Here is a 57,671-nt window from a genome sequence, read left to right as displayed (position 1 = left end):
CGAGGCCGAGCGGTCCGAACGCGCCGATGAGCATCGGCATCGCGGTCTCGGCCGCACCGACCGCGCTCACCGCGAGGTCGGCCGCCGCCGCCCGGGTCGTGGCGGTCGCGGCGTCGACCGCGTCGCGGGAACCGAGCGGGGCGATCGCCCCCTCCAGCAACGCCTCGGCCCGGTCCACCCGCCGCACCGCGCCGGAGACCGCCGCCCGCACGTCGGGTCGCTCCCACCGGGGTGCCGGACCCGCCGCGGCCGCGGCGACCGTGCGGGAGGCGGCCCGCGCCGTGCCGACCACCGCCGCGGCGAAGAACAGCGTCGCGAAGAACGGCAACGGTGCGGCCGAGCCCGCCGGTGGCAGCCGCCGCCAGCGCGTCGCGGGGACCCGCACCGACTGCAGGTGGGCGGTGTCGCCGCGGGCGCCGTTCAGTCCGAGCGCCTCCCAGGTGCGCTCGATGCGCACCTCGGCGACAGGGACGAGCACCCGGACCGGGGACGGGGCACCGGCCTCGTGCACGATGGCCGTGACCCAGTCCGCCTGGTCCAACCCGCTCGAGGGCGCCGCGACGGCGTCGACGACGAGGTCGGATCCCGACCGACGGCCGTGACCCGCGGGCGCGAGGGTGCCGGCCACCAGGACGTCGGGGCCGCGCCGCCAGATCTGCTCGCCGGCCGCCTCCGGGAACTCGACCACCGCGAGGTTGGTCACCGCCGCGACCGCGGCGAGCCAGCCCGCGTCGGCGTTCCACGCCGCGACGTCGGCGATGCGCCGGGCGGCGTCGGCGACGGTCCCGGGCGTCCCGCCGAACCGGGCGGGGACGAACACCCGCAGGGCGCCGGTCGAGCGCAGGGTGGCGACGTCGGCGGGCGTGAGCAGAGCGGCCTCGGTGGTGGCCGTCACCCGGTCACCGCGGCGAGCAGCACCGTGGGGTCGCCCTCGAACCAGAGGCAGTCCATCTCGAACCGGGCGACCCGCAAGCCGTCGGCCCCGTGCCGGACGCGGAAGGTCCAGCGGTTGCCCATGAGGGCGTGGCGGGTCCGCTCGGAGCGGGGGCCCTCGCCCGGGAGGAAGTGCTGCGCGAGCGCGTACGCGGTGACGACGAAGCCGTCGCCGTCGCGCTCGACGGCGACGTTCCCGACCAGGTGCATGGTGTCGAGGGGGCCGACCGCGCCGATCATCGACGGCACGACGGTGTCGCGTCCGGACAGCACCGGGAAGTCCAGCCCGATCCGGGTCGTGGCCGCGGTGAGGTCGACGACGACGTCGTCGGTGAGCAGGTCGGTCAGCAGGGCGGCGTCGCCGGTGTCGAGCGCGCGGGCCCAGGACAGCGGGATCTGCGGCAGGGCGGCGGAGTCGGCCGTCGAGTCGGTGGGTGCGACGGTGGTGGTGCTCATGGGGTGCTCCTGGTCCGTGGGGTGTTCGTCGGTGTTCGTGGGTGTTCGTGGGGTGTTCGCGGGAGTCCGGTGACCGGGTCGGTCGCGTGCCATCGACTGTGCTGCGCCCGCCGGGGGTCCGACCTCGGTGGAACCACGCACGTTTCCCGGACCGACTCCCGGGGCCCCCACGGGTGAACCTCCCCGCCGGCCGGGGTGGACGATGGTGGCGTGGACGGCGCGACCCAGGACCCCGCCGACGGCCGTCCCGTCGACCGGCTGGGGACGCTCGAGCCCGACACGCTCGGCGCGGTGCAGACGGTGGCCGCGCTCGGACACGTCGCCGTGCGCGACGTCCCCGCGGTGCCCGGCATCTCGACGGCCGCGGTGGACGCCGCGGTGCGGGCCGGAGTCCTCGTCCTCGTCGACGGGGAGCTACGCCCGGCCGACGACGACCTCGCCGCCGCCGCGCTGGACCGGCTCCCGACCGCGGAGCGCCGCGCCGTGCACCTGGCCCTCGCGGGGTCCGGTCTGCCGTTCCCCGATGCGGTGCGGCAACGCGATCTCGGTACCCCGGACGGTGTCGACGAGGCGCTCGCCGCCGACCTGGAGCGGGCCGCGGCGAGCGCGGAACAGGCGGGTCTGGTCGGCGCCGCGCTGGACCTCTGGGCGCGCGCGACGGCGCGGACGACCCCGGGCGCGGAAGCCCGTTCCGAGCGCGAACTGCGCCTCGCCGACCAGGCGTACGTGGGGGGCCGGTCCGAGCAGACGGTGTCGGTCCTGGAGGCGGTGGACTGGACGACGTTCTCCGCAGCGCAGGCCGAACGGGCGGCCCACCTGCTGACCGCGGCCGCCTACCGCACGGCCGGGATGCCGGCGGCCCGCCAGCGGGTGGAACGGGTCCGCGCCACCCTGCCCGCAGGACACCCGCACGGGGACGTCCTCGACACCTACCTGGTGATCGCCGGCGGGAACTTCGGTGAGATCCGCACCGGCCTGGAGCGGGCGATGACCCAGGTGCGGTCCGGCCGGTTCACGCCGTCGTTCCAGCACGTCGTCCTCGGCCGGTTGGTGTACGCGGAGGTCATGACCGGCGGCGGTCTCGACGAGGGGCTGCTCGCCGACATGGCGGCGCTCGAACCGCTCGCCGACGTCCGCCTCGACGACACCGCCGAAGCGCGCCGCGCCTTCTACGCCCACGTCGTCGACGAGCCGACGGTGAGCGCCCGCGCCCTGGAGGGCTTGCTGGTCCAGGCCGAACTGGCCGACGACGCCGCCCTCGAGGACCTGCTGGTCCACGCCGGCCAGGTGGACGTGCTGCTCGGCCGGTTCGCCTCGGCCCGCCGACGGCTGCAGCGGCGCGCCGCGTACTCCGGACGCCCCCCGGAGTCGCCGGCGGCGGTGCGGGCCACGGGCCACCTCGCCCTCGAGCTCGGCGACCACGACCAGGTGGTCCGGACCATCGGGCGGGTCTCGGCGTCCGGCGCCTCGCCGATGGGGCAGTTGTCACGCGCGGTGCTGCAGGGACTGCTCGTCGTGCAGGTCGGCGGACCGGCGTCGACCGTGGTCCGGACGTTGCAGGACGCCGTCCAGATCTCCGAGAGCCTCGGGATCCGCGAACCCGGCCGTCGCCTCTGGGTGGACGTCGACCTCGCCCGCGCCCACGTCGGCCGCGGGGACCACGACCGGGCCCGAGGGATCGCCGGGACGTTGCGGCGTCTCGCCGAGGGGACCGACCGTCAGCTGCCGGTGCTGCAGGCCGACCGGATCGAGGCGTGGCTCGCCGACGCCCAGGACCGACCGAACGACCGGACCGACCGCGCGCTGGGCGTGCTGCGCGCGGCCGAGCGCATGCAGTGGTTGCCGGAACGGGCGCGGGTGACCTCCGAGATGCTGCACCTGCTGCGCGAGGCCGAGGTCGACGACGCCCGGCGGGAGTGGGTGACACGCTCGGCGCGGACGGTGCTCGCCCTGCTGGAGGACGGCGTGGCCCGCAAGGCCCTCGCCCGGGACCTCGAGGTGTGGGAGCAGGCGGACCGGCAGGCGCTCACCCCCGCCGAGCGCCGCGTCACCGACGCGGTCGTCGCCGGGCTGAGCAACCGCGAGGTCGCGGAGAAGTTGTTCCTCAGCACCCGGACCGTCGAGTCCCACCTGCGCAACGTCTACCTCAAGCTCGGGGTGACCTCGCGCAGCCAGCTCGTGGCGCGCTTCGCGGGCACCCGCACCTGACCGCTTCCGGTCGTTTCCCGCGAGCGGCAGGGGAGGTCAGCCGCGCTCGGCGGCGACGGCCTCGAGGTTCTCCAACGTGCGGGGGAGTGACCGGGCGGCGGTGTCGGGGAACCCGCTGCGCCGGAGGAACCAGCGGGTGAGGGCGGGGCGGGCGTCCCACTGCTCGGTGACCCGGGTGCGAGCCTCGCCGAGCGGCTCGAAGGTGTAGCGCCAGCGGTGGCCGTTGAAGTGCCGCCAGGCGATGAGGCGTCCCTCCTCGAACTCCACCACGCGGTTCGTGATCCGGTACCTCGCCTTGATCTCCATGTCCATCGAGAACGTTGCACCCTGCGACAACCGCTCCGGGACGTCCCCGCGGGTCGACTTCACCGAGCGCTCGCCGTCCAGACGTGGGTGCATCGACGGGTCGGCCACGATGTCGAACAGCGCCTGCGCCGGCGCGGCGATCTCCCGGGTGGCGGTGACCAGGTACCGATCGGGCGAGATGGTCGCGGGCGTCATCGGCTGATGGTCGCAGAACCGGCCCCCGCTACCGTGAACGCATGGAGTCCTGGGCCGCCCCGGCCGTCCCCGAGCTGCCCGGTCACGCCCCCGCGCTGCGCCTGTTCGACAGTTCCCGCGGCACGGTCGTCGAGACCCACCCCGGCGCGCGGGCCGGTCTCTACGTCTGCGGCATCACGCCCTACGACGCCACCCACCTCGGCCACGCCGCGACCTACCTCGCGTTCGACCTCGTGGTGCGGGCGTGGCTCGACGCCGGGCACGAGGTGCTGTACGTCCAGAACGCGACCGACGTCGACGACCCGCTGCTGGAGCGGGCGAACGCCACCGGCGAGGACTGGGAAGCCCTCGCCCACCGCGAGATCGAGCTCTACCGCCGGGACATGACGGCCCTGCGCGTGGTCCCGCCGCAGCACTACGTCGGCGCCGTCGAGGCGATCCCGGAGATCGCTCCGGCCATCGTCGACCTGCTGGAGTCGGGCGCGGCCTACCGCCTGGACGACGGCACCGGCGACGTCTACTTCGCCGTCGCCTCGGATCCCACCTTCGGCGAGGAGTCGCGGCTGACCCGCGAGCAGATGCTGCCGCTGTTCGCCGAGCGCGGTGGCGACCCCGACCGCGCCGGCAAACGCGACCCGCTGGACTCGCTGCTGTGGCGCGGCGCCCGCGAGGGTGAGCCGTCCTGGGACGCCGACGGCCTGCCCGCCGGCCGGCCGGGCTGGCACATCGAGTGCACGGTCATCGCCATGAACCGGTTGGGGTTCGGTTTCGACGTGCAGGGCGGCGGCAGCGACCTGCTCTTCCCGCACCACGAGCACAGCGCCGCGCACGGGCAGGTCCTCTCCGGCAAGCACCCGTTCGCGCACGCCTACGTCCACACCGGGATGATCGGCCTGGACGGCGAGAAGATGAGCAAGTCACGGGGGAATCTCGTCTTCGTGTCCAAGCTGCTCCAGGGCGGCGTCGACCCGATGGCGATCCGGCTGGCCCTGCTCGACGGTCACTACCGCGCCGACCGCGAGTGGACGGGCGGTCGTCTTCCCGCCGCCGAACGCCGTCTCGAGCGCTGGCGTGCGGCGGTGTCCCTGCCCGCCGGACCCGAGGCCGACCCACTGCTGCGCGCCGTGCGCAATCGCCTCGCCGACGACCTCGACACCCCCGGCGCGATCGCCGACGTCGACGTCTGGGTCGACGCCGCCCTGGAGGGTCCCGGGGCGAGCCTCGGGGACGAGGCCGTCGCCGACGACCGTGCGCCCGCGCTCGTGCGCGCCCTCGTCGACGCCCGCCTGGGCATCGCGCTGTAGCGCTCGTCAGCTGGACTGGACCAGCTTGATCGTCCCGATCGAGGTGACCTTCCCGGGCGCGAGGTCCACGTCGACCTTCGAGCACTTCTCGGTGAAGCCCGGTGCGTCGACACACCAGGTCGCGGGACCGGCCGGGAGGCCGAACACCTTGAAGGTGCCGTCGCTCCGGACGCCGTGCCCGATCGGCGGGTTGATGACCGAGGTGTACTGCGTGTAGACCGAGACGCTGGCCCCGGGGACGGGGTCGGCGGTGTTCTTCGAGACCACCGTCCCCGCGAGCCCGGACCCCCGCGGGACCGTCGTGCCCGCCGAGCTGGTGCCACCCGGCTCGACGACCGTGCGGTCGAGGCAGATGCCGGCGTACCCGAACTTCGTGGCCGGCGTCCCGGTGTGGACCTCGCCGGGCCGGCCGAAGCAGACCCACCAGCCGTAGGCCGACACGGGGAGGCGGTAGTTGCCGTTGCTGTCGGTCGTCCGGTTCGCGGTGGGCAACGTGGACGAGTCGGGGAAGAAGTCCGGCCTGGTGCCCCAGACGGTCACCGGGAGACCACCCACGCCACGACCCGCGGAGTCGACGGCCCGACCCTTCAGCACGCCGGCCCGCGGCAAGGCGGCGTCGATGGTGCGACGGCCTCCGTCGGGGACGTCGACCACGGCGGCGCCGCTCGACAGCCAGCACAGGGGGGCCGAACCCTTGAAGCACACGTCGCCGTACCCGGTGGCCGAGGTGCCGCCGGTGGCCCCCGCTCCGGAGAACTGCAGGTTGTCGCCGGTGCCCGCGAGATCGCCGGTGAAGGCGTAGCGCCCGGCGGCGTTCGTCCGGGTGCTGCGGTCGATGCTCTGGCCCCCTCCACCGGGCCCGTTCCGGTGCACGAGCGCCACCTCGACGCCGGCGAGCGGTCGCCCGTCGGAGCCGGTGACCGTCCCGGTGAGGACGCCCGGAGCAGCCGCGGTCGCCGCGGGGGCGAACCCGACAGTCAGGGCGGTGAGCGCAACGGCCACACCGAGGACGGACACGCCCCGGACGGACGGGCGGAGGAGGGAGGCGTGAGGACGGGACATGCGGAGCCTCTCGGTCGGTGTCGGTGGGGCTGGAGCGGAGCGGTCAGCTGAGCGGGTCGAGCACGATCCGGCCGACGCCGACGGTGCGGAACTCCTCCACGTCGATCTGGCCGCTGTCGGGGTCGGTGTCACAGGAGTCGCGGAACCCGTCGGCGCTCACGCAGAGCTGGTCCGCGCCCGGGCGCAGCCGTCCGAACCGGAACGTGCCGTCCGCGGCGGTGGTCGTCTGCGGGAAGTCGATGAAGCTGTAGGGGCCGACCTTGACGCTGGCACCGGCAACCGGCCGGCCGGTGCGGTCGACGACCCGGCCCGTGACGGCCCCTCCGCCGGTCAGGGTGACCGACCGCGCGACGGTGCGCCCGGTGACGACCGTGACCCGGTCCGATCCCTGGCTCAGGCAGCCCCCGATGTAGCCGTCCCGGTTCGGGGTGGCCCGCACCGGGCGCGCCTGGCCGTAGCCGAAGCACACGGCGTAGCTGGTCCAGGGCGCGGCCCGCGCGAACACCACGTTCCCGTTGGTGTCGGTGGCACCGACCGCCGCCGCGAACGGGATCGGGAACGCGTCGGGACTCTGGTCGCTGCTGGTCGGGTAGAGGTAGACGTCCATCCCGCCGACGCCCCGGTGGAGGTCGTCCACCGCCCGCAGCTCCACCCTCCCCGCCCGGACGAGGGTGACGTCGACGCCGGTGACGGTCTGACCCGCCACGAGCGTGAACCCGCGGCCGGAGTCGATCTCGCACCACGGTGCACCGCGGTAGCACCGGTCGGCGTATCCGGTCGCCGACGTCCCACCCGTCGCCCCGGCTGCGTCGAACCGCACCGACACGCCACTGGTGGGGGAGATCCCTGTGATGCGGTACCGGCCGTCGGAGCCGGACCGGGTCTTCGCCACCGTCTCCACCCAATTGGGGCCGTTCTGGACCACGGCCGACACCGTGACGCCGCCGAGCGGGTTCCCCTCGGCACCGCGGACCGTCCCGCTGATGACGGCGGTCGTGGGCGCGGCGAGGGCGGCGGGGGCGGCCGTCAGGCCGAGGGCCGAGACCGCGGCAGCGACCGCGGCGACGCGGGCGGGCCGCAGACGGAGAAGTGGGGCGAGGCGCATGGGTGATCCCGTCCATCCGGAACATCGAGTGGCGTGACGTTAACGGCACGACCTCTCGTCTGGAAGAGATCAGGGCGAGGTCAGGGCGAATCCGTGTCCGCTACCGGCACAAGGGGGACGAACAGACCGGCGAGTGGGGTCTCAGCCCAGGAGACCGAGCGACGCCTTGAGCCGCAGCACCCGCAGGGCGGCGGCGCGGACCTTCGCCGCGAAGGCGGGCTCCGCCTGGGCCTTCGCCACGAGCGCGGCTGCGAGCGACGGCGCCTGACCCGGGGCGACGTCGAGCACCAGGTCACCGCCGGCGTCGACGAACCGGGTCGCGCGGTCACCGACCGGCACGTCCGCCACCGCCGTGGCGTTCCCGAGGTCGTCGGTGACCACGACCCCGCGGAAGCCCAACGTCGACCGCAGCAGACCACTGACGACGGTGGAGGAGAAGCAGGCCTGCTGGCGGCCGTCGATGCGGGTGTAGACGGCCGAGGACACCATGATCATCCCGATGCCGGCGCGGATCGCGGCGCGGAACGGCTGCAGGTACGGGTCGCTCGCGGTCGTCACGGTGTCGGTGACCCCGGCGTGCGTGTCGGTGTTCAGGTCGACCCGACCGAGCCCGGGGAAGTGCTTGCCGGTGGCCACCACCCCCGCGGCGGCGAGGCCGGTCGCCACCGCGACGCCGTGGGCCGAGACCGTCGCGGGGTCGTGGCCGAACTCCCGGTCGTAGCCGCCGATGGGCGGGTTGTCGGCGCCGACGGGGACGGTGTCGAGCACGGGGCCGAGGTCGACCCGCACCCCGGCCGCGGCCAGTTGCCGACCCCAGGTGGTGGCGTCGCCGTGCAGGGTCGCCGGGTCGATCCGACCCTGCTCGACGCCCGAGGGCAGGGTGTCGAACCCCGGCCCGGACAACACCTGCACCTGGCCGCCCTCCTGGTCGGTCGCGACCAGCAGTGGCACACCCGCGGGCGCAGCCGCCTGCAGCTGCGCGGTGAGGTCCGCGACGGCGTCGACGCCGTCGGTGCTGCGGCCGCCGAGGAACACGTTGCCGATCGCGGCCTCACGCAACGCGTCGAACGTCGCGCCGCTGTCGTTGCCGAACCGCAGCCCGGTCATGATCAACTGGCCCGCCTGCTCGCGTAGGTCGAGGCCCGCGAGGACCTGGGTGGCGCGGTCGGTCCCGCTCGGCGCCGCACTGCTCGGAGGTGCCGGTGCGGACGTCGGAGTCGTGGGCGCCGACGTGGTGGGTGTCGGCGACGGGGTGAGGCTCGTCGGGGGCGACGGCGTCGGGGTTGACGACGCGGCGCGACCACCGCCACCGCAGGCGGCCAGCACGGCCACGGTGGTCAGGACCACCAGCACGAACGGGACGGCCGCGCCACGGCCCGCCACCACCGAGCCGGGCCGGCGCGTCACGAGTTCGGGCCGGCGAACCCGCCCGGGCCGCGGTCGCCGCGGTCCCCCCGGTCACGGCGGCGCAGCCACCGCTCGAACTCGCGGGCGATGGTGTCGCCCGAGGTCTCGCGCATGCCGCCCTCGTCGTCGCGTTCCTCGAGGTTGCGGATGTACTCGGTGACCTCGTCGTCCTCGGCCGCCATCTCGTCGACGAGCTTCTGCCACTCCTCGGCCTGCTGCGGCAACGCCTCGAGCGGCACGGTGAGGTCGAGGACCTCCTCGACCGCGTGCAGCAACGCGATGGTGGCCTTCGGGTTCGGCGGCTGCGACACGTAGTGCGGCACCGACGCCCAGAACGAGACGGCGGGGACACCGGCAGTGACGAAGGCGTCCTGCAGGATCCCGAGGATCCCGGTGGCGCCCTCGTAGCGCGAGTGCTCCAGCCCGAACCGCGCGGCCGACTCGTTGTCGTAGCTGGAGCCGCTGACCTGCACCGGGCGGGTGTGCGGGGTGTCGGACAGCATCGCGCCGAGGTTGACGGCCATGTGGATCTGCAGGTCCGACACCACCTCGATGATCTCGTCGCAGAACCCGCGCCAGCGCATGTTCGGCTCGATGCCGCGCACCAGCACCAGGTCGTAGTCGGCGCCGGGCGGGCTGCAGTACGAGACCCGGGTGGTCGGCCAGGTGACCCGGCGGGTCACACCGTCGACCAGCGACACCGTCGGTCGGTTGACCTGGAAGTCGTAGTAGTCGTCGGGGTCGATCTCGAACAGCGGCGTCGCCTGCCAGACGAGCTCCAGGTGCTCGATCGCACCCGTCGCGGCGTCGCCGGCGTCGTTCCACCCCTCGAAGGCCGCGATCATCACCGGGTCCCGCAGGGCGGGGAACGCGATGTCACCCGACGCGTCGCCCACACCCGGGTCGTCGTCGCGGTCCGGACTCACCATGCCCCGAGCCTACGGACACCACCCACCGTGACCGGCTGCGAGGCCCCCGTGTCCGGTCTGGACAATGGACGACGTGCTGGCGGCCGTGCTGTTCGACATGGACGGCACCCTCGTCGACAGCGAGAAGGTCTGGGACGTCTCCCTGCTGCGGCTCGCGGACCACCTCGGCGGCGAGCTCACCCCGCAGTTGCGCGCCTCGTTGGTCGGCAGCAGCCTGCCCGCGACCATCGCGACCCTGCACGCGGCGTTCGGCGTGGCGGACTCGGTCGACCCGGCCACCAGCGCCGCGTACCTGCTCGACGAGACGGCCGTGCTGTTCCGCGAGGAGATCGAGTGGCGCCCGGGGGCCAAGGAGTTGCTCACGGAGCTCGACGCCGCCGGCGTGCCGATGGCCCTGGTGACCGCGACCGTCCGGCGGCTCACCGACCTGATCCTCGACGCCATCGGCCGTCACTGGTTCACCGCCACCGTCTGTGGTGACGAGGTCGAGCACCAGAAGCCCGCGCCCGACCCCTACCGGCGCGCCGCCGAACTGCTCGGCGCGAATCCGTTGCACTGTGCAGCGATCGAGGATTCCGAGAACGGCACACGGTCGGCGATGGCCGCGGGGTGCGCGACCCTCACGGTGCCCTGCGACGCTCCGGTCCCGGACGGCCCCGGCCGTCACTTCGCCACCTCGCTGACCGAGGTCGACCGGGCGTCGCTCGAGCGGCTGGTCGACGCCCACCTCGCCGCCCGCGGTTGACCCCGTGACGGTGGTGCGGTTGCGGCTGGTCTGCCTGCCCGACGCCACGGCGAGCGCCCTCGCGGTCCTGCAGGCGTCGCCGGGTCTCGCGTCGATGACCGTGCATCCCGGTGGTGCCGTGATCCCGCGCGGCGACGTCGTGACGGCCGACCTCGCCCGCGAGTCGCTCGATGCCGTCGTGGCCGGGCTGCACCGCCACGGGTGTGTCGACCGCGGCGAACTGTCCTGGGAACCGGTGGAGACCGCCGTGGGCGCGCTGGTCCGCGACGCCGAGATCCGGGCACCGGGCGAGGGTGTCGACGCGCTCGTGTGGGAGGAGCTCGCCGCCCGCACCGACGAGGACTCCCGTCTCTCACGGACGTATCTCGCGTTCATGGTCGCGGCGACGGTGCTCGCCGCCATCGGCGTGGTCACCGACTCGGTGGTCGCGGTGGTCGGGGCGATGGTCGTCGGTCCGGACTTCGGTCCGCTCGCCGGACTCGCGGTGGCGACGGTCCGACGAGACGCCCGGGCCGCACGTCGCTCGGGCGTCGCCGTGGTGGTCGGGTTCGTGGTGGCCATCGTCGTCACGGCCGCCTTCGTGCTGGCCCTGCGGGCGCTCGGGCTGGCTGATGTCGGTGACGTGCGCACCAGCGACCAGACCGAGTTCGTCTACCACCCCGGGTGGCTCTCCCTGGTCACCGCGCTCGTCGCCGGTGTGGTCGGCATGGTCGCGCTGACCTCGGGGAGGTCCGCGACGTTGCTCGGCGTGTTCATCTCGGTCACCACCATCCCGGCGGCGGGGTACATCGCCACGGCCCCGGTGTTCGGCTTCTGGTCGGCGGCCGCCGGGTCCCTCGGCCAGCTCGGCCTGAACCTGGTCGGCATCGAGGTCGCGGCCCTCGCGGTGCTGTGGGCCCGTAGCCGCTCCGCCCGCGCCCCCCGTGGCACCTGACGCGGCGCGAGGGGCGTGGGCCGGACCGTCCGGGGACGGGTTCTAGCGGGTGTCGGTCGCCCGCACCGTGATCTCGACGTCCGCGCCGAGGTAGAGCTGGGTGAGGACGTACACCGCGCCCGGCGGGATCGACGTCGACTCGTCGGTCGCGGCGGTCGCCGACGAGCCGACCAGCGCACACGACGAGTCCAGGAAGTACAGGTCGACGTCGTGCCCGAGCGTGGCCTCGGCGCCACCGGTACCGCTCACCGTCACCGTGTGCCGGCCGTCGCCGAAGCCCGCCGGCAACGTCGTGACCCAGCCGTCGAGCCCCTGCGAGGTCGGGGGAGCCGAGCACGACGACGTGAACTCGGTGCCGGTCACGCCGAACACGTTCGCGAGGCCGGTCGGGTCACCCGCCGCCGGGTTCGGTGCCGCGATCGTGCCGGTGTCCGTGAACGGCGGATCGGTGACCACGGTGCCGTTGCCGACGGGTCCGGACGCCCCGAACACCTCGACGTCCGCGACCTGGGCCTGGGTCGAGGTCTGCCCGAGCGTCGCGTCGACGACGAAGCGGACGTACGTCGCCTTGGTCGGCTTGGCCAGGCGGAACGTCGTGAAGTTCAGGTCCGGCGCGGTGGGGCGAGGCGCTCGGTAGCCGAACCGGCCCGCGAGCGCGTTCGACCACGACTTCCCGTCCCTGGAGGTCTGCACCCGGAAGGCCTTCACGGCGTCGAACCGCGAGGCGGTCGTGGCCTTGAACGCGCTGACCCGCACCGACGACACCGTGGCGGCCGTCGCGAGCTTCACCACGACCGTCCGCGGTCCCTGTTCGGCGATCGTCGTCTCGCTCGGCGCGGTCGACCAGGTCGAGGCCGCGGAGTCGTCGAAGGCGAACCGCGCGGGCGAACCCGGGTCCTCGCTGTTGGTGGAGACCACCGTCGCCCCGAGCGCGGTCGAGGCGAGGTTCGGTGCCAGTTCGATCCGCAGCGTCGGGTTCGCCCCCGCCACGACCGTGGCCCGGACGGTCTGCACCCCGAAGCCCGCGGCCTGGATCGTGACCGGGTAGGTCGCCGGGGTGGCGGTCACGGTGAGGCCGCCGGTGGTGCCGGTGCGTCCGAGTTGCGAGACCCGCGCCTCGAACTTGCCGAGGACGACCTTCGCGCCGACGACCGGCGCCGCGGTGGTCGCGTTGACCACGACGATCGGCAGCCGGCCGTTCGCGGACGCGGTCGGCACGTCGAACGCCGGGACGGGGTCGACGTCGTCACCGGTGCGGGAGATCGCGGAGAAGCCCGCGCCCCGCTTGGCGAAGACCCGCCAGATGAGCGCGGTGTCCTGCCCGGCGTAGCGGTCCAGATCGGCCGACAGGATGCCGTCACGTGCGTCGAGGAACGACGGGTCGGGTGCGGTGAGCGGCATGCCGTCGGTGACGATCCGCGCGGCGCGCTCGGCGCCGGCCGCCGCGCCGTACTTCGCCACCAGTGCCTTGCGCAGGTCCCAGAGCATCGCCGTCCAGATCTCGCCGTCGGCGTGCACCTCGGGGCCGGTGAGGTCGTAGCCGATGTCGCCGAACGTCAGGGGGTTCTGGTCGTAGTCCCAGTTGCGGATGCCGGTCACGGTGTTGCCCGTGACGTACTTGCCGACGACCGGCTTGGACTGCAGCCCGGCGTTGAACAGGTGGTTCAGCGCGTACCAGTCCGACCAGCCCTCACCCATCGAGCCGGCCTGCTGCGAGTTCAACGCCGAGCCGCCCGCGACGTACCGGGTCGAGAGCCCGTGGGTGTACTCGTGCTGGATGACCGAGGCGTCGAAGTCGCCGTCGGAGTACCCGCCCTCGAAGGAGTCGTCGATCGGCTCCCACAGGAACATGCCGCTCCACGGGGGGATGCCGTCGTCGAGCGTGAGCATGTAGGCGTTGTCACGGCCGGTGTACGTCGGTGCGCCGCCGGACGCCGCGCCCGCCTGCACGAGGCCGAGGACCGGGTCGCCGCCCATCCCGCCGGCCGTGCCGTTCGAGACCTGGAAGTTGCCGGCGGTCTCGGTGAAGCCGAGGCGGTAGTACTCGTCGTGGATGCGGTTGTGCTGGTAGAAGAGGTTGGTCGCCGCGGCGTCGACGTCGAGCGCGTACGACGGCGGGACGGTCTGCCCGCCGGTCGCCTTCCACTGGTTGGTGTAGGGCTGGTCGAAGTGACCCAGCGGGTCGACCGGACGCGGGCCCATGTCCGCGGGCACCAGGTAGTTCGACCAGTTGGCGTAGGTGTTCGCGTTGTTGCCGAGCGTGGTCACACCGGTGCCGAGCAGCCCGGTGGGATCGACCCAGCCGGCAGGTGACTCCGGGGTGGGACCGAACGAGCGGACCACCGGTGTGCCGCCCCGGGCCGCGCCCGGGTAGTTGTCGTAGACCGTGCCGTGGGGGTCGAACTCGTGCGCGACGGCCGAGGTCCGGAACAGTTCCGCTCCGGTCACGGCGTCGACGACGGTGTCCCAGGCCTGGTCGCCCGCCTTCACGAACAACACCCGGAACGCGGCCCGCGGGCCGGAAGCCGTTCCGAAGACGGCCTTCTTGACGTAGCTCCCGGCGAAGAACGGACCGGCGGCGAAGTGGGTGTAGCCGGCCACCCGGTCGACCACGGTGGGCACGAACGTGACCCCGGGCGCCAGCCGCTTCGACACGCCGAGCAGCACCGACGGCAGGGGCTTCGACCACGTGCCGCTCACTGTTGCACCAGGCAACGGATTGCCCGTGTACGACAGCACCCGGCCGTCGCGGGTGACCGCGACGTTGAGCCGACCGCCCTGGGCCGCGGTCACGCCCTGGTAGACCTGCGCGAACGTCACGACGTGGGTCCCGGTGACGGGCAGGGCGTGGTCGCGCACGACGGCGAGGGTGTCGACCTGCGCTCGGGTCAGACCGAGGGCGTCGGAGTGCGACCAGCTCCAGTCACGGGCCGTGTCGACCGCGGAACCCGACCTCGGTCCGGTGAGGTACCCGCTCGCGGCGCGGACGGATCGCAGCGTGCCGAGTTCCGGGTTCCAGGAGGCGCGCGTGCCCGTCGCGCCCGCGGCCGCCGCGGTGGCGAGCAGGCTCTGCAGCCCCGCGACGGCGGCCGCGGTCGGGGCCACGTGCGCGCCCCGCCGGACGTCGACGGTCGTGTCCGACGGCGGGGTCACGCCGTCGACCACGGCCGTCGCGGGCGGGGCGACGACGGTGACGGCGACCGCCACCCCGGCGGTGAGGACCGCACCGGTCACGGCGGCGAGCACCCGGCGGACGGTGCGACGGGGGGCGGGACGAGGGACGGACGAGGACACAGGCTGCTCCGGAGGGGACGGTCCAGTGGGGGAGGGCGTGACGACGCGGCGCTGCGTGGTGTGCCCGTGGCAACGAGCGATTCACGGGTGGGACACGCCCGGTTCTGATCTCCTCCTGATCTTGCGTTGACCTTGCGGATCGACTCACGCGCACCACACGACTCTCCCGGCACGGCGGACGAACCGGACTCCCCTTCGGTACCAAGACCCGTTTGCAAAGAGACCTGTGCAAAGAGTTCTTTGCACGCTACGGTGGCCACCATGGCCGACGCACCACGTTCCGAGGACCGCACCCCGCCGAGCGGCGAGGTCCGGGTCGACGTCACCAACCTGCGCGGCGTCGCGCACCCGGTGCGGCTGCGCGCGCTGGGGCTGCTGCGGCGCAACGGGCCGGCCACCGCGTCCCAGCTCGCGTCCCAGATGGGGGAGTCGAGCGGGTCGTTGAGCTACCACCTGCGCCAGCTGGCCGCGCACGGTTTCGTCGTCGACGACGAACGTGAGAGCACCGGCCGCGAGCGGTGGTGGCGGGCGGTGCACCGCAGCAGCCGGTACGACGACACCGAGTTCACCCCCGACGAGCGCATCGTCGGTACCGAGTACCTGCGGGTGGTCGGGCAGGTGTACGCCGACCGGATCCGGCGCTTCGCCGACCACTGGGACACCCTCGACGACGAGGTCGGGCCGGGATACGGCCAGGCCGCCACGATGTCGGACTGGATCCTGCAGCTCTCCCCGGAGCGGGCGCTCGAACTCCGGAAGGCCGTCGAGGACCTCATCGGCTCCTACCGCGACACCCCGGACACCGGCGAGGACGTCCTGCCCGTCTCGGCGCTGTTCGTGCTCACCCCCGGACGCAACGCGTGAGCGGGGGGCGGGGCGGCCTGGTCGGCCTCTTCACCGCGGACGGCATCTCGACGCTCGGTACCCGGATGTCGGCGCTGGCCGTGCCGTGGTTCGTGCTGGTCACGACCGGCAGCGGCACCGCGGCGGGGGTCGCGGCGTTCGCCGAACTGCTCCCGTACGTCACGGCCCAGGCGCTCGGCGGCCCCGCGATCGACCGGCTCGGCGCGTGGCGGACCCGGATCGTCGCCGACCTGGTCGCGGCGGTCGGCGTCGCGCTGGTCCCCCTGCTGTGGGCCGTCGGCTCGCTGCCGTTCGGTGGCCTGTGCGCGGTGCTCGCCGTGGTCGGGGTCGCCCGGGGCTTCGGCGACACGGCGGGCTACGTCCTGCTCCCCGGACTCGTCGACACCGCCGGCACCCCGATGGCCCGCGCGACGGGCCTGCACGACGGCGTGCGACGGATCGCGCAGCTGACCGGCGCCCCCGTGGCCGGCGCGCTCATCGCGGTGACCTCGGCGCCCGCGGTGCTCGTGATCGACGCCATCAGCTTCGCCGCCGCCGCGCTGGTCGTGCTGTCGACCGTGCCGCGGTCGGCCCAGCCGGAGCGCGCGCCGCGGCCCGCCGCACCCGTCGCCTCACCGGTACGGACCTACACCCGCGAGTTGACCGAGGGCTTCCGCTTCCTCGGCGGCGACCGGTTGCTCCTCGGCATCGCGGTGATGGTCACGGTGACGAACATGATCGACCAGGCGTGGGGCTCGGTGCTGTCGCCGGTGTGGGCGCGCGACGTCGCGGGCAGCCCCGTCGCGCTCGGACTGATCGCGTTCGTCTTCGGGCTGTCCGCCGTGCTGGGCAACGCCCTGGCCGCCTGGCTCGGACCGCGCCTTCCCGGGCGGCTCACCTTCGGCGTGGGGTTCCTGCTCTGCGGGGCGCCGCGACTGGTGGCGTTGGCCCTCGCCACCACGATCTCGCCCGTGCTCGTCGTCGTGGCGATCGGTGGGGCCGGCGCCGGGGTGCTGAACCCGATCCTCGGCGCGGCCGAGTTCGAGCGGGTGCCCCGGGAGCTGCAGGCACGCGTGCTGGGCGCGACGAACGCGGTCGCGTGGGTCGGGATGCCGTTCGGCGGGCTGCTCGCCGGGCTCGGGGTCGACCACGTCGGGCTGGTGCCGACGCTGTGGACCGCGGCCGCCCTCTACTTCGTGACGACGCTGGCGCCGTTCGTGTTCCCGGTCTGGAGGGAGCTGGACCGGCCGTCCACACCCGCGCCCGAACCCGCACCGGAGCCCGCGGTGGCGGTCGGCTCGGAGAACTCGCCCGGGGTGGGGTCGGTGTTCTCGGGGTAGGGCGGCGGCGTCCCACCCCACGCCGGGCACAGGTCCCGGAACGAGCACCACCCGCACTGGAACCCGCGGTGCGGCCGGAAGTCCCCGCTCGAGGCGGCCTGCTCGATGGCCGCACCGATCGCCGTGAGCGTGCGCCCGAACGCCTCGAGCTCGGGGGCGTCGGGGGAGTAGCGCAGCGTGTCGCCGTCGGCGAGGTAGACCAGCTGCAACACCGAGGGGACGACGCCGCGCAGCTTCCAGAGCACGAGCGCGTAGAACTTCATCTGGAACAGGGCTCGCGCCTCGAACGCGGCGCGGGGTGACGCCCCGGTCTTGTAGTCCACGATCCGGATCTCGCCGGCGGGGGAGACGTCGATGCGGTCGACGATGCCGCGCAGCAGCAGGCCGTCGTTCTCGACCTGGACCCGTTCCTCCCGCGCGGCGGGCTCGATCCGGGTCGGGTCCTCGAGCCGGAACCAGGTGGCGAGCAGGTCGGCCGCGGAGGCGAGCCAGGCGTGCAGCTGCGCCTCGCCCGAGCCCGGCACCTCGGGCAGGTCCAGTTCCGCGGCCAGCTGCACCGCGATCGGCGTCTCGGCCGCGGGCGGGGCGAACAACGCGGCCAGCCCGGGTTCGCGGGCCAACTGGTCGGCCCACGCGGGTTCCAGCAGCGCCTGGGCCGCGGCGAGCGTGCGGTCCGGAGCCGGGAGGTCGAACAGCCGCTCGAGGACGCTGTGCACCAGCGTCCCGCGCGCCGCCGCGGGCGACGGCGTCTCGGGGAGGTGGTCGACGGTGCGGAAGCGGAACAGCAACGGGCAGGACTTGAAGTCCGCGGCCCGCGACGGCGAGAGCGACAGCAGCCGCCTGCCCTCGCGCACCGCCCCGTCGTCCGTCGACACGAGGGTCACGGTAGGCGGGACCACCGACACGGCCGCCGCCCCGAACCGGTCACGGCCGTCCGGACGCCGTCCGTAGGCTCGCCGTGTGCCGAAGTCCCGCGAGCGTCAGCCGACCTCGCGCGGGCTGCTGCCGGTCGGGCGGTTCTTCGGCGTGCCGCTGTACTTCGCGCCGTCGTGGCTGCTCATCGCCGCGTTCATCACGCTCACCTACGCCCAGATCATCGACCAGAACGTCGACGACCTGGCTCCGGGGCTCGCGTACCTGCTGGCGTTCGGCTACGCCGTCCTGCTGGCGGTCAGCATCCTGTTGCACGAGCTCGGGCACGTCGCGGTGAGCCTCGCCCTGGGCAACCCGGTGCGCCGGGTGACGATCTTCCTGCTGGGCGGGATCTCGGAGATCGAGCGCGAACCCCAACGCCCCCGGGACGAGTTCCTGGTGTCGATCGCGGGTCCGCTGGTCTCGATCGTGCTGTCGGCGCTGTGCTGGGTGGGCTTCCACTTCTCGGCCGCCGGCACGATCGCCGCGGTGACCTTCGGGCTGCTCACGGTGAGCAACGCCGTCGTCGGCGTCTTCAACCTGCTGCCCGGGCTGCCGCTCGACGGCGGCCGGGTCGTGCGGGCCGGCGTCTGGGCGGCCACCGGGAAACGGCTCGGCGCCACGGTCGTCGCGGCGTGGGCCGGGCGCATCGTCGCGGTCGGCTTCGTCGTGCTCGTGGTCGTGCTGACCCGGGACGCCTTCAGCGTGCCGACCTTCGTGCTCTCGCTGCTGCTCGCGGGCTTCATCTGGGTCGGCGCCGGGCAGTCGCTGCGGGTGGCGCAGGTGCAGGCCCGGGTGCCGGGCGTGCGGGTCGTCGACCTCGTCCGGCCGGCCGTCGCGGTGGGCACCGCCACGCCCGTGTCGGAGGCGCTGCGCCAGGCGTGGGACACCGGCGCACGCGGCGTGGTCGTCCTCGGCCCGGACGGCCGTCCGGCCGCCCTCGTCTCGGAGGCGCGCACCGCTGCGGTGCCCGTCGACCGCCGGCCGTGGACCGCCGTCACCGACGTCGCCGTGGCCCTCCACCCCGGGCTGGTCCTGCCCGAGACCCTCGAAGGAGAGACGTTGTTGCACGCGGTCCAGGCCAGTCCCGCCGAGGAGTACCTCGTGGTGCGGGTCGACGGCTCCACGGTGGGGGTGCTCGCCGCGGCCGACGTCGCGGCGCGGCTGCAGGCAGGAGCGGGCCGGTGAGCGCGCGACCGGAGGGCATCTTCGCCGAGGGTGACCGGGTGCAGCTCTCGGACCCCAAGGGCCGGCTGCACACCGTCACCCTGCAGGCGGGGGCGATGTTCCACACCCACCGCGGGATGATCGCCCACGACGACCTGATCGGCGCGCCCGACGGCAGCGTCGTCACCTCGACCCGCGCCACGCAGTACCTCGCCCTGCGGCCGCTGCTCTCGGACTTCGTGCTGTCGATGCCGCGCGGTGCGGCCGTCATCTACCCCAAGGACGTCGCCCAGGTCCTGGTGTGGGGTGACATCTACCCCGGCGCGACCGTGCTCGAGGCGGGCGCGGGCTCGGGGTCGCTGACCTGCTCGCTGCTGCGGGCGGTCGGGCCGGAGGGGCGGGTGCTGTCGTACGAGCGCCGCGAGGACCACGCCGAGGTGGCGGTCGCGAACGTCACGACGTTCCACGGTGAGGTGCCGCCGAACTGGGAGCTGCGGATCGCGCCGGTCGAGGACCACCCCGAGGGCGAGACCGTCGACCGGGTCGTGCTCGACATGCTCACCCCGTGGGAGGCCCTGCCGACCGTGGCCGCCGCGCTGCGTCCGGGTGGGGTGTTCGTGGGCTACGTGACCACCACCACCCAGCTCTCGCGCCTGGTCGAGGCCATCCGGACGATCGGCGGGTTCACCGAGCCGCACGCCTGGGAGAACCTGCTGCGTGACTGGCAGGCCGAGGACCTCGCCGTGCGTCCGGCGCACCGCATGGTGGGTCACACCGCGTTCCTGGTCAGTGCCCGGCGGCTGGCCCCGGGCGTGCTCGCGCCGCCCCGCAAACGGCGTCCGAGCACGACGGTCAACAGCCCGGAGGAGTGACGCCGCGCGTCACGAGTGTGTTTCCCGCCGTGTTCGACACGAGCCCGGACGAGGTCCGTGTGTAGGGTGACATCTCGCGGAAGTGAACGTCCGGAGGTGCCCAGAATGGCAACCGAGCACGACGAATTCGCCCGTCGGGGCGGCAGTGGACACGATGCTGCCGACGCGCAGCACCGGCTCGCGTACCTCGAGCAGGAGATCGAACTGCTGCGCGCGCGTGCGGCCGAGTCGCCGCGCCACCTGCGGCTGCTCGAGGAGCGGCTCGCCGAGGCCCAGGCCAAGGTCGCGGGCCTGTCCGACCGCAACGAGCGCCTCACCGACACCCTCCGGGAAGCCCGCGACCAGATGGTCGCGCTCAAGGAGGAGATCGACCGGCTCGGGCAACCGCCGTCGGGCTACGGCGTCTTCCTCGAACGTTTCGAGGACGACACCGTCGACATCTTCACCGGCGGCCGCAAGCTGCGCGTGGCGGTCTCGCCCGAGGTCGATCTCGACGCCGTCGGCCGCGGCCAGGAGGTCATGCTCAACGAGGCGATGAACGTGGTCGCCGCGCGCGGCCACGAACGTGTGGGTGAGGTCGTCGTCCTCAAGGAGGTCATGGAGAGCGGCGACCGCGCGCTCGTCGTCGGCCACACCGACGAGGAACGCATCGTCTTCCTCTCCGACCAGCTCATGGGCGGGCGGCTGCGCGCCGGCGACTCGCTCATGATCGAGACGCGGAGCTCCTACGCCTACGAGCGGGTGCCCAAGAGCGAGGTCGAGGAACTCGTCCTCGAAGAGGTCCCCGACATCGACTACTCCGACATCGGCGGGCTCTCCAGCCAGATCGAGGCCATCCGCGACGCCGTCGAGCTGCCGTTCCTGCACGCCGACCTGTTCGTCGAGCACCAGCTGCGCCCGCCGAAGGGGATCCTGCTGTACGGCCCGCCCGGCTGCGGCAAGACGCTCATCGCCAAGGCCGTCGCGAACTCACTGGCCAAGCAGGTGGCGAAGGTGCGCGGCGAGGAGAGCGGGCGGTCGTTCTTCCTCAACATCAAGGGCCCGGAGCTGCTCAACAAGTACGTCGGTGAGACCGAGCGTCACATCCGCCTGGTGTTCCAACGGGCGCGGGAGAAGGCGTCCGAGGGCACGCCGGTCATCGTGTTCTTCGACGAGATGGACTCGATCTTCCGCACGCGCGGGTCGGGGGTGTCGTCCGACGTCGAGAACACGATCGTGCCGCAGTTGCTGAGCGAGATCGACGGTGTCGAGACCCTCGAGAACGTCATCGTCATCGGCGCCTCGAACCGCGAGGACATGATCGACCCGGCGATCCTGCGCCCGGGCCGACTCGACGTGAAGATCAAGATCGAGCGCCCCGACGCCGAGGCCGCCCGCGACATCTTCAGCAAGTACATCCTGCCGGGCCTGCCGATCCACGCCGAGGACCTCGCCGAGCACGGCGGCGACGCCGACGCCACGGTCGCCGGGATGATCCAGCACACCGTGGAGCGGATGTACACCGAGTCCGAGGAGAACCGCTTCCTCGAGGTCACCTACGCCAACGGTGACAAGGAGACCTTGTACTTCAAGGACTTCAACTCCGGCGCGATGATCCAGAACATCGTCGACCGGGCCAAGAAGATGGCCATCAAGGACCTGCTCGAGACCGGCCAGCGCGGCGTGCGCGTCCAGCACCTCATGGCCGCGTGCGTCGACGAGTTCCGCGAGAACGAGGACCTGCCGAACACCACCAACCCCGACGACTGGGCGCGGATCTCCGGCAAGAAGGGCGAGCGGATCGTCTACATCCGCACGCTCATCACCGGCGGCAAGACCGGCGACAGCGGCCGTTCGATCGACACCGTCAGCAACACCGGCCAGTACCTGTAGCCCCCGCACGCGACCCCGACGGGCGCGCGCCCCGGATCCGTACGGGGTGCGCGCCCGTCGTCGTGTCGGTGCCCGAACCCGGTGGAAACCGTGCGTCACGGCGGTCCGACGACCTTCCGGACCACCCGGACAGGGGCCTTGCTTTTCTGTCAAGTGCCGGTGAAGATTCGCCGCGCCGCCCTGTTCGGGGCCCGGAGGTCCGCTGCACTCGGAACCCGGTCGCCGTGGTCGGACTCTGCCGACCGCTGCCCCGGGGGACCTCTTGCCCGCTCTGCTCCGTCTGACCCGTGTGCTGCCCGCTGGACGCCGGCGCGTCACCGCGATCGGGGCCGTGGTCGCCGTCGTGGCGGGCGTGGTCACCGCCGTCGCCGCCACCGGGACGGCCGGGGCGGCCGTCACGCCGAGCGCGCTGGCGTTCACCACCCAGCCGGGCGACGGCGCCCCCGGCACGGCCCTCGCGGCCCAACCGGTCGTCACCACCACCGACGCGAACGGCGCGAAGGTCGCCTCGAACGCCACGGTCACCCTCACGCTCACCGGCCCCAACGGCGGCGCGCTGCCCCGGACCGCGTCGCTCGGCTGCACCGCGAAGAGCCTCGCCGCCTCCGACGGCGTCGCGACGTTCGCGGCCTGCAAGGTCGACCGCGGCGGGGTGTTCACCCTCACCGCCGTCGACACCGTCGACAACCTCAAGGTCGTCAGCGCGAGCTTCTTCGTCTCCGGCCCGGCCGCACTGACGTTCTCCACCGCCCCCGGCGGCGGCACCGCGGGCGCGGTCTGGGCGCGTCAGCCCGAGGTGACCGTGGTCGACGGCAAGGGCGCCACCGTGCCCGGCGCGACCGGCGCGATCGCGCTCGGCGTCACCGCCGGCACCGGCGCCGCCGGGGCCGCGCTCACCTGCACCAACCGCAGCGTGACGCCCACCAGCGGCGTCGCCACCTTCGCCGGCTGCAAGGTCGACCGGTCGGCCACCGGCTACACCCTCACCGCCGTCGACGCGACCAACCTGCTCTCGGCCACCAGCGCCGCGTTCACCGTGACCTCCGGCCCCGCCGCGGCCCTCGCCTTCACGACGCCGCCGACCGACACCGCGGGCGGTGCGGCGTTCCCGCGCTCCCCGGTGGTCACGGTCCGCGACGCCGCGGGCAACACCGCGGTCGGCAACACCGACCAGGTCACGCTGGCGCTCGCGGCCGGCACCGGCACGGCCGGCGCCACGCTCACCTGCGCCGCCGTCCGGGCGGTCGACGGTGTCGCGACGTTCCCCGCGTGCTCGGTCGACCGGGCGGGCCGCGACTACGTCCTGGTCGCCACCGACTCGGCGTCGGGCCTCACGGTCCGCAGCGCACCGTTCGCCGTCGGGTCCGGCGACGCCACCGGCCTCCGGTTCACGACCCAGCCCGGCGGTGGTTCCGGTGGCGCGGCCTTCGCGACCCAGCCCGCCGTCGCCCTCACCGACGCCGGTGGCAACGCCGTCCCGGGGGCCGTCTCGCTGTCGATCGTCGCCGGCACCGGGGCGGCGGGCGCCACGCTCACCTGCGCCGCCAACCCGACCGCTGCCGTGGCGGGTCCCGCCGCCTTCGCCGGCTGCGCGGTGTCCACCACCGGCACCGGCTACAAGCTGCGGGCGACCTCGGGGGCGTTGACCGCCGACAGCGCGGCCTTCGACGTCGCCGCGGGCGGCGTCGACCACCTCGCGTTCCAGACGTCGCCGGGCGACGGCACCGGCGGCACGGCGCTGTCCACCCAGCCGGTCGTCGCCGTCGGCGACGCCGGCGGCAACCCGGCCGCGGGCACCGTCACCCTCGCGATCGCCGAGGGCACCGGCACGCCCGGCGCCACGCTCACCTGCCCCGACGGCCCCACCGCGAGCAGTGGCGGCCTCGCCACCTTCGCGGGGTGCTCGGTCGACCGGACCGGTACGGGTTACCGCCTGGTCGCGACCTCGGGCACCGCGCGGGTGCAGAGCGCACCGTTCGACGTGAGCGTCGGGCCGGTCTCCCGTCTCGCCTTCACGACGTCGCCCGGCGGCGGCACCGGCGGCACCGCCTGGTCGACCCAGCCCACGGTGACGGTGCAGGACGCGGGCGGGAACACCGTCGCGACCGCGACCCCGACGATCGACCTGGCCGTCGTCGACGGCACCGGCAGCGGCGCACTGACCTGCACCGCGACCTCCCTGCCCGCGGTGCGCGGCGTCGCCCGCTTCGCCGGCTGCGCGATCGACCGCACCGCCTCGGCCTACCGGGTGCGGGCGAGCGCTGGCGGCCGCACGGTCACCAGCGAGCCGTTCGCGGTCGCCGCCGGACCGGTCGCCGCGCTGGTGTTCTCCGGCCAGCCCGGCGGATCGACCGCGGGCACCGCGGCCGCGGCCCAGCCCGCCGTCACGGCGGTCGACGCCGGCGGCAACCCGGTCGCCGCCCCGGGCCCGGTGACCCTCGCCCTCACGGCGGGAACCGGCGCGGGCGGCACGTTGGCGTGCGCGGCGAACCCACTGGGGGCCGCCCCCACCGCCGCGTTCTCGAACTGCCGGGTCTCCGGTGCGGGCGGCGGCTACACGCTCACGGCGACGTCCGGGACGCTGCGGGTCGAGAGCGCCCCGTTCGACGTCCTGCTCGCCAGCCAGGTGCCGCTCGGTGTCGCACCGACCGGCGTCGCCCCCGGTCAGACGTTCGGGGGCCGCGGGGTCGCGGTCAACCCGACCACCGTCGCCGACGGCGTCAACACGGGGACCGGCGCGCTCACCACGTCGGCCTCGGACCTCACGGTCGCGGGCATCGGGGTGCCGTTCCAGCTCGTGCGGACCTACACCTCGGCCGACACGACCGGAGGCGTGTTCGGCCCCGGCTGGACCTCGCTGTTCGACGCGAACGTCACCGTCGCCGCCGACCGCCGCACCGCCACCGTGCGCGACGTCGACGGTCAGCAGGTCGTCTTCACCGCGCGCCTGGGTCTCGGCGGGGTCGCCGGCTGGGTCGCACCGCCCTCGGCCCGCGCGTCGCTGACGTGTCTGCTGGTCAGCTGCACGGTCACCCGGTACGACGGCAGCTCGTTCACCACCACCAACGGCCGGGTCACCTCCCTCAGCGCGGTCAGCGGGCAGGGTCTGCGGCTCGCGTGGTTCCGCGACAAGGTCGTCGTCACGCTCACCACGACCGCCCGCACGCCGGTGGTCGTCACGGCCTCGCTCGACACCACCGGCCGGATCACGGCCGTGGCCTCGGCGACCCGGCGGGTGGCGTACGCGTACACCGGCGGTCTGCTCACCGGCGTCACCGACGTGCGCGGCAACCGCACCACCCTCGCCTACACCGGCGGCCGGCTGAGCCAGGTGACCGACCCGTTGGGGCACGCACGCCTGACCGCCTCGTACGACGCCGGCGGGCGGGTCGTCGCCACCACCCAGCCGGGCAGCACCCGGCACGTCGACACCACGTTCGACTGGTCGCCCGGCGTGAGCCGCCGGCACCCGCTGGTCGCGGTCCAGGGCACCGCGCAGCGCGTCACGGCGGTCGACGAGTACAGCGGGCTCGCGTTGGTGCGCCAGACCAACGAGGTCGGCGCGATCCGGCGGTACTCGTACGACGCCCGCGCCAACCTCGTCGCCGTGCAGGACCCGGCGGGGTGGGTGCAGCAGCTGAGCTACGACGCCGGCGACAACCTGGTCAAGACGGTCTCGCCGCTGTCGTCGACCACGGCCGTCGTGGAGACCAGCAGCTACGACGGCGCCCACCGGCCGTTGACGCGGACCGACGCCGGCGGCAACACCACGCGGTACCAGTACATCGGCAACACGTTGCTCGGTTTCGTGGCCCCGCCGGGCGTCCCGCTCGGCCAGGGCAGCAAGCTCCGGTACGACCTGCTCGGCCAGCTCGTCGAACTCACCGACCCGATCGGACGCGAGGTCTACCGGTACGACGCCGCGGGCAACCGCACCTCAGTGCAACGGTTCGACCAGCGCGGCACGCCGCAGAACGGCAACGGCACGCTCGCGACGTTCGACGAGGCGGGCAACCAGCTCACGTCCGTCGACCCCCGCGGCAACCTGGCCACGGTCGACCCCGCCTTCCGGACGACGTGGACCTACGACGCCGCCGGCAACCGCACCTCGCAGGCGCTGCCGGGCAAGGGCACGACGACCACGGCGTACGACGCCGCGGGCACCGTCACGAGCGTCACCGACCCGTCGGGCACGACGTCGTACGCGTGGGACGAGGCGTCGCTGACGCTGACCACGACCGCGCCGTCCGGCACGACCACGCAGACCTTCGACGCGTCCGGTCACCTGCTCGCGCAGACCGCGGCGGCGACCAAGCGCAGCACGGTGCACCAGTACGACGCGGCCGGCCGCGAGATCGCGACGACCGACCCGGCCGGGGTCACCTCGAGCTACACCTACGACGTCGACAGCCAGGTGACCCGGGCCGCCGACACGCAGGGCAACGAGGTGTTGACGCAGTTCGACGCGCTGGACCGGCCGGTCCGCACCGTCGAGAACGGCGTGACGACCAAGCGCAGCAGCTACGACGCGCTCGGGCACGAGACCGCCTCGTACGACGCGGCCGGTGCGCTGACCCGCACGACCTACGACGCGCACGGGATGATCACGTCGGTCGCCACGGCGGCGGGCACGATCACGCACCGCTACGACCCGACGTCGGACCTGCTGCTCCAGACGGTCGACGCCAAGGGCGGCAGCACCACGTTCACCTACGACGGCGCGGGCCGCCGCACCTCGCAGAGCCGGGCCGGGCAGACCACGACCTACGGCTACGACGCCGCCGGCAACGTCATCCGCACCACCGACCCGGACGCCCGCACCACCGTCACCACCTACGACGCCGCCGACCACGTCACCAGGAAGGTGTCGAGCCAGCCGGGCCAACCGAGTGTCACGGTGCAACAGTCCTTCGACGCCGCGGGTCGCCGCACGCAGCTCGTCGACGCCGAGGGCACGCACACGTACGGCTACGACGCGCGTGGCAACCTCGTGCGGGCGGACGTCGCGGGTGGCACGTTCGCCTACGACTACGGCACGCCCGGGCAGGTGCGCGAGACCTACCCCGACGGCACCGTCCTCACCTACGCCCTCGACGACTCCGGCAACCTCATGAGCGTCGAGACCGGCGCAGCGGGCACCGCGTCCCACGTCAAGGCGTCCTACGTCCGCGACGCCGACCGGCGCGCCACCGCGATCGCGTTCTCCAACGGCGTGCTCGAGAGCCGGACCTACGACGCCGCGGGCCGGGTCCTCGACCAGCAACGCCGCAACGGCACCGGCGCGCTCTCCGACGACACGTTCACCTACGACGGCCAGGGCAACCGGCTGAGCCAGCGCAGCACCGCGCTGGGCACCACGACGGCCAACCGCTACGGGTACGACGCCACCGGACGGCTCACGTCGTTCCAGACCGCGAGCGGCCCCGGCACCCTGACCGGCGGCATCGCCCCGACCCCGGCCGTCACCGCGCCCGCCTCCCCGGGCGACGACGAGACGACGGTGGCGGGCGACGCCGACGTCACCCCGGCGTTCGGGGTCTCGACCGCGGTGGACCCCGCGACCGGGCGGCTGACGACGTTGCGTTACGACGGCGCCGGCAACCGCCTGTCCAGCACGACGGGTGGGGCGACGACGGCCGCGAGCTACGACGCCGCCGACCGGCAGGCCACCGCGACCGGCCCGGGGGCGGTCGTGACCCGCTACGACCGCGCGGGCAACGTCACCCAGCTCGGCGCCACGACGTTCACCTACGACGCCGCCGCGCGGCTGGCCTCGGCGACGACCGCCGGCAAGACCGTCACGTACACCTACGACGGTGACGGCAACCGCACGTCGAAGACCGTCGGCGGTGCCACCACCCGGTTCGTCTGGGACGCGTTCGGCGACCTGCCGCAGCTCGCCCTCGAACGCACCGGCGGCGGCGACCTCGTGCGCCGTTACGTCAACGGCGACGGCCCGGTCGCGATGCAGACCCCGGGTGCGACCTTCTTCTTCCACCTCGACCCGGTGGGCAGTGTCGACGGCCTCACGGACGCGAGCGGCGCGCTCGTCGCGAGCTACTCCTACGACGGTTTCGGCAACGTCACCACCTCGGGCGCGAACCCGCCCGCGAACCCGCTGCTGTTCCAGGGGCAGTACCGCGACGCCGACACCGGCCTCTACTACATGCGGGCCCGCTGGTACGACCCGCGCTCGGGCCGGTTCACCCAGCGCGACCCGCTGGAGCGGCAGATCGGCCGGCCGGGGGAGTCGGCGTACGTGTTCGCCGCGAACAACCCGACCGTCAACACCGACCCGACGGGCCAGACCGAGGTGCCGGCCGCGGTGTACGGCGGCCACCGCGACGAAGCGACGAACGCCACGGCAACGGCCAAGCTCGGCACCACCGGCCTCACCCTCGGTGTCAAGGCCGTCGCCAAGTTCGGCGGCTACGCGGCCGCGGCACAGAAGGCCGCCGCGAGCGGTGCGGGAACGGCCGCCCAGGGCGCGTCGCGGGCCGCCCAGATCGGCAAGGGCCTCGCGGTCGCCGCCAAGGGTCTCGCCATCGCGGGCATCGCGCTGCAACTCGCCGTCGCGGTGTCGGACTGCCTGGAGCCCGACGTCTCCCGGTGCGTCGGCGCGGTCGTCGGTGTGGCGGTCAACATCGGTTTCACCATCCTGTGTTCGTTCGTCACCTCCGGCGTCGGATCGGCCGCGTGTGCCATCGCGGGCGCGGTCATCGGCATCGGCCTGCAGTACGTCATCACCGAGTTCGGGCCTGACATCGCCGCCGGCTTCGTCGTCGGCGCCACCTGGCTCGCCGACGGCGTGGTGTCCGTCGCGAGCGACGTCGCCGTGGCCCTGTCCGACGCCTACGACGCCGCCTCGACGTTCGTCACCGAGGTGGGCGGAGCGATCGTCGCCGGGTTGTCGGAGGCGACGACCGCGATCGCCAGCGGGTTCGACGACGCCCTGCGCACGCTGACCGACGCGGGCTACGCCGCCGCCGAACTCGCCGACGTGCTCGCCCACACCTTCGAGCAGGGCTTCGACGACGCCGTCGCGGGCCTGGTCGGGCTCGGCTACTCCATCGCCGACATCGCCGAGTCCGCCGCCGAGGTGTTCTCGGCCGCGGCCGACGAGGTGGCGTCCGCGCTGCGCCAGGGCTTCGCCTACACCGCGCTGCAGGTCGCCGGAGCCATCGCGCAGGTCTACGACCTCGCGGCGGCCGAGACCGCGAAGGTGCTGCAGGAGGTCGGGTACGCCGTCGACGAGGTCGCGGGCGTGCTGTCGTCGACCTACCACCTGGTGGCCGCGCAGGCGGCCGCCGTGCTCGACGAGATCGGGTACGGGTTCGGCCAGGTCGCGGGTGCGCTGCAGACGGTGTTCGCCCAGACCGACGCGGCGGTCGCGGGCCTGCTCAAGCAGGTCGGCGCCCTCGGCACCGAGGTCGCCACCGCGCTGCGGGACTTCTACGGCGACCTCGACGACGCCGCCGCGGCCGCCCTCGACGCCGCCGCGTACACCGTCGACCAGATCGCCGGCGCCCTGAAGTCGGCGTACGCGACGACGGCCGCCGCGGTGGTCGGGATCCTCGACGACCTCGGGGCGACCGCGGTGTCGATCGCCGGGGCGTTGCAGTCGACCTACGCGGTGGTGGCCACCCAGGCGGCGCTGCTGCTGAAGGAGGTCGGGTTCGTCGTCACCGACGTCGCGGACGCGCTGGTCTCGGCGTACTCCACCGCGGCCAATGCCACGGCCACGGCGCTCCGGGCCGTCGGCTACGCCGTCACCGAGGTCGCCCAGGCGCTGGAGACCACGTTCTCTCAGGCGGCGGCCGCGGCGGCCGGGGTGCTGCGCGACATCGGGTACGGCGCGGTCGCGATCGGTGAGGCGCTGAAGACCACGTTCGACCAGGCCGCGGCGGGTGCCGCCGCCGTGCTGCAGGGCATCGGCTACGGGGTCGGCGAGGTGACCGGCGCCCTGCGCGACGCGTTCACCCTCGCCGCCGCGCAAGCGGCCGACGCGCTGCGGTCGGTCTTCTCCGTCAACGCGGTCGCGGGTGCGCTGTCCACGGTCTACGCCCAGTCGGCCCAGCAGGTCGCCCAGATCTTCCGCGGCCTCGGGTACGCCGCCTCGGAGATCGCCTCGGTGCTGCGCGACGCCTTCGGGCAGGCCGCCGCGACGGTGGCTGGGGTCCTGAAGGCCATCGGCGTCGGTGCGGCGGAGATCGCCTCGACGTTGCAGAACACCTTCAACCAGGCGGTGGCCGACGTCGCGAACGTGCTGTCCTCGATCGGGTTCAACAACGACACGATCAACGCGATCGGCGGGGCGTTCGCGAGCTTCGGCCAGGACGTGGCCGACTGCTTCACGAGCTTCTTCACCGACTGCTGACGGCCGAGGACTGCTAGACCTGGAGCGTGGGGCGACGGCTGGGCGTGGCGGCGGCGCTGGTCGGTGACCGGCTGCTGCCCGGCGACGTGACGGTGGCCGACGGCCGGGTCGAGGCGGTGGGGCTCGCATCGGCCGGCCGTACCGGTCTGGCGGTGCCGGGCCTGGTCGACCTGCAGGTCAACGGCTACGTGGGGGTCGACGTCGCCGGTGCCACGCCGGACGGACTGCGAGTGCTGCGCCGTGCCCTGGCGCGGGACGGGGTGACGGCCTTCGCGCCGACGGTGGTCACCGGCCCGTTCGCCGCAACGTCGGCCGCACTGGCGACCGTTGCACAGTGCATCGACGAAGCCGGTTCGGCGCGCGTGCTGGGGGTGCACCTCGAGGGACCGTGGCTCGCGCCCGAACGGCTGGGGATCCACCCGGCCGCGCACCGCCGCGACCCGGAGGGCGACGCGGCCTTGCTGGAGCGGTACCTGACGGCCGGGCCGGTGCGGATCGTGACCCTCGCGCCGGAGCGACCCGGTGCGGCCGCGTTCGTCGAGCGGTTGGTCGCAGCGGGCGTCGTGGTTTTGCTCGGGCACAGCGACGCCACCGTCGACCAGGCACGCGCGGCCTTCACCCTCGGGGCGGCCGGGGTCACCCACCTGTTCAACGCCATGGCCCCGTGGCACCACCGGGCACCCGGGCTCGCCGGGGGCGGACTCGCGCACCGCGGCGCCGTGCTGACCGTCATCGCCGACGGCCACCACCTCGCCCCCGAGGTGCTGGCCACCGCGTTCGCCGCCGCGCCCGGTCGGGTCGGGCTCGTCACCGACGCCACGGCCGCGGCCGGGATGCCGGACGGCGCGTACGTCCTCGGCGAGGTGCCGGTCACGGTGACGGGCGGCGTGGTCCGCGGCGCCGACGGCATCCTCGCCGGCAGCGCCGCCACGCTCGTCGGGTGCGTGCGGCACACGGTCGCCGCGGGCGTCGACCTCACCGTCGCCCTCACCGCCGCGACCCGCGTGCCCGCCGACCTGGTCGGGCGCCCCGACCTCGGCCGTCTCCACCCCGGCGCCCCCGCCGACGTCGTGGTGCTCGACGACGCCCTCGAGGTGACGTCGGTGCTCATCGGAGGCGCGCCCGTTCCCGATCACTGATCGGATCCGAGCGCCATGTCGCGAAGAACCGATCACTGATCGCGGGCGGTTGTCCACAGATCGCGACGTGCCGAGGCGAGAGGTGTCTCCAGCCGCCAGGGTGGCGGGATGCCGTTCGACGTCGTCGTCACCCACGACCCGCGGGTGCGGACGGGGGTGGCCACGACGGCCGGGCTGCTGGCGGCGGGGATCAGCCGGGCCGACGTCGCGACCGGCCTGCGCAGCCGCCGGTGGCAACGGCTCGGGCGCGCCGTCGTCCTGCACAACGGCCGCCCGACCGACCGCCAGTGGCTCGAGATCATGCTCATCAACGCGGGCCGTCGGTCGGCTGTCACCTCGTACACCGCGTTGGCGTTCGGCGGGCTGCGGGGCTGGCGGCGGTCGGCGTGGCACGTCGCCGTGCCGGTCGGGACGTCGGTGCGGCAGGTCCCCGGCGCGCAGGTGGTGGTCCACCGGGTCGTCGCCTGGGCGGAGGTCGAACGCGCGCCGCGGCAACCCCGCGTGCACGCCGTGGCCCCGGCGGCCGTCCTCGCGGCGAGCGGTGAGGAGTCCGTGCGGTCGGCGTGCGGGCTCCTGGCCGCGGTGGTCCAGCAGCGGTTGGCGAGACCCGCGCGCCTGATGGACCTGGTCGTGGCCACACCGAACCTGCGGCACCGGGCCGCGCTGATCGCGGCGCTGCACGACATCGGCATGGGCGCCGAGGCACTGTCGGAGATCGACTTCGCCCGGCTGTGCCGGCGCGCTGGCCTGCTCGAGCCCGTCCGGCAGGCGGTCCGGGTCCAGCCCGACGGCCGCCGGCGCTACCTCGACGTCGAGTGGCGCCGCCCCGACGGCACGCCGCTGGTCGCCGAGATCGACGGTGCGCTGCACCTGCGTCCCGAGAACTGGTGGGACGACCAGTTCCGTCAGAACGAGGTCGTCATCGGACGCGGCACCGTGCTCCGGTTCCCGGCCGTCGCCGTCCGGACCGGCGACCCGCTCGTCGTCGACCAGCTGGTGCGGGCGGGTGTACCGCGTCGGCATCACTGATCGATTCCTCGCGACATGTCGCCACGGATCGATCACTGATCGGCACGGTGTGCGGCGCGCCGACCCGTAGCCTGGGCACCGTGACGGTGCAGCGGGTCATGGGCGTCGAGGTCGAGTACGGCGTGGCCCTGGCCGGGAACGGCGCGGCCAACCAGATGCTGCTGTCCAGCCAGGTCGTCAACGCCTACGCGTCGACGTTGCCGGCGGGGCGGAGCAGGCGGGCGGCGTGGGACTTCGAGGAGGAGTCGCCGCTGCGTGACGCCCGCGGGTTCGACCTCACCCAGGGCGCGCGGACGGCCGTCATGGCCGAGTTCGTCGAGGCCGAGGAGGACGCGGGGATGGCCAACGTCATCCTCCCGAACGGCGCGCGCCTCTACGTCGACCACGCCCACCCCGAGTTCTCCACGCCCGAGGTCACCAACCCCCTCGACGCCGTCCGCTTCGACAAGGCGGGGGAGCGGGTGATGGCCCGCGCGGCCGACCTCGCGAGCGCCGCGCCCGGCAGCCAGGGCCGGATCAACCTCTACAAGAACAACACCGACAACAAGGGCGCGAGCTACGGCGCCCACGAGAACTACCTCATGGCCCGGTCGACGCCCTTCGCGGCGATCGTGCGCCACCTCATCCCGTTCTTCGTCTCGCGCCAGGTCGTCACCGGCGCCGGCCGCGTCGGCATCGGGCAGGACGGCCGCACCCCCGGCTTCCAGATCAGCCAGCGCGCGGACTTCTTCGAGGTCGAGGTCGGGCTCGAGACCACGCTCAAGCGCCCACTGGTCAACACCCGCGACGAGCCCCACGCCGACGCCGACCGCTACCGCCGCCTGCACGTCATCATCGGCGACGCCAACCTGGCCGAGATCTCCACGTTCCTCAAGGTCGGCACCACCAGCCTGGTGCTGGCCATGATCGAGGCCGACTTCCTCACGAACGACCTCGCGGTGCAGAACTCCGTGCGCGAACTGCACGAGGTCTCCCACGACCCCGGCCTCACCCACGCGGTCACGCTCGCCGACGGCCGCACCATGACCGCGCTCGACCTGCAGGGCGAGTACCTGGAGCGGGCCCGCAAGTTCGTCGACGACCGGCTGGGTTCGGACGCCGACGCCCAGACCGTCGACGTCCTCGACCGGTGGGAATCGGTGCTGACCCGACTGGCCGACGACCCGATGCTGCTCGCGGGTGAGCTCGACTGGCCCGCGAAGTTGCGCCTCCTGCAGGGCTACCGCGACCGCGACGGCCTGGAGTGGGACAACCCGCGCCTCGCCGCGGTCGACCTGCAGTACGCCGACGTCCGTCCCGACAAGGGCCTCTACAACCGGCTCGTGGCGGCCGGCCGGATGACCACGCTGCTGGACCCGGCGGTGTCCGTCACGGCCGTCGACACCCCGCCCGACGACACCCGCGCCTACTTCCGCGGCGAGTGCCTCAAGCGGTACGGCAACGCGGTCGCGGCGGCGAGCTGGGACTCCGTCATCTTCGACGTCGGCCGCGACTCGCTCGTGCGGGTGCCGATGCTCGAACCGCTGCGCGGCAGCCGCGCGCACGTCGGGGAGTTGCTCGACCGCTGCCCGACCGCCGCCTCGCTCATCGACGCCCTGGTCGGTCCCCGGCCGTGACGGCCGAGATGGCCTTCGACGTCGTCCTGCAGGCGGGTGGGCCGTCGGGTCGCAACCTGATGATCGAGCTGCCGAGCGACCCCAAACCGGTGTTCGGTACCGCCCGCGCCAAGGTCACCGCGCAGCTCGACGACCACCCGCCGTTCGCCACCACCCTCGCGGTGATGGGCGGCAAGAACCTGTTCGGGCTGAGTCAGGACCGCATCGCCGCCCTCGGCGTGACCGCGGGCCAGACCGTCCACGTGCGCCTCGTCCACGACGCCTCCTCGCGAGAGGTCGAGGTGCCCGCGGAACTGGCCGCCGGGTTCGCCTCCGACACCGAAGCCCGCGCCGCGTTCGACGCGCTCACCGCGTCGCAGAGGAAGGAGTTCTGCCGGTGGGTGGGGGAGGCCAAGCAGCAGACGACGCGGGACACCCGCGCGACGACCGCCGTCATCCGGCTGCGGGAGGGCCACCGCACACCCCGCTGACGGGCGACGGTCGGACCCGCTGACTAGGGTTGCTGACAGCCGTCGTCGAGGCGCACCGGGAGGACCCATGGCAACGCACGAGAGCGGGCAGTCGCGTGCTTCGCGCAGCGACAAGGACGAGGACGTCGACACCCCGGACGCGCCGGACGCCGCCGCGCCCGAGGGCACGGAACGCCGCGAGAAGCTCGGTGAGGACGTCGACGCCCTGCTCGACGAGATCGACGACGTCCTGGAGACCAACGCGGAGGACTTCGTGAAGTCGTTCGTGCAGAAGGGCGGTCAGTGAACCTCCCCGACCCCACGGGCGTCAGCGGGCTCACCCACCGGTCGTCGTTCGCCGACTTCCTCGAGACCAGCGCTCCCGAACTGCTCCCGCACAACCGCTCGTCCTCGCAGCCGACCACGGCCGGCACCGGCGTCGCGGGCGGGAACCTCGCTCCGCACGGCACGACCATCGTCGCGGCCCAGTACGCCGAAGGTGTGCTGATCGCCGGCGACCGCCGCGCCACGATGGGCAACATGATCGCCCAGCGCGACATCGAGAAGGTCTTCGCGACCGACACCCACAGCGCCGTCGGGATCGCCGGCACCGCGGGGCTCGCCATCGAGCTGGTCCGTCTGTTCCAGGTGGAACTCGAGCACTACGAGAAGATCGAGGGCACCGCGCTCACCATCGAGGGCAAGGCCAACCGGCTGGCCACGATGATCCGCGGCAACCTCGGCCTCGCCATGCAGGGCCTCGCCAGCGTGCCGTTGTTCGTCGGGTACGACACCGACGTCACCGACCCCGCCCACGCCGGACGCATCTTCAGCTACGACGTCACCGGCGGGCGCTACCCCGAGCTGTACTACGAGTCGATCGGGTCGGGCTCGGTGTTCGCCCGTGGTTCGCTGAAGAAGACCTGGCGGGCCGGGCTGTCCGAGGCCGACGCCGTGCGCGTGGCCGTCGAGGCCCTCTGGGACGCCGCCGACGACGACTCCGCCACCGGCGGCCCGGACCAGGTCCGCGGCATCTACCCGGTCGTGCTGCTGGTGACCGCCGACGGCGTGCGCCGGGTCGACGAGCCGACGCTCGCCGGCATCGTCACCACGGTGGTCGCCGACCGCTCCGCGCGGCCCGGGTCGTAAGGGAGCCATCGAAGATGAGCATGCCGTTCTACGCCTCGGCCGAGCAGATCATGCGCGACCGCTCGGAGTACGCCCGCAAGGGCATCGCCCGCGGCCGCAGTGTCGTCGTGTCCACCTACGCCGACGGCGTCCTGTTCGTCGCCGAGAACGCCAGCCCCGCGCTGCACAAGGTCAGCGAGATCTACGACCGCATCGGGTTCGCGGCCGTCGGCCGGTACAGCGAGTTCGAGAACCTCCGCGTCGCGGGCATCCGCCTCGCCGACCTGCGCGGGTACTCCTACGACCGCCGCGACGTCACGGCGCGGGCCCTCGCCAACGCGTACGCCCAGACCCTCGGCTCGATCTTCACCGAGCAGCAGAAGCCCTACGAGGTCGAGGTCTGCGTGGCCGAGGTCGGGGCGACGGCTGAGACCGACCAGCTCTACCGCCTCGCCTACGACGGCACCATCGCCGACGAACGTTCCTTCGTCGTCATGGGCGGGCAGGCCGAGGCGCTCACGTCCCACCTGCGCGAGAACTACCAGCCCGCGCTGCCGCTCGAGCAGGCCCTGCCGATCTCGGTCCACGCACTCGGCAGCGTCGGATCCACCGAGGGCCAGCGTGAACTCCCGGCGTCCCAGCTCGAGGTCGCGGTGCTCGACCGCAACCGCGGCCCGCGCACCTTCCGCCGCATCACCGGCGCGATCCTCTCGGATCTGTTGCCCGATGCAACACCGGGTGACGTCCCGGCCGAGACGGACGGCCCCGGCGTCGACACCCCGCCGACGGAAGCGAGCGGCTAACGACGTCCGGCCGGGCGACCCGGCGCGCCAACCTCGCGCTGCTCGTCCTGCTGCCCGCGGCCGTCCTCACCGGGTTCGGCTGCTTCCTCGTCGCCACCGGTGGGCTGACAACCGTCGTCGTCGTCCACGGCGTCGTGGGGGTCGCGATCGTCGCGCTCGTGCCGTGGAAGCAGATCGCGGTGCGGCGCGGGTTGCGTCGCCGCCGGCCCGATGTCGTGGTGTCGGTGCTGCTCGGCGTCGCGGTGATCGTCGCGCTCGCCACGGGTTTCGCCCACAGCACCGGCCTGTTGCGCACGACGCCGGTGGTGAGCGCGATGCAGGTGCACGTCGGCGCCGCGCTGGTCGCGCTGGTGCCCTTCGGCTGGCACGCGCTGCGGCGCCGCCAACGGGCGCGGGTCACCGACCTGTCGCGGCGCAACCTGCTGCTGGGCGCGGGTGTGGTGGCCGGGGCGGGCGTGGCTTACGCTGCGCTCGGTGGGCTCGGCGCGCTGCTGGGCCTGCCCGGCGCCGAGCGTCGGGGGACCGGCTCGTTCGACCGCGGTTCCGGTGACCCGTCGGCCCTGCCCGCCACGATCTGGCTGTTCGACCGGGTTCCCGACATCGACCCCGACGCGTGGACGGTCGCGGTGACCAGCGGTGGCGACACCCGGCGGTGGAGCCTCGCCGATCTGCCGGCACCGAGCGTCGAGCGCGACGTCCTGCTCGACTGCACCAGTGGGTGGTACTCGACGCAGCGGTGGAGCGGCGTCCCGCTGGCGGCGTTGCTGCCGGACGGCGCGACCGGTGCGGTGGAGGTGCGCAGCGCGACGGGGTACCGCCGACTGCTGCCGCTCACCGACGACCTGCTGCTCGCCACCACGCTCGGTGGCCGCCCGCTCGACGCCGGTCACGGTGCACCGGTGCGCCTCGTGGTGCCCGGCCGCCGCGGGTTCCACTGGGTGAAGTGGGTGGTCGCGGTGGAGCACCACCCGGACCGGCCGTGGTGGGTGCAGCTGCCGCTGCCGCTCGGGTAGCGGCCGGGCCTCAGGTCGAGGCGGGCCAGCTGACGGTCGCGACCTGGCCGCCGACGACCTCGACCGTCAGGTCGACCTCGCCGCGGTACGGACGCAGCGACAGCTCGTAGGCGCCCTCGACCAGGTCGCCGAAGACCGCCGTCGGCACGAGCCGATCGCCCATCGGCCGCGGCACGACGCCGACGTGCGGCGGGGTGCCCGGCGGGTGGTGGTGGCCGGCGTGGAAGTCGCCCGCGTGGCCGTGGTCGTCGTGCGCGTGGTCGTCGTGCGCGTGGTCGTGGTGGTCGTGGTCGTCGTCGGGCCCGTGCGCGTGGTCGTGCTCCGGCGCGTCCGCGTACCGGCCGCCCGGTCCGCGGCTGCCGGCCGGGACGATCTCGATCTCGCGGCCGGTCAGGTCCTCCGGGCAGGTGACGACAACGGCGCCGATGTCGCCGCCGATGTCGAGGACGACGGCGGTCCCCTGTCCCGCGTGGGGGTTCTCCGCGGAGCCGGCAGCGTAGGCGTCGGTCATGACGACAACGTAACGCGGCGACGCGTGTCCGACGTGGCGATGATCTGCCACCACGGGCGTCAGTCCCGCCTACAGTGAAGCGGTGGAGCGACGGATCTACGGCCTCGAGAACGAGTACGGGGTCACCTGCACGTTCCGGGGTCAGCGGCGACTGAGCCCCGACGAGGTGGCGCGGTACCTCTTCCGCCGCGTGGTGTCGTGGGGGCGCTCGTCCAACGTGTTCCTGCGCAACGGCGCCCGCCTCTACCTCGACGTCGGCTCGCACCCGGAGTACGCCACGCCCGAGTGCGACTCGCTCACCGAACTCGTGACCCACGACAAGGCGGGGGAGCGGATCCTCGAGGGCCTCGTGGTCGACGCCGAACGCCGCCTGCACGACGAAGGCATCACCGGCGACATCTACCTGTTCAAGAACAACACCGACTCGGCCGGCAACTCCTACGGCTGCCACGAGAACTACCTCGTGGCCCGGCACGGCGAGTTCGGCCGGCTGGCGGACGTCCTCATCCCGTTCCTCGTCACCCGTCAGCTCATCTGCGGCGCGGGCAAGGTGCTGCAGACCCCGCGCGGCGCGGTGTACTGCGTGAGTCAGCGCGCCGAACACATCTGGGAGGGCGTCTCGTCGGCGACCACCCGGTCCCGGCCGATCATCAACACCCGCGACGAGCCGCACGCCGACGCCGAGAAGTACCGGCGGCTGCACGTCATCGTCGGCGACAGCAACATGAACGAGTCGACGACGCTGCTCAAGGTCGGCAGCGCCCACCTGGTGCTGCAGATGATCGAGGAGGGCGTGACCTTCCGCGACCTCACGCTGGAGAACCCGATCCGCGCGATCCGCGAGATCAGCCACGACCTCACCGGGTCCAAGCCGGTCCGGCTGGCGTCGGGACGCACCGCGAGCGCCCTGGAGATCCAGCGGGAGTACCACTCGCGCGCCACCGACCACGTCGCCGCGCGCGGCTCGTCCGACCCGGTGACCAAGCGGGTGCTGGAGTTGTGGGGCCGCACCCTCGACGCCGTCGAGAAGCAGGACCTCACGCTCATCGACCGCGAGATCGACTGGGCCAGCAAGCTCACCATGATCCAGCGCTACCAGGCCAAGCACGACCTGCCGTTGAGCTCACCGCGCATCGCGCAACTCGACCTCGCCTACCACGACATCACCCGCAGCCGCGGCCTGTACTACCTGCTGCAGCGACGCGGTGCGGTCGACCGCGTGGTCACCGACCCGTTGGTGTTCGAGGCCAAGAACGTGCCGCCGCAGACGACCCGCGCGAAGCTGCGGGGCGACTTCATCAAGAAGGCGCAGGAACGCCGCCGCGACTTCACGGTCGACTGGGTGCACCTCAAGCTCAACGACCAGGCGCAGCGCACGGTCCTGTGCAAGGACCCGTTCCGCAACGTCGACGAGCGGGTGGACAAGCTCATCGCGTCGATGTGAGACCGGCGCGGATGTGTGTCAGGCTGCCCGCCGTGACCGCACCCGCTGACATCACCGACATCGCCGTGACCGGCGATCCGTCGCGCGCCCGTGACACCGTGGCCGAGGCCCTCGCCGCCCAGGGGTTCACCCTCACGTGGACCGACGACTGGAACGGTGTGGCCACCCGCGGCAGCAAGAAGAAGCAGATGCTGCTGGGCGCGTTCGCGCAGTACTTCGAGGTCGGCATCGCCGTGTTCGGCGTCGACGGCGGCTCGGTCGTGCGGCTCACCCGGCCGTCGGCCGGCGTGTCCGGTGGCCTGGCCGGACGTCAGCGCGCGGTCAACCAGTTCGGCAAGCTCGGCAAGGACATGCGCCAGACCTTCGCCGCTGCGGGCGTGCTCCGCGAGGGCTGACGCCGGGTCCGTGCAGGCACCCGAGGGTCACAGCCCCACGGCGCGCAGCAACGTGTCCGGGGCGCGGCCGGGCGCCGGGTCGACGAGCACGAACCGGGCGCCGACCTCCATGGCCGCGCCGTCGTTGACCGCGCTGTCGCCGACCATGACGACGTCCTCACCCCGCAGGCCGAGGTCGGCGCACGCCAGCTCGAAGATCGCCCGGTCGGGCTTCATGACGCCGCGTTCGTCCGAGAGCACCAGCGTCGTGAACAGGTGGTCGACGCCGTAGCCCGCGAGCACCGGACGCGGGTCCCAGCCGATGTTGCTGAGCAGCGCGACCGGGACCGATGCATCGTGCAACCGTTGCAGCACCTCGACCGTGTCGGGGTAGGGGTGCCACGCGCCGACCTGCAGCCCGCGCTCGTACAACCGGTGAGCCTGCTCGCGCGTGAGGCCCGCGCGTTCCGCGAGCCCCGAGTAGGCCCGGCGGTGCAGGTCGGCGGACAGGTCCCGGCGGTGCCAGGCGTCGGCGAGGTCGTCCGGCAGGTCGGGGGCGTGGCCCGCGCCGTTGATGCCGCCCCGGCGGGCGATCTCGGCGGCGAGGGGCGCGTACACCGGACCGAGCGCCTCGCGCACGGCGGTCTCGGCGTCCTCGATCCAGAACAGCGTGCCGGTGAAGTCGAACAGCACGCCACGGGGCAGGTCGGTCACAACCGCCGAGCCTGCCACGGTGGCGCGATGTCGGAGGGATCCGGCAGGGTCGAGACATGGCCTTCGAGTTCCAGGTGACGTTCGACAGTGCCGACCCGGCGGCGCTCGCCGCGTTCTGGGTGGAGGTGCTGCACTACGTGCCCGACTCGCCCCCCGAGGGGTTCGCGAGCTGGGAGGCCGCGCTCGACGCGTGGGGCGTCCCGCCGGAGCACCGCAACGACCGGTCCGCGATCGTCGACCCCGAGGGTCGCGGGCCGCGGATCTTCATCCAGAAGGTCCCGGAGGGCAAGACGGCCAAGAACCGCGTCCACCTCGACGTCCGGGCCGCGCCCGGTCTCGAGGGGGCCGCGCGCGATGCCGCCCTCGACGCCGAGTTCGACCGGCTGGTGGCGCTCGGGGCCACGCTGCTGCAGCGACTCGAACCCGACGACGACAACGGGTTGTGCATCGTCATGCGCGACCCGGAGGGCAACGAGTTCTGCCTCGACTGACGCGCCACATCTCCGCGACGACAGGGGTCGGAGTTCGCGGTTCGGCCGCCGTCACCCGCGAATTCGGACCCCAGTCGTGTGGGACCCACCGACAGGACGCGGTCTACCGCACCAGAGAGGCCGCGTGGCGTCCGGCGGCGGCGGCGGCGAGGAAGTACCAGGTGTCCGCGCCGAGGCCGCGCCCCATCGTCGACAGCGACGCCCCGCCCGGGCGCAGGTCGGCGTCGACCGCGGCCAGGGCGGCGGCGAGGCCGTCGACCGAGGTGGTGACGATCCGGTGCGTTCTGGCGAGAGGTTCCAGCTGCGACGCCACCAGGGCGGCGAGCTCGTCCGGCATCCCCTCCGGCACGACCAGGTCGGCGGGACGCAACGCCACCCGGCCGAACGCGGTGAGCGAGTGGTGGGAGACGCCCTGGTGCCGCGGGCGGGGATCACCGGTCGACAGGCGCAACGCCCCGACCGGGCGGCCGCCGAGGACCGCGACGGCGTTCACGGCGTCACCGGCCGCCACGCCCGAGAACCCCCAGGTCGTCCCCGTGCCGAGGTTGCCCGGGCCCTGCGACACGACGACCACGTCGGCCTCCAGCACGATCCGCGCGGCCTGCAACGCGCTGTGCAGCGACACGCACTCGAGCGTGCCGCCGAACGCCTGCCCGCAGGTGACCGTGCCGACCAGCCGCGGACCGAGGGCGGGGACGGTGCGCGAGAACGCGATCGGCAGCGTGCCGCCGTCGGTCATGACGTAGACGACCCGGGCGCCCGGCCGGGCGTCGAGGACACCCGCCACGACTGCCGGCAGCGCCGAGTGCAGGTCGGCGACGACGACCGGCAGCCCGCCGAGGTCGACGTCGTCGCGCAGCCGGTCGTGGTGCGGCGAGTCCTGCTCGTCGGCGCCCTGCACCGCGACCTGCAGCGGGAGGTACCGCGCCTTGACCAGGTGCCCCGGCCCGGACGGGTCCGGGGGAGCGGACGACGGTGACGCCACGAGCGCGTACCCGCCGGTGCCGAGCGAGAGCGCCAACGCCGTCACCGTCACCCACACGACGTCGCCGACCGCGAGCGGCCCGGTGACGTCGGGGTAGGCGAGCACCCGCACCTCGGACACGTCACCGACCGGCCGGTCGAGCCTGGCCCGGCCCTCGACGGCGTCCGACCGGACCCGGTCGAGGGCGGTGACCGTCGCCGTCCGCCACCAGATCACAGGCCGCAGGTTATCGAGTGGGTAGAACCGACTCCGTGACCAAGGCATACGGCTTCAACGCATACGGCGGCCCCGAGACCCAGGACTGGTTCGACCTCCCCGACCCCACGCCCGGCCCCAGCGAGGTGCTGATCCGGGTGAAGGCGGCCGGGGTCAACGCCGTCGACCACAAGATCCGTGGCGGTTGGGGCGCCGACCCGAACGCGGATGCCACGTTCCCGCAGGCCCTCGGCGTCGAGGGCGCGGGGGTCGTCGAGGCGGTCGGGCAGGACGTCGACCACGTCAAGGTCGGTGACGAGGTCTTCGGCCGCGCCGCCACCGGCTCCGGCACCTACGCCGAACTCGCCGTGCTCGACGGGCCGTCCACCACGAAGAAGCCGCCACAGGTGGGCTTCGACGCCGTCGTCGGCATCCCGGTCTCGGCGCTCACGGCGTACGCCGCCCTGGAGCAGCTCGGCCTCGGCGAGGGCGACACCCTGCTGCTCAACGCGGCGGGCGGCAGCGTCGGCGTGGTGCTGCTGCAGCTGGCCCGTGACCGTGGCATCGCCACCTTCGGGATCGCCAGCAGCAACAAGCGGCCGATGGTCGAGAGCCTCGGCGGGGTGCTCGTGCCCTACGACGGCGACACCGACGTCGTCACCCAGGTCCGCGAGCTCATCCCCGGCGGCGTCGACGGCATCGTCGACCTGGTCGGCGGCGAGTCCCTGGCGCAGATCGCGGTGCTGATCAAGAATCCCGCGAAGATCCTCTCCGGTGTCGACCCGGCGGCCGAGAGCCTCGGCGGCGCGATGATCACCCAGGACCGGCCGACCGCGTGGCTGGGGACGCTCGCGGAGCTCGTCGCCGAGGGCAAGCTCGACCTCAAGGTCACCGACACCTACCCGTTCGACGAGGCCCCGCAGGCGCTGGCGTCGGTCGAGAGCGGGCACTCGCTGGGCAAGGTCGTCATCGACCTGACCCAGACCACCGCCACCTGATCGTCGGGGCCTGATCGTGCGGACCGGACAATCCGGCCGCACGAGGACGCGGCCGTCCGGCAGGATGTCCCCCGTGGCGCGCGCGGGGACCTCACGAACGGGCGGCCGCCGCGGTATTAGCTTCGAGCTCATGGCGGCACGACGGGCTGAACGGCTCGTGAACCTGGTGATCGCGCTGTTGTCGACCCGCCAGTACCTCACCGCCGAGCAGTTGCGCTCCGCGGTGCCGGGCTACGAGGCCGACGACGGCTCCGAACGCGCCGACGAGGCGTTCAAGCGGATGTTCGAGCGCGACAAAGCCGAACTGCGCGATCTCGGCATCCCGCTCGAGACCGGGCGCACGTCGATCATGGACGTCGAGGACGGCTACCGGATCCCGCGCCGCGACTACGAGCTGCCCACGGTCGACTTCGACCCCGCCGAGGCGGCGGCGGTCGGCCTCGCGGCCCGGCTCTGGCAGTCGGCCACCCTGGGCGCGCCCGCGCGCACCGCGTTGATGAAGTTGCGCGCCGGCGGCACCGCCCTCGACCCCGACGACGCCGTCACCCCGCCCACGGTCGACGCCTCCGACCCGGCGCTCGCCCCGCTGCTGACGGCCGTGCGCGAACGCCGGGTCGTCACCTTCAGCCACCGCTCGGGCGGCGACTCCGACCCGATCACCCGCCACGTCGAGCCGTGGGGCGTGCTGTCGTGGTCGCGCCGCTGGTACCTCGTCGGGTACGACCGCGACCGCGACGCGCCCCGCAGCTTCCGGCTCTCGCGGGTCGAGGGCACGGTCACGGTCACCCGCACCGCCTCCACCCACGACCGCCCGGCCGATCTCGACATGGTCGCGATGGTGGCCGGCCGCTCGGAGTGGCGGCGCGAGTCCGAACTGCTGGTCGCGCCCGGGCGGGCCGGGCGGTTGCGCCGCGCCGCGCTGCGGACCGAACCGGGCGTCGACGGCGCTCCCGACCGGCTGGTGGTGGACTTCGCCGACACCCGCTGGCTGGCGCGCGAGATCGCCTCGGCCGGCACGGGCGTCGAGGTGCTCGGCCCCGACGACGTCGTCGCCGCCGTCCGCGACGTGCTGCAGTCGACGCTCGAGGCGCACGGAGCGGCGGGACCGTGAGCATCGCAGCGAGCGGCAGCGGGCGAGGAGCGGAGCCTCGACGGAGGAGCGGCTCCGGAGCGACGACGGGGGAGCGATGAGCGGCGAGAAGGACCGTCTGGTCCGGCTGCTCGCGCTCGTGCCGTACCTGCAGGCGCGCGGGTCGGCGCCGCTGGCGGAGGTCGCGACCGACTTCGACGTCACCCCGGCCCAGATCCAGCGCGACCTGGAACTGCTGTGGATGTGCGGCCTGCCCGGGCAGGGACCCGGCGACCTCATCGACCTGTCCTTCGAGGGCGACGACGTCTCCGTGGTGTTCGACGCCGGCATCCGCCGGCCGGCGCGGCTGACCCCGCCCGAGGCCCTCGCGTTGACCGTCGCGTTGCGGACCCTCGCCGAGACCCCGGGCCTCACCGACGGCGCGGCGGTCGAACGCGCGCTGGCCAAGGTCGAGGCCGCGGCGGGCGGCGGGGAGGTCGCCGGCGGCTCGGCCGTGCAGATCGAACTCGACACCGAGGCCCGGGTGACCCCCGTCGTCGACCAGGCGCTGGCGACCGGGCGCGCCCTCGAACTGCGCTACTGGACGGCCGCGCGCGACGAGACCACCGACCGGGTCGTCGACCCGCTGCGCCGCTTCGAGCTCGACGGCCACGCCTACCTCGAGGCCTGGTGCCGCCGCGCCGAGGGCATGCGGACCTTCCGGCTCGACCGGGTCGAGGCGGTCGACGTCCTCGACGAACCGGCCCGGCCGCCGGAGCTGGCCGTCACCCGTGACCTCGCCGAACTCGACGGCGGCGTCTACGTGCCCGCGCCCGAGCACCTGCTCGTGACCCTCGAGGTCGGGGCGGGCTACGCCTGGGTCGCCGACTACTACCGCGCGGGCGACGTCGAGACCCGGCCCGACGGCACGGTGCGGATGTCGCTGCGGGTCAGCGACCCCGGCTGGGTCCGGGCGATGGCGCTGGGATCGGCCGGGCAGGTGCGGGTGCTCGACCCGGGCTGGCTCGCCGAGCAGGTCGTCGACGAAGCCCGCGCCGCGCTCGCCCGTTACGGGACCTGAACCCGGAGTTCCCGAGAGTTCACCGGGCAGCAGCGGCGGGGGCGGCTCCCGGCGGTTAGCCTGTCGAACGTGGGCGCGGTCGCGGTGTGGACGTGGGTCGGAGCCGTCGTGCTCGGCCTCGTGATCCTGGGCTTCTGTGCCTACGAGATCATCTGGAAGCTGCGCCGCCTCGGCCGCGACGTCGAGGACCTGCAGGGCCTGCAGACCCGCCTCGCCGCGCTGCAGCGGCAGGTCGCCACCGCGCAGACCACCGCCGCCACGATCCAGCGCCAACGGGCGCACAACGCCCACCGCAACGGTGACGCGCTGTTCCCGCACCCGCGCGATCCCCGGCCCGCCGAGGCAGGGCAGCCCGCGTGACCGCCGCGAGCAGCAGCCGGGTTCCCCGCCGCAAGCGGACGGAGAACCCCGAGGCGCGGATGTCGGTGATCGAGCACCTGCGCGAACTGCGCCGCCGGCTCATCGTCGTGCTGGTCATCCTCGCCCTCGGTGGCGTCGCGGGCTGGTTCCTCTACGACCCGGTGCTGGAGATCCTCAAGGCGCCGTACTGCTCGCTTCCGGCCAGCAGCCGGCTCACCCCGAGCGGCGCGAACGTCGACTCCTGCGCGCTGTACTTCCGCGCGCCGGTCGACGGCTTCACCATCCGGCTCAAGGTCTCGCTCATCCTCGGCGCCATCTTCACGACGCCGCTGTGGCTCTACCAGATCTGGGCCTTCGTCACGCCCGGCCTGAAGCGGAACGAGAAGAAGTACACCTACATCTTCCTGCTCGCCTCCACGGTCCTGTTCCTCGGCGGCGTCGCCCTCGCCTACGGCGTGCTCTACAAGGGCCTCGCGGTGCTCATCGGCACGGCCGGCAGCGGGGTCGACGCCGCACTCGACGTCACCAGCTACATCAACTTCGTCGTCCTGCTCATGCTCATCTTCGGCGCCGCGTTCGAGCTGCCGTTGCTGCTGGTGATGCTCAACGTCGTCGGGGTCCTGCCGTTCTCGTTGCTCAAGCGCGGGCAGCGGATCGGCATCTTCCTGATCTTCCTGTTCGCCGCCGTCGCGACCCCCACCACCGACCCGTTCACCATGTGCGCGATGGCCGTCCCGATGGTCATCCTGTTCGAGGGCGCGGTGCTGTTCTCCTACGTCCACGACAAGCGCAAGGCCGCCCGCAAGGCCCAGGCCGCAGCCGAGAAGCTCGCCGACGACGAGTACTCGCGCATCGAGGCGTTGCCCGAACCGTTGCAGCCGCAGGACACCGCCACCGGCGGCCGCGGCCGTGACGACCGCGGCGAGGCATCGCCCGGCGGCAGCCTCTCCGGCGGCTCGCTGGACGACGTGCTCTGACCGCTCTCACGCTGCTGGTCAACCCACACTCCGGCCGCGGCCGGGCGGGTCGGCTCGCCCCGGCGGTCGCGGCGAGGTTGCAGCGTGCCGGTCACCGCGTCCGCGCCGTCGCCGGGCGTTCCGCGGCCGAGTCCGCGGCCCTGGCTTCCGTGGTCCTCGCGCGTCGCGAACCCCTGATCGTCCTGGGCGGGGACGGCCTGCTGCACCACCTGCTGCCGGTCGTGGCGGGCACCGGGTCGCCGGTCGGGCTGGTCCCCGCCGGCACCGGCAACGACGCCGCCACCGCGTTCGGGGTGCCGGGCGACCCGTTCGCCGCGACGGACGCCGTGACCGACGCCCTGGCCGCAGGGAGCACCGCGGCCGTCGACCTCGGCGTCGCGACGGCAGCCGACCGCCGCGAGACGCCCTTCGCGACCGTCCTGTGCTGGGGGTTCGACGCGGCGGTCGCCGAACTGGGCGCCCGGCTGCCGTGGCCGCGCGGCCCGCGCCGGTACGACCTCGCCATCGCCGCCCACACCCTCGCACTGCGGCACCGCCCGGTCGAGGTCGTCCTCGACGACGCCCCGGCCACGACGACGACCGCGCTGTTGGTCGCGGTCGGCAACGGCGGCTGGTACGGCGGCGGCAAGCGGATGGTCCCGCAGGCGAGCCCCGAGGACGGACGGCTCGGCGTCACCGTCGTGGGCCCGGTGACCCGACGGCTGCTGGCGCGGATGGCACCGACGCTTCCGCACGCGGGCCACGTCGGGCACCCGGCCGTCACCGTCGCCGACGCCGAACGGGTGCGACTCACCGCGCCCGGCAGCGGGATCGCCGCGTGGGCCGACGGCGAGCGGGTCGGCCCGCTGCCCTTGGCCGTCACCACCGCGCGCGGTGCTCTCACACTGCTGCGTGCCCCGTGGTGCACCCCGCCCGAACCGACCGCGCGGACCGCCTTGTCGGCGTCCACAGGGGCGGCCTAGGTTCGCGCATGTGCCCCGATTCCCTCGCGCCCTGCTCGTCGCCGCCCTGGCCGGCGTCGCCGCGGCCGCCGTCCTGACCACCCCCGCGTCCGCCGCGCCGACCCCCTCGTGGGAGCTGCGCGACACGGGGACCACGAACCACTTCCGCGGCCTCGCACCGGTCAGCGGAGAGGTCGCGTGGATCAGCGGCTACGACGGCCAGGTGCTGCGCACCCTCGACGGCGGTGCCACCTGGAAGGACGTGTCGCCGGCGAACCGGGGCGCGAGCGCCCTGCAGTTCCGCGACATCGAGGCCACCGACGCGAACCACGCCGTCATCATGGCCGCGGGGTCGGGGACGGACTCCCGGCTCTACGTGACCGAGGACGGCGGCCAGCACTGGACCCTCGCCTACCGCAACACCGCGCCGGCCGCGTTCTTCGACTGCATGTCGTTCTCCGACGCCCTGCACGGGCTGGTGATGAGCGACCCGGTCAACGGCAAGTTCCGCATCCTGTCGACGAAGGACGGCGGCCACAGCTGGCGGGTCAACCCGTCAGCCGGGATGCCCCCCGCGCTGACCGGCGAGGCGGGCTTCGCGGCGTCCGGCCAGTGCCTCACGACCTCCGGCGACGACGCCTGGTTCGGCAGCGGCGGCGTGTCGGGCGCGCGGATCTTCCACTCGACCGACGGCGGCCGGACCTGGGAGGTGCGGACCAGCAGCCTGCGCAGCACCGAGAGCGGCGGCGTGTTCGGTCTGGCCTTCTCCACGCCCTCGCGCGGGGTCGCGGTCGGCGGCGACTTCGCCGCGCCCACCGCGCACGTCAAGGTCGCCGCGACGCAGCTGGTCGACGGCCCGTGGAAGCCCTCGGCCTCCATGCCCTCGGGCTACCGCAGCGGTGTGACCTTCGTGCCCGGCACGCTCGGCACCGTCCTCGCGGTCGGGCTCACCGGCTCCGACGTCTCGTACGACGGCGGCCGGAACTGGACCACCTTCGACACCGGCCAGTTCGACACCGTCAGCTGCGCGGGCGGTACGTGCTGGGCCGCGGGCGACCTCGGCCGGGTGGGGGTCCTGCAGGGGCTCTGACCCCGGGCCCGTCGCTACCGTTGGCGGACATGTCGTCCCCCGCGGAGCGGTACCAAGCCGCGAAGGCCCGCCAACGGCACCGGTTGCTCACGGAGTTCAGCGGCCTGTACCCGTTCGAGCTCGACGACTTCCAGCGCGAGTCCTGCGAGGCCCTGGAGGACGGGCGGGGCGTGCTGGTGTGCGCGCCGACCGGTGCCGGCAAGACGGTCGTGGGGGAGTTCGCCGCCCACCTCGCCCTCGCGCAGGGCGGCAAGTGCTTCTACACGACGCCGATCAAGGCGCTGTCGAACCAGAAGTACCGCGAGCTCGTCGAGCGGTACGGCCCGGAGCAGGTCGGGCTGCTGACCGGCGACGTCGCGGTCAACGCCGACGCGCCCGTGGTCGTGATGACCACCGAGATCGTCCGCAACATGCTCTACGCGGGATCGGACGCCCTGCAGGGACTGCGCTACGTCGTCATGGACGAGGTGCACTACCTGGGCGACCGGTTCCGCGGCGGCGTGTGGGAGGAGGTCATCGTCCACCTGCCCGACGACGTCGCCCTCGTGTCCCTCTCGGCGACCGTCAGCAACGCCGAGGAGTTCGGCGAGTGGCTGCAGACCGTCCGCGGTGACACCGCCGTGGTCGTCCACGAGGAACGCCCGGTGCCGCTCTACCAGCACATGCTCGTCGGCCGCCGCCTGTTCGACCTCGTCGACGGCGCGGGCGAGGTCGACGCCGAGTTGCGGCGGGCCGTCGACGAACGGCGCCTGCGCTTCGGCGCGCCGGTGCGGCACGGCACGGCGTCACGGGGCGGGCGCCGGGCGGCGCCGCCGTCGCGGTTCCGGCCGCCGGACCGGGCCGAGACGATCGAGCGGCTCGACCGCGAGGGGCTGCTGCCCGCGATCACCTTCGTGTTCAGCCGCGCCGGGTGCGACGCCGCGGTGCAGCAGTGCCTCGCCGCCGGGCTGTCCCTGACCGGGCCCGCCGAGCGTGAGGAGATCGCCGAGATCGCGGAGGCCGTCACCCGGTCGGTGGGCGCCGCCGACCTCGAGGTCCTCGGCTACTGGGAGTGGCTCGAGGGCCTGCGGCACGGGTTCGCCGCCCACCACGCCGGGCTGATCCCGCCGTTCAAGCAGGTGGTCGAGCTGCTGTTCACCCGTGGTCTGGTCCGCGCGGTGTTCGCGACCGAGACCCTGGCCCTGGGCATCAACATGCCCGCGCGCAGCGTGGTCCTCGAGCGGCTCGTCAAGTTCAACGGTGAGGCCCACGTGCCCGTGACGCCGGGGGAGTACACCCAGCTGACAGGTCGTGCGGGGCGGCGGGGCATCGACGTCGAGGGGCACGCCATCGTCGTGTGGTCGCCCGACAGCGACCCCGACACCGTCGCGGGGCTCGCGTCGACCCACACGTACCCGCTGAAGTCGACGTTCCGGCCGTCGTACAACACCGCAGTCAACCTCGTCGACCAACTGGGCCGGGTCGCCGCGCGGGAGATGCTCGAGCAGTCGTTCGCGCAGTTCCAGGCGGACCGGTCGGTGGCGGGCCTCGCCGCGCAGATCCGGCGCAACGAGCAGACCGTGGCCGCCCACGACCGGGCGGCCGCCTGCGAGCAGGGCGACGTCGCCCGGTACGCCGCGTTGCGCGACGAGCTGACCGACCGGGAGAAGGCGCTGTCGCGGGCCGGGAACACCGCCCGCGACGCCGACGCCGTCGCGGCGCTGGAGAAACTGCGCCGCGGCGACGTCGTCCGGATCCCCGCCGGCAAGCGGGCGGGGGTCGCGGTCGTCCTCGACCCCGGCGCGCCCCGCGACGACACCTCCGATCCCCGGCCGCTCGTCCTCACCCTCGGCCGGTGGGCGGGCCGGGTGCCCGCCCGCGACTTCCCGGTCGCGGTCGACGTCCTCGCGACGCTGCGGGTGCCCAGGCACTTCGACCACCGCTCACCGCAGGCCCGCCGCGACCTCGCGTCGGCGCTGGCCGAGATCCGCCTGCCACCGCCCGCCCGACCCCGCGCCCGCCGGATGCCCGACGCCGCGACCGTCGACGCCGAGAACGAGATCGCCCGGCTGCGACGCGAGCTGCGGGCCGACCCCGTGCACGGCTGCACCGACCGCGAGGAACACCTGCGCTGGTGGCGCCGGGCGCGGCGGCTCGAGACCGAGACCGACGGGCTGCGGCGCCGGATCGAGGGCCGGACCGGCAGCCTCGGCCGCCGCTTCGACCGGTTGTGCGAGCTGCTCGACGAACGGGGCTACCTCGACGGCGACCACGCCACCGACGACGGCCGGCGCCTCGCGCGGTTGTGGTCGGAGTCGGACCTGCTGGTGGCCGAGTGCCTGCGGGAGGGCGTCTGGACCGGGTTGGACGCGGCCGAACTCGCCGCCGTCGTGTCGACCCTGGTGTACGAGCCCCGACGCGACGAGGCGAGCAGCCCACCGGTGCCGACCCTGCGCGTCCGTGACGCCCTGGCCGCGACCACCCGGGTGTGGGGCGGGCTCGCGAACGCCGAGACCGCCGCCGGTCTGCCGCCCGGCCGCGGCCCCGAGGCCGGGTTCGCGCTCGCGATCTGGCGGTGGGCCACAGGTCAGCCGTTGCTGTCGGTGCTCGCGGGCGACGGCGCCGTCGACTCGCGGGGGGTGCCGTTGCCGCCCGGGGACTTCGTCCGCTGGGCCAAGCAGGTGCTCGACCTGCTGGACCAGGTCGCCTCGGCGGCGCGCGGGCAGGCGGACCCGGTCGCCCGGACCGCTGCCAAGGCCGCGAACGCCGTCCGACGCGGTGTCGTGCTGACCAGCGTCGAGGGGTGAGCGCGCGCTACGGTATCGGCGCGCCGTAGCGGGGCACGCCGGATCCCGGGACCGACCCGCCGCACCGACCAGTCAGACAGGAGCGTTCCATGCAGCCTCACGACGGCCGTCCCGAGGAGCAGCGCGAGCCGGGCTCGCCCACTCCGCCCGACGACGCGGGGCAGGGGTCCGGCGCCTGGTCGACTCCGACGACCTCCGGCGGCCAGCCGGACCAGGGCTGGCAGAGCCGACTCGGTGGCGCGGGTGACGCCGCGTCCGGTGGACCGTCGTACGGCGAGCAGTCCGGTGGCTACGGCGGCTACGGCCAGAACGCGTCCGGTGCGAACCAGCCGACCCAGAACCAGGGCTACGGCCAGCCGTCGTACGGCGAGCAGCCCACCCAGAACCAGCCCACCCAGAACCAGCCGACCCAGAGTCAGCCCACCCAGGGATACGGACAGGGGCAGCCGTCCTACGGCGAGCAGCCCGGTGGGTACGGCGGCTCGCAGCAGGGCCAGCCCACCCAGGCGTACGGGCAGCCGTCCTACGGCTCCGGCGGCTACGGCCAGGGGCAGCCGGCCGGCTCGGACTACAGCCAGCAGACGCAGGCGTTCAACCAGCCGTCGTACGGAACGCCGCCGCCGTCCTACGGCGACTCCGGCGGCGGGTACCAGCCGACCCAGCAGTACGGCGCGGTGCCGTCGTACGGCCAGTCGGCGCCGTCGTACGGGACCGACCAGTACGGACAGACCTCCTACGGCGCGCCCGACTCCGGCTACGGCGCACCCGGCGGTCCCGGCAGCTACGGCCAGCCCGGGTACGGCCAGCCCGCCGCGCCGAAGAAGAGCCACGTCGGCCGCTGGCTCGGCCTCGCCGGCGCGGTGGTGGTGGTCGCGGTCGCCGCGATCCTGCTGTTCGTCGCGCCCGGGTTCCTCGTCAGCAAGGTCCTCGACCCCTCGGCCGTCGCCCAGACGATCACGAACCAGAGCCGGGGCGGCAACGGCGACTACACCGGCGTCAGCTGCCCCTCGAACGAGAAGGTGGAGAAGGACAACACCTTCACCTGCACCGCCTCGGGCGACAAGCAGATCACCGTCACGGTGACCAGCGACAGCGGCGACTACACCTGGGAGTCCGTCAACTGACCCGACCGGACCCGGTGTCGCGCGGCCGCTCGAAATCCCGGCGCGCCTCGTCCAGGGTGACCGCGCGCGTGGGCCAGCTGACGAGCTGCTGGTGCAGGGTCGCGTCGCCGAAGGCGGTGTCCTCGACCGGCACTCCGAGGGCAGCCAGGTACTCCAGCAGCAGGTCGCGGTCGAAGCGCTCGCGGATGCGGCGTCGGGCGTAGGTGTCGGTCCGCTCGAACGGGAGCGGATCCCCGCTGCCGAACCACTGCCAGCGGCCGTCGGTCGCGGTGGCCGAGAGCGACCGGATCCCCAGCAACGGCGGTGGGCCCCCCGGGCCGCTGATCTCCAGCTGGGTCTGGGCGTGCCCCGGGCCGTACGGCGGCAGGTGCGTCGCGACCACACACCGGACCCCGAGCTGGCGCGCCAGCCCCGGCCCGGGCGCGGTGCCGTCGCCGCCGTGGAGGAAGTTGTTGGCCACGGCCGTCCACCGGCCGGCCGACGCGGTCAGCATGCGGGTCCACGGCGCCTGGAACGGGGTCAGCGCGGGCAACGCCGGAGCGAACCCGACGCCGGTCGGGGTCGAGGTGAGGCCGCGGTCGCCGGCGGGCAGGAGCGCGACGACGTCGTCCTCCGGGGCCTCGACGAACTGCACCGACGCCCCCAGCGGGCACGCCTCACCCCCGAACAGGACGGTCACGACCCCACCTCGATCCGCGGCGACGCGCCCGCTCAGGCGGGCAGCTCGCCGATCGCGGCGAGCAGGCGGTTGACGGCGCTGTCCAGGGCGTACCTCTCGGACAGTTCCACGAGCGTCTCGGCGTCGGCGGGCTCGCGGGGGATCGCGGTGGCCAACTCCGGCGTGCCGTACGGCTCGACCGGGGCGTCGGTGCGACCGCGCACCACCCCGACCGCCGCGAGCAGGTAGTCGGCGGCGTCGCGGACCGCGGCGGCCGCCTTGGGTGGGAAGCCGTCCGCACCGCGCTGGGCGGCCGCGAGGATGTCCTCGGCCGCACCGAACCGTTGCACCAGGCTCGCGGCCGTCTTCTCGCCGATGCCCTTGACGCCGGGCAGGCCGTCGCTGGGATCACCGCGGAGCACGGCGAGGTCGGCGTAGCGCGGCGGGAGCACGCCGTACTTGGTCTCGATCTCCGCCGGCCCCAGGTCCTCGAGCTTGCTGACCCCCTTGCCGGTGTAGAGCACCCGCACGTGCTGCGTCGCGAGCGCCATGAGGTCGCGGTCGCCGGTGACGATCTCGGTGGCGACCGCCTCGGCGTCGGCCCGGGCCGCGAGTGTCGCGATGACGTCGTCGGCCTCGAACCCCTCGGCCCCGGCGACGCCCAGCCCGAGCGCCTTGAGCACCGCCAGCAGCACCGGGACCTGCGGCGACAACTCGTCGGGGACGGTCTCGACCATCTCGCCGCCCTCGATGGTCGCGCGGTGCGCCTTGTACGACGGCACCAGGTCGATCCGGAACTGGGGGCGCCAGTCCAGGTCGAGGCAGGCGACGTAGTCCGACGGCTTGCGGGTGCGGATGAGCTGGGCCGTCATGTCGAGGTAGCCGCGGATCGCGTTGACCGGCTGACCCTCGTCGTTGGTCACCGAGGTCGGCACCCCGTGGAAGGCGCGGAAGTACATGCTCGCGGCGTCGACCAGCATCAGCGTCACGCGGCCCACCCTGTCACAGACGGCCGGTCGGTCGGGGCGAGCGCGCGGACGCGGATCAGTAGGGTCTGGCGGATGATCAGCGTCATCGGCGAGGCGATCGTCGACCTGCAGGACGACGGCGAAGGACCGATCGAGGACGGCGCCGGTGCCCCGCGGCCGTTCACCGGCCACCCGGGCGGCAGCCCGATGAACGTCGCGGTCGGCGTCGCGCGACTGGAGCGGCCGGCGGCGTACCTCGGCCGGCTCGCCGGCGACGCGTTCGGACGCCTGCTGCGCGCCCACCTCGTGACCAACCGCGTCGACCTGTCCGGGTGTGTCGAGGCGTCCGAGCCCAGCACCGCCGCCATCGTCTCGCTCGACAGCGAACGCAAGGCCACGTACGACTTCTACGTCGACGGCACCGCCGACTGGCAGTGGACCGCCGCCGAACTCGAGACCCTGCCGGCCGGCACCCGGGTGTTGCACACGGCATCGTTGGCGTCGTGGCTGCCGCCCGGTGACGTCGTCATCGCCGCACGCGTCGGCGAGGCCCGGCGCGACGGCGTGCTCACCAGCTACGACCCCAACGTCCGCCCGGCGCTGATGCCCGCCGACGCCGCGGCGCGGGTCGAGCACATGGTGGCCCAGGCGTCACTGGTCAAGGTCAGCGACGACGACCTGGCGTTCCTCCACCCGGGCGTCGACCCCGCCGAGATCGGGCGCCGGTGGACCACGCTGGGCCCGGAGCTGGTGATCGTCACGCGGGGCGCGGACGGCGCCGACGCGTTCAGCGCGGCGGGCCACGTCCACCGCGACGGCATCCGGGTCGACGTCGTCGACACCGTCGGGGCGGGCGACGCCTACATGGCCGGACTGCTCGCGGGGCTCGACACCCGTGACGCGACCGGGGCCGAGGCGTTCACCGCGCTCGCGCACGACCCCGCGCGGGTGCACGACCTGCTCGGCGAGGCGATGGTCGTCGCCGCGATCACCTGCACGCGTGCCGGCGCCAACCCGCCGACCCGGGCCGAGGTCGAGGCCTACGGGGCCGGTTCGGCGTAGAGGCTGCGGCCGGCGTCGGTCGATCCCCGCACGACCAGTTCGGTGTCGTACACCCGCGAGGTCGGAGCGGACTCGGTGGACTGCCGGCCGGCGGTCAACCCGAGCACGGCCCGGGTGACGTCGGTGGCCATCTGCTCGATGGGCTGGCGCATGGTCGACAGGTCGAAGTACCGGGCCGAGCTGTGGTCGTCGACCCCGATGATCGCGACGTCCTCGGGGATCCGGCGGCCGGCGCGACGCAACGCGACCACCGCGCCGTAGGCCATCTCGTCGGACTCGGCGAACACGGCGTCGACGTCGGGCCGCGCCTCGAGCACCTCGGTCATCGCGAGTTGCGCGCCGTGCGGGGTGTACATGCCGATCCGGTCGAGCGCGGCCTCGGGCTCCAGTCCGGCGTCGACGAGGGCGTCGCGGTAGCCACGGCGCCGCTCGATGTGCGGCTGGAAGCCCTGGGCGTCCTCGACGTCGCCGCCGATGCGGGCGATGGTCCGCCGCCCGAGCGAGAGCAGGTGGTTGGTGGCGGTGAACGCGGTGGCGTGGTCGTCGATCGCCGCGGACAGCACGCCGTGGTTCGTCACCCCGACCGACGCGATCGGCATCCCGAGCCCCTCGAGCGCCTTGCGCTCGGCGTCGCTCATCACCGTGCTCACCACGATGAGGCAGTCGACCCGCTTGCGCACCGGCAGCCGGGTGAAGAACGACGACCGCCGCCCTTCGTCGCCCAGGCCGTACATCAGCATGTCGAGGTCGGCTTCGTCGAGGACCTTCTCGATCGAGCCGAGCATCTGCGCGAAGTACCACCGGTCGACGAACGGCACGACCACGCCGACCGTGGAGGTCCGTCCGCTGGCGAGCCGGGCCGCGAACGGCGAGGCCACGTAGTCCAGTTCGGCGGCGGCGGCGAGCACACGGTCGCGGGTGGCGTCGGCGACGTCGGGCAGGCCGCGCAACGACCGCGACACGGTCGCGATCGACACGCCGGCCAGCTTGGCCACGTCTTCGATCGAGGCGGTCATGGGTGTCTCCGTAGTCCGAGAGGCCGACGAGACAGCATCCTCGCACCGTCAGACCCTCGGCAAGTCCGCGACACGGCGCGGGCGAGACTGTGGGCATGAGCGGGGCGACGGGACGACGGACACTCTGGCGCGGCGGCCGGGTGTACTCCACGGCGGTGCGGGACGCGAGCGCCGTGCTCACCGACGGCGCGACCATCGCCTGGGTCGGCGACGAGGACTCGGCCGAGGCGGCCGCCGCGCTGCGCGACGCCGACGCCGTGGTCGACCTCGAGGGCGCGTTGGTCACCCCGGCCTTCGTCGACGCCCACGTGCACCTCACCGGCACCGGCCTGGCGCTCACCGGCCTCGACCTCACGACCGTGACGTCGGGCGCGGACCTGCTGGCGGTCGTCGCGGCGCGGGCGGCGGACCTGCCCGTCGGCGCGACCGTGCTCGGCAGCGGGTGGGACGAGTCGGCCTGGGCCGGATCCGGGAGGCGGAGCACGGCCGTCCCGGGCGCCGACGAGCTCGAACGGGCCGCGGGCGGGCGGCCGGTCTACCTCGCGCGCGTCGACGCCCACTCGGCGCTAATCTCCGCGGGTGTGCTCGGCGTGGTCGACCCGTCGACTCCCGGCTTCGACCGCAGCGGGTGGCTGACCCGCGAGGCCCACCACGTGGCGCGGGAGGCGACCCTCGGCGCGCTGTCGGCGACCGACCGGCGCGTCGCCCAGGACGCCGCCCTGCGCCACGCCGCCGCGAGGGGCGTCGGCAGCCTCCACGAGTGCGGCGGCCCGACCATCTCCTCGGCCGCGGACCTGCTGGACGCGCTCGCCGTCCGGGAGTTCGCCGCGCCCGAGGTGGTCGGGTACTGGGCCGAGCTGGGCGGGGTCGAGCACGCCCGCGAGCTCGGCGCGGTCGGCGCCGCGGGCGACCTGTTCTGTGACGGCTCGATCGGGTCGCACACGGCCGCCTTCCACCAGGCCTACGCCGACGCCGACACCACCGGCGCGCTCTACCTCGACCTCGACGCCATGACCGAGCACGTCGTCGCCTGCACCGAGGCCGGGCTGCAGGCGGGCTTCCACGCCATCGGCGACGCCGCGGTCGACCGGGTGGTCGCCGCCCTCCGCGCCGCGGGGGACCGGCTCGGGCCGCCGCGGGTGGCGTCGGCCGGACACCGGCTCGAGCACGCCGAAGCGGTCACCGACCCCGACGCGTTGGCCGCGGTCGGCCTGCTGGCGAGCGTCCAGCCGGCGTTCGACGCGACGTGGGGTGGGCCGGCCGGGATGTACGCGACCCGCCTGGGCGCCGAAGAGGAAGACGTCGACCTCGCCGTCGTCGTCGAAGCGCAACGCCAGTGCGAGGACCCGCTCGGCCAACTGCTGCACCTTGCCGGTCTTGTACAACCGG

Annotated in this window: 45 protein-coding genes and 3 pseudogenes (1 of these 48 running past the window's edge); 32 read left to right on the top strand and 16 right to left on the bottom strand. The window is 73.8% G+C overall.

The window, feature by feature from the left end; genetic code table 11:
• Together ACXR2U_RS14625 and ACXR2U_RS14620 are read right to left on the bottom strand one after the other, a co-directional pair.
• Positions 1–895: the 5' portion of an acyl-CoA dehydrogenase family protein gene (locus ACXR2U_RS14625; RefSeq protein ID WP_458825793.1), read on the bottom strand. Its footprint begins 131 nt before the window's first position; only the first 895 of its 1,026 coding nucleotides appear in the window; it begins with the start codon at positions 893–895; its stop codon lies off the left edge, out of view.
• Positions 892–1,389, bottom strand: a complete 498-nt coding sequence (locus ACXR2U_RS14620; protein WP_458825792.1) for a nuclear transport factor 2 family protein — start codon at positions 1,387–1,389, stop codon at positions 892–894. Before ACXR2U_RS14620 ends, ACXR2U_RS14625 begins: the two co-directional genes overlap by 4 nt.
• A 210-nt stretch (positions 1,390–1,599) precedes the next feature.
• Between ACXR2U_RS14620 and ACXR2U_RS14615 the strand changes: the two genes are divergently transcribed.
• Positions 1,600–3,597 carry a helix-turn-helix transcriptional regulator gene (locus ACXR2U_RS14615; protein WP_458825791.1) on the top strand — a complete coding sequence of 666 codons (1,998 nt, stop codon included), beginning with the start codon at positions 1,600–1,602 and terminating at the stop codon, positions 3,595–3,597.
• A gap of 36 nt (positions 3,598–3,633) precedes the next feature.
• Here ACXR2U_RS14615 and ACXR2U_RS14610 read toward each other — a convergent pair whose 3' ends face one another.
• Positions 3,634–4,098: an SRPBCC family protein gene (locus ACXR2U_RS14610; protein WP_458825790.1), complete on the bottom strand. Its 465-nt coding sequence runs from the start codon at positions 4,096–4,098 to the stop codon at positions 3,634–3,636.
• A 41-nt stretch (positions 4,099–4,139) separates the two neighbouring features.
• Between ACXR2U_RS14610 and mshC the strand changes: the two genes are divergently transcribed.
• On the top strand, positions 4,140–5,402 hold the full coding sequence (gene mshC / locus ACXR2U_RS14605) for a cysteine--1-D-myo-inosityl 2-amino-2-deoxy-alpha-D-glucopyranoside ligase (RefSeq protein ID WP_458825789.1): 1,263 nt from the start codon (positions 4,140–4,142) through the stop codon (positions 5,400–5,402).
• 6 nt (positions 5,403–5,408) lie between these two features.
• Here the strand turns inward: mshC and ACXR2U_RS14600 are convergent, their stop codons facing one another.
• The 4 genes from ACXR2U_RS14600 to ACXR2U_RS14585 all read right to left on the bottom strand — a co-directional run bounded on the left by ACXR2U_RS14600 (position 5,409) and on the right by ACXR2U_RS14585 (position 9,905).
• Positions 5,409–6,419, bottom strand: a complete 1,011-nt coding sequence (locus ACXR2U_RS14600) for a carboxypeptidase-like regulatory domain-containing protein (protein WP_458825788.1) — start codon at positions 6,417–6,419, stop codon at positions 5,409–5,411.
• Between the two features lie 88 nt (positions 6,420–6,507).
• Positions 6,508–7,569, bottom strand: a complete 1,062-nt coding sequence (locus tag ACXR2U_RS14595) for a carboxypeptidase-like regulatory domain-containing protein (protein WP_458825787.1) — start codon at positions 7,567–7,569, stop codon at positions 6,508–6,510.
• A gap of 141 nt (positions 7,570–7,710) precedes the next feature.
• On the bottom strand, positions 7,711–8,976 hold the full coding sequence (locus tag ACXR2U_RS14590; protein ID WP_458825786.1) for a glycoside hydrolase family 3 N-terminal domain-containing protein: 1,266 nt from the start codon (positions 8,974–8,976) through the stop codon (positions 7,711–7,713).
• Positions 8,973–9,905 (bottom strand): PAC2 family protein, encoded by a 933-nt coding sequence (locus ACXR2U_RS14585; protein ID WP_458825785.1) that lies wholly within the window; start codon positions 9,903–9,905, stop codon positions 8,973–8,975. The genes ACXR2U_RS14590 and ACXR2U_RS14585 overlap by 4 nt, the downstream gene beginning before the upstream one ends.
• Before the next feature lie 64 nt (positions 9,906–9,969).
• Here ACXR2U_RS14585 and ACXR2U_RS14580 point away from each other — a divergent pair, with 64 nt between their 5' ends.
• Both ACXR2U_RS14580 and ACXR2U_RS14575 read left to right on the top strand, forming a co-directional pair.
• Entirely contained in the window at positions 9,970–10,650 is a 681-nt protein-coding gene (locus ACXR2U_RS14580) for an HAD family hydrolase (RefSeq protein ID WP_458825784.1), read from the top strand.
• Between the two features lie 4 nt (positions 10,651–10,654).
• On the top strand, positions 10,655–11,584 hold the full coding sequence (locus tag ACXR2U_RS14575) for a DUF389 domain-containing protein (protein ID WP_458825783.1): 930 nt from the start codon (positions 10,655–10,657) through the stop codon (positions 11,582–11,584).
• Between the two features lie 42 nt (positions 11,585–11,626).
• Here the strand turns inward: ACXR2U_RS14575 and ACXR2U_RS14570 are convergent, their stop codons facing one another.
• On the bottom strand, positions 11,627–14,830 hold the full coding sequence (locus ACXR2U_RS14570) for a M36 family metallopeptidase (RefSeq protein ID WP_458825782.1): 3,204 nt from the start codon (positions 14,828–14,830) through the stop codon (positions 11,627–11,629).
• 309 nt (positions 14,831–15,139) lie between these two features.
• Here ACXR2U_RS14570 and ACXR2U_RS14565 point away from each other — a divergent pair, with 309 nt between their 5' ends.
• Positions 15,140–15,742 (top strand): winged helix-turn-helix domain-containing protein, encoded by a 603-nt coding sequence (locus ACXR2U_RS14565; RefSeq protein ID WP_458825781.1) that lies wholly within the window; start codon positions 15,140–15,142, stop codon positions 15,740–15,742.
• A pseudogene (locus ACXR2U_RS14560) lies at positions 15,739–16,956 on the top strand (MFS transporter); the annotation flags it as partial. The gene ACXR2U_RS14565 and the pseudogene ACXR2U_RS14560, both read left to right, overlap by 4 nt.
• On the opposite strand, the gene ACXR2U_RS14555 reads toward ACXR2U_RS14560, so the two are convergent.
• The gene (locus ACXR2U_RS14555; protein WP_458825780.1) at positions 16,911–17,936 is read right to left on the bottom strand and encodes a RecB family exonuclease; all 1,026 of its coding nucleotides are present in this window, start codon (positions 17,934–17,936) and stop codon (positions 16,911–16,913) included. The pseudogene ACXR2U_RS14560 and the gene ACXR2U_RS14555 overlap by 46 nt on opposite strands.
• A gap of 85 nt (positions 17,937–18,021) precedes the next feature.
• On the opposite strand from ACXR2U_RS14555, the gene ACXR2U_RS14550 reads away from it, so the two are divergent.
• The 12 genes from ACXR2U_RS14550 to ACXR2U_RS14495 all read left to right on the top strand — a co-directional run bounded on the left by ACXR2U_RS14550 (position 18,022) and on the right by ACXR2U_RS14495 (position 37,438).
• On the top strand, positions 18,022–19,161 hold the full coding sequence (locus ACXR2U_RS14550) for a site-2 protease family protein (RefSeq protein WP_458825779.1): 1,140 nt from the start codon (positions 18,022–18,024) through the stop codon (positions 19,159–19,161).
• Positions 19,158–20,012, top strand: a complete 855-nt coding sequence (locus tag ACXR2U_RS14545) for a tRNA (adenine-N1)-methyltransferase (protein WP_458825778.1) — start codon at positions 19,158–19,160, stop codon at positions 20,010–20,012. The genes ACXR2U_RS14550 and ACXR2U_RS14545 overlap by 4 nt, the downstream gene beginning before the upstream one ends.
• A gap of 105 nt (positions 20,013–20,117) precedes the next feature.
• Entirely contained in the window at positions 20,118–21,884 is a 1,767-nt protein-coding gene (gene arc / locus ACXR2U_RS14540; protein ID WP_458825777.1) for a proteasome ATPase, read from the top strand.
• 262 nt (positions 21,885–22,146) lie between these two features.
• Positions 22,147–30,261, top strand: a complete 8,115-nt coding sequence (locus tag ACXR2U_RS14535) for an RHS repeat-associated core domain-containing protein (protein WP_458825776.1) — start codon at positions 22,147–22,149, stop codon at positions 30,259–30,261.
• A gap of 26 nt (positions 30,262–30,287) precedes the next feature.
• Positions 30,288–31,400, top strand: a complete 1,113-nt coding sequence (locus tag ACXR2U_RS14530) for an N-acetylglucosamine-6-phosphate deacetylase (RefSeq protein ID WP_458825775.1) — start codon at positions 30,288–30,290, stop codon at positions 31,398–31,400.
• Positions 31,401–31,508: 108 nt separating this feature from the next.
• Positions 31,509–32,429: a hypothetical protein gene (locus ACXR2U_RS14525; protein ID WP_458825774.1), complete on the top strand. Its 921-nt coding sequence runs from the start codon at positions 31,509–31,511 to the stop codon at positions 32,427–32,429.
• An 80-nt stretch (positions 32,430–32,509) separates the two neighbouring features.
• The gene (gene dop, locus ACXR2U_RS14520; RefSeq protein WP_458825773.1) at positions 32,510–34,045 is read left to right on the top strand and encodes a depupylase/deamidase Dop; all 1,536 of its coding nucleotides are present in this window, start codon (positions 32,510–32,512) and stop codon (positions 34,043–34,045) included.
• The gene (locus ACXR2U_RS14515) at positions 34,042–34,515 is read left to right on the top strand and encodes a YdeI/OmpD-associated family protein (protein WP_458825772.1); all 474 of its coding nucleotides are present in this window, start codon (positions 34,042–34,044) and stop codon (positions 34,513–34,515) included. The genes dop and ACXR2U_RS14515 overlap by 4 nt, the downstream gene beginning before the upstream one ends.
• Before the next feature lie 67 nt (positions 34,516–34,582).
• Positions 34,583–34,801: a ubiquitin-like protein Pup gene (locus ACXR2U_RS14510; protein WP_458825771.1), complete on the top strand. Its 219-nt coding sequence runs from the start codon at positions 34,583–34,585 to the stop codon at positions 34,799–34,801.
• Complete coding sequence (prcB, locus tag ACXR2U_RS14505; RefSeq protein WP_458825770.1) at positions 34,798–35,643, top strand: proteasome subunit beta; 846 nt, start codon at positions 34,798–34,800, stop codon at positions 35,641–35,643. Before ACXR2U_RS14510 ends, prcB begins: the two co-directional genes overlap by 4 nt.
• Before the next feature lie 14 nt (positions 35,644–35,657).
• On the top strand, positions 35,658–36,425 hold the full coding sequence (gene prcA / locus ACXR2U_RS14500; RefSeq protein ID WP_458825769.1) for a proteasome subunit alpha: 768 nt from the start codon (positions 35,658–35,660) through the stop codon (positions 36,423–36,425).
• A 134-nt stretch (positions 36,426–36,559) separates the two neighbouring features.
• Positions 36,560–37,438 (top strand): molybdopterin-dependent oxidoreductase, encoded by an 879-nt coding sequence (locus ACXR2U_RS14495; protein WP_458825768.1) that lies wholly within the window; start codon positions 36,560–36,562, stop codon positions 37,436–37,438.
• A gap of 10 nt (positions 37,439–37,448) precedes the next feature.
• On the opposite strand, the gene ACXR2U_RS14490 is transcribed toward ACXR2U_RS14495, so the two are convergent.
• Positions 37,449–37,949 carry a hypothetical protein gene (locus ACXR2U_RS14490; RefSeq protein ID WP_458825767.1) on the bottom strand — a complete coding sequence of 167 codons (501 nt, stop codon included), beginning with the start codon at positions 37,947–37,949 and terminating at the stop codon, positions 37,449–37,451.
• Between the two features lie 82 nt (positions 37,950–38,031).
• On the opposite strand from ACXR2U_RS14490, the gene pafA reads away from it, so the two are divergent.
• Together pafA and ACXR2U_RS14480 are read left to right on the top strand one after the other, a co-directional pair.
• The gene (pafA, locus tag ACXR2U_RS14485) at positions 38,032–39,393 is read left to right on the top strand and encodes a Pup--protein ligase (RefSeq protein WP_458825766.1); all 1,362 of its coding nucleotides are present in this window, start codon (positions 38,032–38,034) and stop codon (positions 39,391–39,393) included.
• 32 nt (positions 39,394–39,425) lie between these two features.
• The gene (locus ACXR2U_RS14480) at positions 39,426–39,788 is read left to right on the top strand and encodes a hypothetical protein (protein WP_458825765.1); all 363 of its coding nucleotides are present in this window, start codon (positions 39,426–39,428) and stop codon (positions 39,786–39,788) included.
• A 27-nt stretch (positions 39,789–39,815) separates the two neighbouring features.
• Here the strand turns inward: ACXR2U_RS14480 and ACXR2U_RS14475 are convergent, their stop codons facing one another.
• Positions 39,816–40,481 (bottom strand): HAD family hydrolase, encoded by a 666-nt coding sequence (locus ACXR2U_RS14475; protein ID WP_458825764.1) that lies wholly within the window; start codon positions 40,479–40,481, stop codon positions 39,816–39,818.
• Positions 40,482–40,537: 56 nt separating this feature from the next.
• Here ACXR2U_RS14475 and ACXR2U_RS14470 point away from each other — a divergent pair, with 56 nt between their 5' ends.
• The gene (locus ACXR2U_RS14470) at positions 40,538–40,972 is read left to right on the top strand and encodes a VOC family protein (RefSeq protein WP_458825763.1); all 435 of its coding nucleotides are present in this window, start codon (positions 40,538–40,540) and stop codon (positions 40,970–40,972) included.
• Between the two features lie 103 nt (positions 40,973–41,075).
• Here ACXR2U_RS14470 and ACXR2U_RS14465 read toward each other — a convergent pair whose 3' ends face one another.
• Positions 41,076–42,173 (bottom strand): DUF3866 family protein, encoded by a 1,098-nt coding sequence (locus ACXR2U_RS14465; protein ID WP_458825762.1) that lies wholly within the window; start codon positions 42,171–42,173, stop codon positions 41,076–41,078.
• A 35-nt stretch (positions 42,174–42,208) separates the two neighbouring features.
• Here ACXR2U_RS14465 and ACXR2U_RS14460 point away from each other — a divergent pair, with 35 nt between their 5' ends.
• The 9 genes from ACXR2U_RS14460 (at position 42,209) to ACXR2U_RS14420 (ending at position 52,578) form a co-directional block, all read left to right on the top strand.
• Positions 42,209–43,150, top strand: a complete 942-nt coding sequence (locus ACXR2U_RS14460; RefSeq protein WP_458825761.1) for an NADP-dependent oxidoreductase — start codon at positions 42,209–42,211, stop codon at positions 43,148–43,150.
• 130 nt (positions 43,151–43,280) lie between these two features.
• Entirely contained in the window at positions 43,281–44,261 is a 981-nt protein-coding gene (locus ACXR2U_RS14455) for a helix-turn-helix transcriptional regulator (RefSeq protein ID WP_458825760.1), read from the top strand.
• A gap of 76 nt (positions 44,262–44,337) precedes the next feature.
• Complete coding sequence (locus ACXR2U_RS14450; RefSeq protein ID WP_458825759.1) at positions 44,338–45,300, top strand: helix-turn-helix transcriptional regulator; 963 nt, start codon at positions 44,338–44,340, stop codon at positions 45,298–45,300.
• Between the two features lie 69 nt (positions 45,301–45,369).
• Positions 45,370–45,660 (top strand): hypothetical protein, encoded by a 291-nt coding sequence (locus tag ACXR2U_RS14445; protein ID WP_458825758.1) that lies wholly within the window; start codon positions 45,370–45,372, stop codon positions 45,658–45,660.
• On the top strand, positions 45,657–46,637 hold the full coding sequence (gene tatC / locus ACXR2U_RS14440; protein WP_458825757.1) for a twin-arginine translocase subunit TatC: 981 nt from the start codon (positions 45,657–45,659) through the stop codon (positions 46,635–46,637). Before ACXR2U_RS14445 ends, tatC begins: the two co-directional genes overlap by 4 nt.
• Positions 46,589–47,599, top strand: a complete 1,011-nt coding sequence (locus tag ACXR2U_RS14435; RefSeq protein ID WP_458825804.1) for a diacylglycerol kinase family protein — start codon at positions 46,589–46,591, stop codon at positions 47,597–47,599. The genes tatC and ACXR2U_RS14435 overlap by 49 nt, the downstream gene beginning before the upstream one ends.
• Positions 47,600–47,609: 10 nt before the next feature.
• Complete coding sequence (locus ACXR2U_RS14430; protein WP_458825756.1) at positions 47,610–48,668, top strand: oxidoreductase; 1,059 nt, start codon at positions 47,610–47,612, stop codon at positions 48,666–48,668.
• 29 nt (positions 48,669–48,697) lie between these two features.
• On the top strand, positions 48,698–51,454 hold the full coding sequence (locus ACXR2U_RS14425) for a DEAD/DEAH box helicase (RefSeq protein ID WP_458825755.1): 2,757 nt from the start codon (positions 48,698–48,700) through the stop codon (positions 51,452–51,454).
• A gap of 89 nt (positions 51,455–51,543) precedes the next feature.
• The gene (locus ACXR2U_RS14420) at positions 51,544–52,578 is read left to right on the top strand and encodes a DUF4333 domain-containing protein (RefSeq protein WP_458825754.1); all 1,035 of its coding nucleotides are present in this window, start codon (positions 51,544–51,546) and stop codon (positions 52,576–52,578) included.
• On the opposite strand, the gene ACXR2U_RS14415 is transcribed toward ACXR2U_RS14420, so the two are convergent.
• Together ACXR2U_RS14415 and ACXR2U_RS14410 are read right to left on the bottom strand one after the other, a co-directional pair.
• Complete coding sequence (locus tag ACXR2U_RS14415) at positions 52,571–53,257, bottom strand: hypothetical protein (RefSeq protein ID WP_458825753.1); 687 nt, start codon at positions 53,255–53,257, stop codon at positions 52,571–52,573. The two genes, ACXR2U_RS14420 and ACXR2U_RS14415, sit on opposite strands and share 8 nt — an antisense overlap.
• Before the next feature lie 32 nt (positions 53,258–53,289).
• The gene (locus ACXR2U_RS14410; protein WP_458825803.1) at positions 53,290–54,216 is read right to left on the bottom strand and encodes a 5'-3' exonuclease; all 927 of its coding nucleotides are present in this window, start codon (positions 54,214–54,216) and stop codon (positions 53,290–53,292) included.
• An 81-nt stretch (positions 54,217–54,297) separates the two neighbouring features.
• Between ACXR2U_RS14410 and ACXR2U_RS14405 the strand changes: the two genes are divergently transcribed.
• Positions 54,298–55,266 carry a carbohydrate kinase family protein gene (locus ACXR2U_RS14405; RefSeq protein WP_458825752.1) on the top strand — a complete coding sequence of 323 codons (969 nt, stop codon included), beginning with the start codon at positions 54,298–54,300 and terminating at the stop codon, positions 55,264–55,266.
• On the opposite strand, the gene ACXR2U_RS14400 is transcribed toward ACXR2U_RS14405, so the two are convergent.
• Positions 55,245–56,282: a LacI family DNA-binding transcriptional regulator gene (locus ACXR2U_RS14400; protein ID WP_458825751.1), complete on the bottom strand. Its 1,038-nt coding sequence runs from the start codon at positions 56,280–56,282 to the stop codon at positions 55,245–55,247. The genes ACXR2U_RS14405 and ACXR2U_RS14400 overlap by 22 nt on opposite strands.
• A gap of 95 nt (positions 56,283–56,377) precedes the next feature.
• Between ACXR2U_RS14400 and ACXR2U_RS14395 the strand changes: the two are divergent.
• A pseudogene (locus ACXR2U_RS14395) lies at positions 56,378–57,514 on the top strand (amidohydrolase family protein); the annotation flags it as partial.
• A 36-nt stretch (positions 57,515–57,550) separates the two neighbouring features.
• Here ACXR2U_RS14395 and ACXR2U_RS14390 read toward each other — a convergent pair.
• Positions 57,551–57,671, bottom strand: a pseudogene (locus ACXR2U_RS14390) (VWA domain-containing protein); the annotation flags it as partial.

The sequence above is a fragment of the Jatrophihabitans sp. YIM 134969 genome (assembly GCF_054456675.1).
Note: the sequence above shows the minus strand (reverse complement) of the source record. Positions and strands in the feature narration are given on the sequence as shown.

Coding starts and splice junctions, on each gene's coding strand:
- ACXR2U_RS14580 (WP_458825784.1), top strand. CDS start 9,970: ATGGACGACGTGCTGGCGGCCGTGCTGTTCGACATGGACGGCACCCTC.
- ACXR2U_RS14610 (WP_458825790.1), bottom strand. CDS start 4,098: ATGACGCCCGCGACCATCTCGCCCGATCGGTACCTGGTCACCGCCACC.
- ACXR2U_RS14410 (WP_458825803.1), bottom strand. CDS start 54,216: ATGCTGGTCGACGCCGCGAGCATGTACTTCCGCGCCTTCCACGGGGTG.
- ACXR2U_RS14425 (WP_458825755.1), top strand. CDS start 48,698: ATGTCGTCCCCCGCGGAGCGGTACCAAGCCGCGAAGGCCCGCCAACGG.
- ACXR2U_RS14510 (WP_458825771.1), top strand. CDS start 34,583: ATGGCAACGCACGAGAGCGGGCAGTCGCGTGCTTCGCGCAGCGACAAG.
- ACXR2U_RS14455 (WP_458825760.1), top strand. CDS start 43,281: ATGGCGGCACGACGGGCTGAACGGCTCGTGAACCTGGTGATCGCGCTG.
- ACXR2U_RS14420 (WP_458825754.1), top strand. CDS start 51,544: ATGCAGCCTCACGACGGCCGTCCCGAGGAGCAGCGCGAGCCGGGCTCG.
- ACXR2U_RS14565 (WP_458825781.1), top strand. CDS start 15,140: ATGGCCGACGCACCACGTTCCGAGGACCGCACCCCGCCGAGCGGCGAG.
- ACXR2U_RS14470 (WP_458825763.1), top strand. CDS start 40,538: ATGGCCTTCGAGTTCCAGGTGACGTTCGACAGTGCCGACCCGGCGGCG.
- ACXR2U_RS14595 (WP_458825787.1), bottom strand. CDS start 7,569: ATGCGCCTCGCCCCACTTCTCCGTCTGCGGCCCGCCCGCGTCGCCGCG.
- mshC (WP_458825789.1), top strand. CDS start 4,140: ATGGAGTCCTGGGCCGCCCCGGCCGTCCCCGAGCTGCCCGGTCACGCC.
- ACXR2U_RS14405 (WP_458825752.1), top strand. CDS start 54,298: ATGATCAGCGTCATCGGCGAGGCGATCGTCGACCTGCAGGACGACGGC.
- ACXR2U_RS14400 (WP_458825751.1), bottom strand. CDS start 56,282: ATGACCGCCTCGATCGAAGACGTGGCCAAGCTGGCCGGCGTGTCGATC.
- arc (WP_458825777.1), top strand. CDS start 20,118: ATGGCAACCGAGCACGACGAATTCGCCCGTCGGGGCGGCAGTGGACAC.
- ACXR2U_RS14450 (WP_458825759.1), top strand. CDS start 44,338: ATGAGCGGCGAGAAGGACCGTCTGGTCCGGCTGCTCGCGCTCGTGCCG.
- ACXR2U_RS14490 (WP_458825767.1), bottom strand. CDS start 37,949: ATGACCGACGCCTACGCTGCCGGCTCCGCGGAGAACCCCCACGCGGGA.
- ACXR2U_RS14525 (WP_458825774.1), top strand. CDS start 31,509: ATGCCGTTCGACGTCGTCGTCACCCACGACCCGCGGGTGCGGACGGGG.
- prcA (WP_458825769.1), top strand. CDS start 35,658: ATGAGCATGCCGTTCTACGCCTCGGCCGAGCAGATCATGCGCGACCGC.
- ACXR2U_RS14585 (WP_458825785.1), bottom strand. CDS start 9,905: ATGGTGAGTCCGGACCGCGACGACGACCCGGGTGTGGGCGACGCGTCG.
- ACXR2U_RS14620 (WP_458825792.1), bottom strand. CDS start 1,389: ATGAGCACCACCACCGTCGCACCCACCGACTCGACGGCCGACTCCGCC.